General features: G+C 43.7%; 36 protein-coding genes, 1 tRNA gene and 1 riboswitch (1 of these 38 running past the window's edge). Of the genes, 30 read left to right on the plus strand and 7 right to left on the minus strand.

The features are described from left to right. Positions 1-333: 333 nt before the first annotated feature. Entirely contained in the window at positions 334-2,001 is a 1,668-nt protein-coding gene (locus ACJV7B_RS01605) for a GH25 family lysozyme (protein WP_419388816.1), read from the minus strand. Between the two features lie 129 nt (positions 2,002-2,130). On the opposite strand from ACJV7B_RS01605, the gene ACJV7B_RS01610 reads away from it, so the two are divergent. Then, complete coding sequence (locus ACJV7B_RS01610; protein ID WP_419388817.1) at positions 2,131-3,111, plus strand: glycosyltransferase family 2 protein; 981 nt, start codon at positions 2,131-2,133, stop codon at positions 3,109-3,111. A 94-nt stretch (positions 3,112-3,205) separates the two neighbouring features. After that, entirely contained in the window at positions 3,206-4,882 is a 1,677-nt protein-coding gene (locus ACJV7B_RS01615; RefSeq protein WP_419388818.1) for an ArnT family glycosyltransferase, read from the plus strand. Here ACJV7B_RS01615 and ACJV7B_RS01620 read toward each other — a convergent pair. Both ACJV7B_RS01620 and ACJV7B_RS01625 read right to left on the minus strand, forming a co-directional pair. Then, on the minus strand, positions 4,817-5,815 hold the full coding sequence (locus ACJV7B_RS01620; RefSeq protein ID WP_419388819.1) for an EamA family transporter: 999 nt from the start codon (positions 5,813-5,815) through the stop codon (positions 4,817-4,819). The genes ACJV7B_RS01615 and ACJV7B_RS01620 overlap by 66 nt on opposite strands. Before the next feature lie 19 nt (positions 5,816-5,834). Then, positions 5,835-7,625 (minus strand): NTP transferase domain-containing protein, encoded by a 1,791-nt coding sequence (locus tag ACJV7B_RS01625; RefSeq protein ID WP_419388820.1) that lies wholly within the window; start codon positions 7,623-7,625, stop codon positions 5,835-5,837. A gap of 215 nt (positions 7,626-7,840) precedes the next feature. On the opposite strand from ACJV7B_RS01625, the gene ACJV7B_RS01630 reads away from it, so the two are divergent. Next, on the plus strand, positions 7,841-8,974 hold the full coding sequence (locus ACJV7B_RS01630; protein ID WP_419388821.1) for a LicD family protein: 1,134 nt from the start codon (positions 7,841-7,843) through the stop codon (positions 8,972-8,974). 25 nt (positions 8,975-8,999) lie between these two features. Here the strand turns inward: ACJV7B_RS01630 and ACJV7B_RS01635 are convergent, their stop codons facing one another. Beyond that, on the minus strand, positions 9,000-11,423 hold the full coding sequence (locus ACJV7B_RS01635) for a glycosyltransferase family 2 protein (protein ID WP_419388822.1): 2,424 nt from the start codon (positions 11,421-11,423) through the stop codon (positions 9,000-9,002). 194 nt (positions 11,424-11,617) lie between these two features. On the opposite strand from ACJV7B_RS01635, the gene ACJV7B_RS01640 reads away from it, so the two are divergent. Then, a complete protein-coding gene (locus ACJV7B_RS01640) occupies positions 11,618-12,442 on the plus strand; it encodes an ABC transporter permease (protein WP_004133710.1) in 825 nt (274 codons plus the stop codon). A gap of 62 nt (positions 12,443-12,504) precedes the next feature. Continuing rightward, positions 12,505-13,815 carry an ABC transporter ATP-binding protein gene (locus tag ACJV7B_RS01645; RefSeq protein ID WP_419388823.1) on the plus strand — a complete coding sequence of 437 codons (1,311 nt, stop codon included), beginning with the start codon at positions 12,505-12,507 and terminating at the stop codon, positions 13,813-13,815. Positions 13,816-13,859: 44 nt separating this feature from the next. On the opposite strand, the gene ACJV7B_RS01650 is transcribed toward ACJV7B_RS01645, so the two are convergent. Next, positions 13,860-15,968: a glycosyltransferase gene (locus tag ACJV7B_RS01650; protein ID WP_375169550.1), complete on the minus strand. Its 2,109-nt coding sequence runs from the start codon at positions 15,966-15,968 to the stop codon at positions 13,860-13,862. A 91-nt stretch (positions 15,969-16,059) separates the two neighbouring features. On the opposite strand from ACJV7B_RS01650, the gene glf reads away from it, so the two are divergent. From glf to ACJV7B_RS01685, 7 genes are all read left to right on the plus strand, one after another. Then, complete coding sequence (glf, locus tag ACJV7B_RS01655; protein WP_375169299.1) at positions 16,060-17,304, plus strand: UDP-galactopyranose mutase; 1,245 nt, start codon at positions 16,060-16,062, stop codon at positions 17,302-17,304. Between the two features lie 289 nt (positions 17,305-17,593). After that, a tRNA-Ser gene (locus ACJV7B_RS01660) sits at positions 17,594-17,678 on the plus strand. A 152-nt stretch (positions 17,679-17,830) separates the two neighbouring features. Beyond that, a complete protein-coding gene (locus ACJV7B_RS01665) occupies positions 17,831-18,829 on the plus strand; it encodes a DMT family transporter (RefSeq protein WP_375169300.1) in 999 nt (332 codons plus the stop codon). A 511-nt stretch (positions 18,830-19,340) separates the two neighbouring features. Next, on the plus strand, positions 19,341-20,351 hold the full coding sequence (locus ACJV7B_RS01670; RefSeq protein ID WP_004136737.1) for a ribokinase: 1,011 nt from the start codon (positions 19,341-19,343) through the stop codon (positions 20,349-20,351). A gap of 146 nt (positions 20,352-20,497) precedes the next feature. Continuing rightward, the gene (locus ACJV7B_RS01675; RefSeq protein ID WP_004136739.1) at positions 20,498-21,511 is read left to right on the plus strand and encodes a ribose-phosphate diphosphokinase; all 1,014 of its coding nucleotides are present in this window, start codon (positions 20,498-20,500) and stop codon (positions 21,509-21,511) included. 89 nt (positions 21,512-21,600) lie between these two features. Further along, positions 21,601-21,927, plus strand: a complete 327-nt coding sequence (locus ACJV7B_RS01680; RefSeq protein WP_004136741.1) for an ACT domain-containing protein — start codon at positions 21,601-21,603, stop codon at positions 21,925-21,927. Between the two features lie 60 nt (positions 21,928-21,987). Continuing rightward, complete coding sequence (locus ACJV7B_RS01685) at positions 21,988-23,352, plus strand: PFL family protein (protein WP_375169301.1); 1,365 nt, start codon at positions 21,988-21,990, stop codon at positions 23,350-23,352. 36 nt (positions 23,353-23,388) lie between these two features. Here the strand turns inward: ACJV7B_RS01685 and thiM are convergent, their stop codons facing one another. Next, positions 23,389-24,855 carry a hydroxyethylthiazole kinase gene (gene thiM / locus ACJV7B_RS01690; protein ID WP_419388914.1) on the minus strand — a complete coding sequence of 489 codons (1,467 nt, stop codon included), beginning with the start codon at positions 24,853-24,855 and terminating at the stop codon, positions 23,389-23,391. 112 nt (positions 24,856-24,967) lie between these two features. Next, a riboswitch (TPP riboswitch) is annotated at positions 24,968-25,077 on the minus strand. Positions 25,078-25,387: 310 nt separating this feature from the next. On the opposite strand from thiM, the gene ACJV7B_RS01695 reads away from it, so the two are divergent. The 13 genes from ACJV7B_RS01695 (at position 25,388) to ACJV7B_RS01755 (ending at position 50,298) form a co-directional block, all read left to right on the plus strand. Next, positions 25,388-26,200 (plus strand): Pr6Pr family membrane protein, encoded by an 813-nt coding sequence (locus ACJV7B_RS01695; RefSeq protein WP_375169302.1) that lies wholly within the window; start codon positions 25,388-25,390, stop codon positions 26,198-26,200. A 45-nt stretch (positions 26,201-26,245) separates the two neighbouring features. After that, complete coding sequence (locus tag ACJV7B_RS01700; RefSeq protein ID WP_419388824.1) at positions 26,246-30,967, plus strand: PD-(D/E)XK nuclease family protein; 4,722 nt, start codon at positions 26,246-26,248, stop codon at positions 30,965-30,967. Next, complete coding sequence (locus tag ACJV7B_RS01705) at positions 30,964-35,220, plus strand: ATP-dependent DNA helicase (protein ID WP_419388825.1); 4,257 nt, start codon at positions 30,964-30,966, stop codon at positions 35,218-35,220. The genes ACJV7B_RS01700 and ACJV7B_RS01705 overlap by 4 nt, the downstream gene beginning before the upstream one ends. 187 nt (positions 35,221-35,407) lie before the next feature. Next, complete coding sequence (locus ACJV7B_RS01710; protein ID WP_019261166.1) at positions 35,408-36,106, plus strand: GNAT family N-acetyltransferase; 699 nt, start codon at positions 35,408-35,410, stop codon at positions 36,104-36,106. A gap of 108 nt (positions 36,107-36,214) precedes the next feature. Beyond that, on the plus strand, positions 36,215-37,648 hold the full coding sequence (locus ACJV7B_RS01715; RefSeq protein ID WP_374043010.1) for an MFS transporter: 1,434 nt from the start codon (positions 36,215-36,217) through the stop codon (positions 37,646-37,648). A gap of 100 nt (positions 37,649-37,748) precedes the next feature. Then, positions 37,749-39,545: a ribonuclease J gene (locus ACJV7B_RS01720; RefSeq protein WP_004133687.1), complete on the plus strand. Its 1,797-nt coding sequence runs from the start codon at positions 37,749-37,751 to the stop codon at positions 39,543-39,545. 102 nt (positions 39,546-39,647) lie between these two features. Then, complete coding sequence (gene pepN, locus ACJV7B_RS01725) at positions 39,648-42,263, plus strand: aminopeptidase N (RefSeq protein ID WP_419388826.1); 2,616 nt, start codon at positions 39,648-39,650, stop codon at positions 42,261-42,263. A gap of 249 nt (positions 42,264-42,512) precedes the next feature. After that, complete coding sequence (glmM, locus tag ACJV7B_RS01730; RefSeq protein ID WP_415699976.1) at positions 42,513-43,925, plus strand: phosphoglucosamine mutase; 1,413 nt, start codon at positions 42,513-42,515, stop codon at positions 43,923-43,925. A gap of 177 nt (positions 43,926-44,102) precedes the next feature. Further along, positions 44,103-44,756, plus strand: coding sequence for a peptide deformylase (locus ACJV7B_RS01735; RefSeq protein WP_004127356.1), 654 nt, complete (start codon positions 44,103-44,105; stop codon positions 44,754-44,756). Between the two features lie 182 nt (positions 44,757-44,938). After that, complete coding sequence (locus ACJV7B_RS01740) at positions 44,939-46,642, plus strand: hypothetical protein (protein ID WP_419388827.1); 1,704 nt, start codon at positions 44,939-44,941, stop codon at positions 46,640-46,642. Between the two features lie 147 nt (positions 46,643-46,789). Beyond that, positions 46,790-48,160: an ABC transporter permease gene (locus tag ACJV7B_RS01745; RefSeq protein ID WP_419388828.1), complete on the plus strand. Its 1,371-nt coding sequence runs from the start codon at positions 46,790-46,792 to the stop codon at positions 48,158-48,160. Between the two features lie 71 nt (positions 48,161-48,231). Next, the gene (locus ACJV7B_RS01750) at positions 48,232-49,551 is read left to right on the plus strand and encodes an ABC transporter permease (protein ID WP_419388829.1); all 1,320 of its coding nucleotides are present in this window, start codon (positions 48,232-48,234) and stop codon (positions 49,549-49,551) included. 105 nt (positions 49,552-49,656) lie between these two features. Next, positions 49,657-50,298 carry an ABC transporter ATP-binding protein gene (locus tag ACJV7B_RS01755; RefSeq protein WP_119520836.1) on the plus strand — a complete coding sequence of 214 codons (642 nt, stop codon included), beginning with the start codon at positions 49,657-49,659 and terminating at the stop codon, positions 50,296-50,298. A gap of 97 nt (positions 50,299-50,395) precedes the next feature. On the opposite strand, the gene glnA is transcribed toward ACJV7B_RS01755, so the two are convergent. Then, positions 50,396-51,832 (minus strand): type I glutamate--ammonia ligase, encoded by a 1,437-nt coding sequence (gene glnA, locus ACJV7B_RS01760; RefSeq protein WP_004127691.1) that lies wholly within the window; start codon positions 51,830-51,832, stop codon positions 50,396-50,398. A 237-nt stretch (positions 51,833-52,069) separates the two neighbouring features. Between glnA and ACJV7B_RS01765 the strand changes: the two genes are divergently transcribed. From ACJV7B_RS01765 to ACJV7B_RS01785, 5 genes are all read left to right on the plus strand, one after another. Then, on the plus strand, positions 52,070-53,608 hold the full coding sequence (locus tag ACJV7B_RS01765) for an AI-2E family transporter (RefSeq protein WP_419388915.1): 1,539 nt from the start codon (positions 52,070-52,072) through the stop codon (positions 53,606-53,608). Further along, on the plus strand, positions 53,605-54,831 hold the full coding sequence (locus ACJV7B_RS01770; protein WP_419388830.1) for a glycosyltransferase family 2 protein: 1,227 nt from the start codon (positions 53,605-53,607) through the stop codon (positions 54,829-54,831). The genes ACJV7B_RS01765 and ACJV7B_RS01770 overlap by 4 nt, the downstream gene beginning before the upstream one ends. A 163-nt stretch (positions 54,832-54,994) precedes the next feature. Then, positions 54,995-55,894, plus strand: a complete 900-nt coding sequence (locus ACJV7B_RS01775) for an ABC transporter ATP-binding protein (protein WP_419388916.1) — start codon at positions 54,995-54,997, stop codon at positions 55,892-55,894. A gap of 20 nt (positions 55,895-55,914) precedes the next feature. Then, positions 55,915-57,567 carry a hypothetical protein gene (locus tag ACJV7B_RS01780; protein WP_419388831.1) on the plus strand — a complete coding sequence of 551 codons (1,653 nt, stop codon included), beginning with the start codon at positions 55,915-55,917 and terminating at the stop codon, positions 57,565-57,567. A gap of 74 nt (positions 57,568-57,641) precedes the next feature. Further along, positions 57,642-57,671 carry the beginning of a D-alanyl-D-alanine carboxypeptidase gene (locus ACJV7B_RS01785; RefSeq protein ID WP_419388832.1) on the plus strand. Its footprint extends 1,698 nt past the window's final position, so 30 of the gene's 1,728 nt are visible here — the first part of the coding sequence; the start codon lies at positions 57,642-57,644; the stop codon falls past the right edge of the window.

Consider the following 57,671-nt stretch of genomic DNA (forward strand, 5'->3'; position numbering starts at 1 on the left):
TGGAGGGTTTAGCTTCGTGAATCGCTCCAAACGCGAGGAACTTACCTCACATTTGGAGGGTTTAGCTTCGTGAATCGCTCCAAACGTGAGGAACTTACCCCGCATTTGGAGGGTTTAGTTTCGTGAATCGCTCCAAACGTGAGGAACTTACCCCGCATTTGGAGGGTTTAGTTTCGTGAATCGCTCCAAACGCGAGGAACTTATCTCGCATTTGGAGCGCACAAGTATCCACATGAATGAATGACGAAGCAATTAATATGCAAAACAAACTATATAAAAATGGCCGGCATGCTGTTTAGCACACCGGTCACTTTATTAGATTAGTAAACTTAATTACTTAGCTTGCAATGTAGCCTTTTGACAAACCTGACGCCAAATACCATTGCCGTCATAATGCTCGTCTTCAACAGGAGCACCTAGCTTTTCAAAGCCGCCGCGAGCGTAGTAATCTTTACGAAGATTGAACATAAGAACAAACTTCTTATATTTACCTTGCGTCCAAACGTCGCCGTTCTTGCAGCGTTGGCGCCACCAGCCTCCGCCCATGTTTTCCTCTTCAGCAACAGGAGAGCCAAGCCAAGCAGCACCGCGATGTCCGTTATAAGAGTCGCGTAACTCAAACTGAATCACGTACTTAGTGTCTTTACCTTGCGTCCAAACGTCACCGTTTTTGCAGCGCTGACGCCACCAGCCTACGCCCATGTTTTCCTCATCGGAAATAGGCGATCCAAGTCGCGAATAGCTTCCGTGCTTGTAGTAGGAGTCGCGCAATTCGTACTGAATTACGTACTTCTTATCTCGGCCCTGCGTAATAACGTCGCCGTTCTTGCAGCGTTGACGCCACCAGCCGCCGCCCAAGTTTTCTTCGTCTGCAACAGGAGCGCCAAGGCGAGCGTATCCGCCGTGACCGTAGTAGGAGTCGCGCAATTCATACTGCAGAATAAAGCTTTTATCTCCGTTGGTCCAAAGATCGCGGCGATTTGCTTTCTTGCTTACTTTCCAGCCGTCTCCAACATCTTGCGAAGAATTCGCGCTGGTATTAGTAATCGTGTTACCAAACTCAGAAACGCCATTGATTTCGCCGCCATCAGCCATTCCAAATGCGTTCAAATCAACGCGACCCTCAATGCCGTTCACACTGCCGCTTGACGTATACTGCCATCCGCGCAAAGCTGTAGAAATAGGGAAGCCTACGCGAGAACCGTAGCTAGCAACCCAGCTTGTGCGCTCGTGAATATACTGAGAATTTAATGGTCCTCTCAAATAATTCGTATAAGAGTAAACGCCGAGCTTATGGTAGCCTGCAGAAACTAACTGATTCCACCATGAAGCAACAATATCCTGGTAAACGTATGGGGATGTTGGTGGTTTATGACCGCTCCAGCTCCACCTTTCCAAGTCGTAGTAAACCGGGTAAGTCAAATCTTCAGGATCTACTCCAGCACCCTTCAAAAGATCGACAATATCCGCGCCTTCAGCTGCACCATCTTCCGGCTTTTCTGCGTAAGAATACATGTAAATGCCAAATGGAATACCAAGACGCTTGCACTCGCTAATATTACGCAAAGCCTGCTTGTCGTAGCCATTACCCCAACCGTAGCTAATGCGAATAATCGCGCCGTCTATGCCGGAATCTTTTACAGCATCCCAATCAATTAAATGCTGATGCTCCGAAACGTCAATAACACCTTTGGCGTTTTTAACGAATGCGTCACCGTTTCCGTCAATAAAAGCAGGTGAACCATCGGAATCTTCCCAATGAGCGCCATATTCATTTTCAGAAAGTGATGTTTGACGCACAACGCCGGAAGCATGAGGTTGCACTATAGGATTTGCAACATTATTTTTCAAAGCGCCAGTAGGCAATGAGGTCTGCTTAGGTGCTACAACGTTCATAGTAAATGCGGTAGCAATCGAAGCTAATCCAGCTAATACACGCACGATAATCTGTCCCACGAGTCCTCCAGACATGTTTTTTACGTGTTTATCTGCTACTACCATAGCAACAGCACCATAAAATTGGCGCAAAATCAACAGAAATGTCGTTTTTTATTTCTCTACGTGACTTTAGATTCTTGTACTAGACTATACTGTCTACTTGTAAATACAGTTTCTGGAGATTGTTAGATTATGAATACTTCGTTAAACAGCGCGCATGAAAATGTGCCAATTTTGTACATTGTTGTACCTTGCTTTAACGAGGAAGAAGGTCTTTCTAAAACGGCTGCGGTTCTTCAAAATAAGATGACTAATCTTATGAATCAGAAACTTATTCATTCCTACAGTCGCGTAATTTTTGTTGACGATGGTTCAAAAGATTCTACTTGGAATTTAATTGCTTCTTTTAATCGCAAAAATCCTTCACTTTTTGGCGGTGTAAAGCTTGCGCATAATCGCGGCCACCAAAATGCGCTGTATGCGGGTCTTATGTATGCGCGCGAGCAAGGTTGTGATGCGGCAATTTCTATGGATTCCGATTTGCAAGATGATGTAAACGCTGTTGATGAAATGCTTAAAAAGTTTGCGCAAGATGGTTGCGAGATTGTTTACGGCGTTCGCTCTTCGCGCAAAAAAGACACTTGGTTTAAGCGAAATACGGCTTTGGCTTTTTATAAGATTTTTGCCTCAATGGGTGCAGAAGTTGTGCCAAACCATGCGGATTATCGTTTAATGAGTTCGATTGCGTTGGATGCTCTTTCTGAGTACAGCGAAGTCAACTTATTCTTGCGCGGAATTGTGCCAATGCTCGGTTTTAAAACAGCAAAAGTTTATTACGAGCGTGGAGTAAGAACAGCTGGCGTTTCTAAATATCCTTTGAAAAAGATGATTTCCTTTGCTTTAGAGGGAATTACGTCGTTTTCTGTTAAGCCGCTGAAATTAGTTACGTATATGGGCTTGCTTTCTATTGTTATTGGTTTTGCAATGTTTATTTACGTAATTGCGTCGCTGTTTACTAATCACACTGCTGTTGGTTGGTCTTCGCTTATGTGCTCAATATGGTTTATTGGCGGATTCCTTATGATTTCTATGGGTATTCTTGGAAGTTATATTGGCAAGATTTATTTGGAATCGAAGCATCGTCCTCGCTACTATATTGAGCAATCTTTGTAAATATAATATAAATATAATTTTGTAAATACGATTTTTATAAATAATCTTTGTAAAGGCACTTTGTAAAAGTAATCTTTTAAAGGGGTTTGAAAGTATGGTTAAGTGTTTGCAGAATATAAGCGTAATGCTTGGGCGCTTTTTTAGTACTGCCGCACTTTGGTGCGCTGCAGTATTTTTCAGCGCATTATCATTGCTTAATCTAGTTATTTCAGCTCATCTTTTACCAGGCGACTACACTCTTGAATTTTTATGGTTCCAAGCTCCATTCGTAATTGCTATAAGCGCAACAATATTCTTTATTATTGCGTTTTTACGAAAACGTGAGCTTATTAATAAGTTGCGTATACGCTATGTTGCGGCCGCTGTTTTTGCTTATGTTTTTGTGGCAGGTTTAATTTGGGTACATGTTACTCACGCGTGGCCGGAGTGGGATCCAGCATACCTGTTTAGTGCAGCGCAATATTATGCAGATCCTAATAGAACTCATGTGGTTTGTGGAGTTGACACTTCGGAACTATCTTGGATTGTGTGCCCGGGCGGCTACTTGACGCGCTTCCCATTCCAATTCCCGCTTCTTTCTCTTATGCGATTTTTGGTAATCGTTTTTGGCCATAACGCATACACGGCGTTTGAAGTTTTGAACGTACTATGTGCGGCTATTACTGGCGTTCTTATTGCGTACTACGTGAATTTATTATTCCGCAATAAAAATGTGACGATTCTTTCTTTGCTTTTTTATGCAGCGTTTTTGCCTATGATTTTTTACGCGACTTTTGCTTACGGCAATACGCTTTGCTTGCCGTTTGTGTTTGGAGCGCTTATTTTTCACGCAAAAAATATTCGTGGCGGCAGTTGGCGTGATGCAATGCAATCGTTGATTTGCATATTCTTTGCAATATTACTTAAGTCTACTATGGTTTATTGCTTACTTGGCATGATTGTTGTGTGGATTGTGTCTGCTTTGCGTTCTAAAAAGTGGGAGCATGCTGTTTGCGTGTTGCTTGCAATCGCGTTCTTTGCTTTAAGTAATGTTACGGTTGCAGATGCAGCTAATTCTTTCGGTCACAGTGCAAAAGATGGTTTGCCTTCTACAGTTTGGCTTGCGATGGCAACGGATCCTGCCAGAAAAGGTGGTCCAAATAATCCTGGCTGGTATAACGGATACCCAACTAGCTTTGACGTTGCAACCTATAATAAAGAGACTATAAAGAAGGAATCTACTGAATTTTTACGCAAAAATATTAATTTCTTCTTAAAAAATCCTAAGCAAATAGCGACTTTCTTTACTAAAAAGTTTGCGGGAGAGTGGCTTGAACCAACTTACGAATCTTTGCTTGCAAGCAGTTGGAAGTGGAACGGTCCGTACAGGCAGGTTTTAATTGATCGCAAAATGAATCCTGCTTTGCGCTCGCTTTATTCTGGAAAGTTAAATATGGTTGTTTTTACTTTCCTAGATGCTCTTCAATTTATGCTTGTTGCGTTTACAACAGTATTTTTGTGCGTATTGTTGCGTAAAAGAAAGTCGCCTTCTTCTTTGTCTAAGATTTCTTGTGAATTTTCTTACGAATACTTGACTCCGCTTTTAACTCCGCTTGTTATAGTGCTAGGAATGGCAGTTTTGTACATTGTTTGGGAAGCGCAGTCGCAGTATATTCTTCCTGCGTATTTGCTTATGATTCCGTTTGCAGCTCGCGGCTTTGATATGTTACTGACGTGCTACGAAAACCGTGCTGCACATAATAGTAATGCAGCAAATCCAAGCCAAAACTGACGGCATTGTGCATGAGATTATTGCTGTTACTATCATGCTCCAAGCTGCGTAAGTAACGTTTGCAGCCATTGCGCGCGATGCTCCAACTTTCGCAATACCGCGGTAATAGCAAAGGTACGAGCTCACTCCAAGAAGGCCGACAATAATCGCCATTCCTGCTATTTTGAAAGATTGAAGCGAGCTTGTGTTTAGTGAAATATAGGATTCTAATCCTGTAGAAGTGACTGCAGAAGTGCCTGTAGAAGTGACTGTAGAAGAGACAAATATACTAGAAACAATCGCAATAATCGCAATAATAACGTAAGCAAATGCGGATGTAGTTTGGCGAATATGAAGTATTATTTCGTCGTCTATGCTTTTTTGGCGCGTAGCCCAAGCGCACACAACTGCTTCGCTTCCCCAACCGACTACGCTTAAAATTGCTCCAGCTAAACCAAGTATTGTGTTTGAATTTACGTAAGATTGAGCATCTTGAGCGCAAGAAAAGTATCCTAAAGCAGAAACCGCAATAAGAGCTAACGCAAAAGCTGAATATTTTGCCGCACTTAAGCGCTCGCGAAGTATTAGCGCAGAAAGTACGGTTCCAACTGCAGGGTAGAAGGCGGAAATTGCAGCAGCGTATCCAGCCCCTATATTGCTTGCTGCTAAAACGTATCCGCTCATGCCGAGCGGTCCACCAAGTAAAGATCCTACGATAATAAGTGCCAGAATCCGTGGTTTATTTAGTATTTCAAGCGTTTTATGCCATTTTTTTCGAGTACTTATGTAAATCCACATAAAAATTGCGCATACAGCGTCGTGGAGTAGAGCTCCAAGAATACCAACGAATATTACTGAATTAGTGCTGCTGTTATAGCTAAGAAATGTGGTTAAAACTGCAAGTAAGGCAGTGTCAATTCCCCAAAGGAATCCGCTTAAAAACGCGTATTTCATAAGTACCTAATTTCGTGTTTTAATTTTCGTACATTTTAAGAGCTTCATTAATATAGCGTTTTGCGTACCGGTAGTAGGTATACATGCAAGTTCCTATGTTCTCGCCTTCCGCTTCTTTAACAAGCGACCACAAATGCCAACACCATCCTGCGAATCCCACAAAAGCCAGCAAATGACGCTTTTCTTGAGTTGACGGAGTGTGTGCTAAATAAATAGGCATAGCTTCGTTTATTTCAGTATCGCTAAATTCGTCCGAAACGCATAACGTGCCAAAATCTTGCGCATAATCAGACATTCCGGCATATTCCCAATCAATAAGATGGTATCGATTTTGTTTGTCGATTAAAATATTTGCTCCCAAAACATCGTTATGGCAAGGACAGTAGTTTTGTGGATCCTTAGATACTACTAATTCGTGAAGCTTTTTTGCGCTCAATCCCAGATCAATAATTTTTTGCGGAATCGTAACTTTTCTATTATTTAATTCGCTTATGTAACGTTGAGATTCTAAGTAAAAATCGAAAGTTCTAAGCATCTTTCTGTTGCTTTCGTGTAATAAGCGCACTAAAGCCAATCCCTCTTTAAGCTCTTTCAAATTGTGCATATTAGCTGTTTTGCAATCGGGCAAAAAGTGCGAAATCTTCCAGCCAACAGTTTCGTCTGCTGCAATAAAAGTGCCGTCTAAACCAATCTGCTTAGCAAGATTTAATGCTTCAACTTCCGCCTTTCTATTAATAAGTACGTCTGTGCCAACGCCAGGATGTCTATAAACGTACTCGTTTTTTCCAACTGAAAAATGGCAAGATAAATTAGTAAGACCATTTTTTAGTGGATACACGTTATAAATATCGGATTTCTTGCAATTAAGCGTTTTAGTGATATGGTCAAAAATTGCGCTATCAATATTTTCTAGGAAAAGCGGATCAAATTCGCGCAACTCGTCAATAGAATCAAATTCGTGAATAATTGGCGGATTGTATTTGCGCATTTGCATATCTAGCTCGTCAATATGTTCAATAAAAATATCTTCCCAAAGTTTTCCTGCAGTTTGCGGCAAATCGTATTCTTTACGAAGAATTTGCACAAATCGCTTAGAAAATTCGGTGTCGAAATACACGTGACCAATCATGTACCAAGCGTCACTTCCGCCAATCGTAACTTTTGTAATGCGATTATGTGCTCCGCAAGTCATGCACCATTCTTTAGTGTATCCTTGCTGGAATTGTGCGGAATAATAAGCTTTCCAAACGTATTTTTCAAAGGGATTTTCGTCAAAATAGTTGTCTGATGAGCAAATATAAGTGTTAGATAACTGGTTCGCTACAGCCATAAGTGAACTGTTATTATTGCGAGTGTTGTATTCGCTATTTGGCACGATTTTTACGTTAAAAGCGTCTTCTAAGTAGAAAAACTGCTCCTGTTTGTAGCCAACAACAACAGTTATATCGTTAATCCCAGCTTCGTGAAGTTGCTTGATTTGGCGCTCAATAAGAACTTCGCCTTTTACTGTAAGCAAGCCTTTTGGAGTTTCGTACGAAACTGGTGAGAATCTTGACGAAAATCCTGCGGCCATAATAATAGCGTTTTTAACTTTGTGCGGCTCAAGTTCAGCAAGACCTTTAGGTGTAATTTGCAATGTTTCTGCAGCTTTAATAAGATGCTTATTTTCTGCGCTTTTGATTGAAGAATTGACGGTTCCGAGCGAAATTCCTGCGCGCGTGGCAATATCTCGCTGACTTATTTGCTGGGAGTTGTTTGTGTTATTTAGTAGGGCAGTAAGTAGCCTAAATTCGTTGTGATTAATAGCCATGCGCATCTCACTTGTGATTGGTGTTTTGTTCATTATATAACAAGCGTTCAAAAATAGCTATTGAATCTTTATTTTGAACAGCGTGCGTTTCAATCCGACCAAAACTACTCAGCTGTGTAAAGAATAGGTCGCCCGCAAGCAACAAAGCGTATATAATGAATAACCATATGACTTATCGAGAGTAAAAGTGGAGAAACATACAAAAGGTGTGAATTATGGCGTCAGTATTTCGTAGATTATTCCGTGGGCTTATTGACCGTTGCCCTTCCTCTAAGCGTTCAATAAGAGATCTTCGCGCACAAGTTGGCGATTTGCAGAATCGCTTAACTCGCATGCAGGAAATTCTCGACGGTCAGCTGGTACATATACTAGAAAATCAGCGTATGCTGCACGTCGATATGCTTACGAATCGTGAGCATTCGTCACTTTTAGGTTGGTCTAATTACAGGCGTGACAATGAGAGCGATTTGGACGCGCGTAAGCGTTTTTACTATTCGCTTCCTAAAGCAACAGGTTCCGTGCGACTTATTCAACGAGGTTGCGCTAGTCTTTTAAACGAGTTTGCTGAAATTGCGCGCGAGCATAATCTTCAATATTGGGCTGATTTTGGAACTTTGCTTGGTGTTGTTCGTCATCGCGGATTTATTCCATGGGATGATGATGTTGATCTTGGAATGATTAGAGAAGATATTGATACTTTACTCAATCTTCTTCAAAATGATGAGGAATTGTCGAAACGCTACCGTGCAGTTCTTGTTTTTGATCCTTACGTATGCTGCAGGCAGTTGCGTTTGCGCTACAAAAATCCTGAAAATCCTAGCTTTATAGATATTTTCTTCTACGATTATTTGCCTGAGTACAATGAGCAGATTAGACGAAGATTTATTGAGATTCGTAAAACTTTGCAAGATGATTTGCGCTCGCAGCCATTCTATGATGAGTGGCTTAAAGGCGGGTATCGTGAAGATGGTGCTAAGTTTACTAGAGAAATCGAAAGTATTTTTACAAAGTATCGCGAAATTGCGCAAAACGAAAATATTATTTCTAAATCTTCAACTAATGAAACTTATGGCGTTATTTACGGTATTGATAATGTTGATGCAGAATCCATATATATGGTTAGCTGCAAAAACATGTTCCCGCTAAATCAAGATCAATTTGAAGATTTTTCAGTATGCGTGCCAAATGATGCGCAAAAAATTCTGTACAGTTATTACGGGAATATTTATCAGCTTCCAGCAGACATGTTCTCGCACTTCCAGCATGTTAGTCGCGATTGCCTTGAGAATCAGTGCATTATAAATGCGATTGAGGAAGATATAGCAACAAATCCTTACGCAACTAAGTAAACTCTCGCATATGTAAGTAAGTAAATTATTTGCTATTTCGCCTCATAAGACGGAACTTTTTCTGCAATTTTGCAATAATAGACGGGAATGCTATTTTCTTCGCTGTTTTTACGATTTTCTCGCCAATAACGTAGCGTGCAGAAGTGCGAATACTGCTAATTTCCTGCTCGTAGTTTAGAGTTTTGCTCTCAAATTTAAGCATGCGCTCTTTAAGCCACAAAGTGCGTGAAGCGGTATTTAGCTGCAACTTTTGGAATTCGTTATACGAAAGCTCATCGTAGAAGTAGCTTGGCAAATTCTTAGAAATTTGATCATAATCCATAATTTGCATCACTTCTTGAAGCTTATTATGAATAATATCTGCCAAAGATTCAGACGTTACTCGCGTATGGCAGTCGTGAACAAAACTGTTCACAAGCGAATTTACGTATCCGCGATTGTATTGATCAAGCAAGCCTTCGCTTTTAAGCCATTCTCCGGTTTCGATTACGGAATCAACTTCAAGAGGCGCTTCATCTTTAATGGCGTGATGCTCAATAGAAAGCCAGAAGTTTTCTGGAATATTAGTGTGGTGAAGGTTTTCGAATCCTTCGTCAGCTCCAACACTGAATCTTCCATAAGCATCTTCGTAAGTTTTAGACAAATCGCAATACAGTATTTTCTGTGCTTTTAATGCTGCGCGAGTTGTAAAAGTCATTAAAGTTGAAGGCAGGTCGTGTTCTCCAGCTTCAGCTTTAGAAGCTTTCAAAAAGTCGGTTCGCCAAATTTTTTGCCAGCCATAACTGTAGCAGCTGTCTAACAAAAGTTCCGGAATATCGCTAGATTTATAAAGACCGTAACTTACGTCTTTATTAGCATCTTCCGAATTCGTTGGCATAATAAACTGCTGGCGCAGAATATTAGATTCTTTAGTTTTTGCGCTATTTTTTAATGCACAATCAATCAAATAATCGCTGTGTTTGCTTTTATTGTTGAAGAAAGCGAGGTCGACGCTGGCTGTTTTACTATCATTTTTATTCGTGACTTGGGCAGCGTTTTTGGTTGCATATTTAGCCGCATCTTCTCCATTTTTTTCACAAATTTCGTTATAATACTGCACCTGATTTAGCGCTTCAGATAGCACTTTTTCGTTAATTATGTAGCTTGAAGGCATAAACATTGTGTATGTGCCGTGAGCGTAAGAAATTGCTTTAGAAAGCATATCTTTAATACTTGCGGTATCTTCATGCGACTGAATTGTAAAACGCTTATCTTTGCTAGTAAATTTTTTGGCAATTGCAAGCGTACTGTCGTTTGAATGCGAGTCAACAATAATAAATTCGCAAGGAATACTGCTTATTGAGCTGCAAGCTTTAAGCGAATCAACAATCCAAGAATGAGCATTATGCGTAAATATTACGAGCGAAAGCTTAGGATTTGCCTCTGCTTTTTGTGGCTTAACTTCGTATGACGAGCCGAGGAAATCCATGTAATAATCCATAAATTCTGGCTTAAGGCGTGATGCCATAAGGAAAACTTCTTTTGAATCCATGGAACTAAAAACTTCATAAATAAGTTTGCGGATTTCCGGATTCTTATCGTCAAAACCAAACTCTGTAATCAAGGAGTTTACGTAATCAAATTCGCGAGAATAAAAAGCGTGCAAAATTTCGCGAGAAATATTCTGCTTACTAAGAAACTCGCGCATATCTCGCAAACGGTCGAAAGGAAGATGGAAATCCTTCAATAAGCTAGATGCGCCCGGATTAGTTTGACGATAATAGTAGTACTTTCCAGGATTCCAGCAGATTTTATTTGCTAAAACCATAGTTTGTGCAAAGAAAGGATTATCGGTCCATCCGGCTCCAGGAATTGGCTTAAAACGTATGATTTCGTGATTGCGGTTATCTCCGTTAAGAAAATCTTTGCGGTAAATAGCCGACCAAATAGAAGGATGATGGTAGAAAGGCTCAGCAAATTCGCTAAGATTAAAAATAGTGCGATGCTCAGGCATGAAATAGCACAAGTTTGGCGTTTCTACAGCCGACTTATAACCATCTTTGCCGTCGTAAAAAAGCCAGTATCCGCCTTTGATAACATCTAGGGTTGCGCCAGTTTCGCCGACTTTGTCAGAATTTTTTCCAGCAATCTCAACATTGCTTAGCAAACGCTCATACATATGCGGATCAATAAAATCATCAGGCTCAATAATGCTAATCCACTCGCCTTTAGCGCGTTCCAAACCGCGATTGCAAGTAGCTCCGTAGCCCTCGTTTTCTTTTTCAATTACCACAAAGCGACTATCTTTTTTTGCAAAAGACTTCATAATATCGATGGAACCATCTTTGCTTCCATCCGAAAACATCAAACATTCCCAATCTTTAAAAGTTTGATTTTGAATAGACTCTAAACATTCTGGTAAAAAGGCTTCAACGTTATAAATTGGAACAATAATCGATACTTTCGGCATACGTACGATGTTAGCATAAGTGGTTTATGAATGTTGATTTAGTGTATTCAAATGCAGCGCTCAATTGTTATTACTAAAGCCTATTTTCAACTATAAGCTCGTTTTAGCAATAAGCTCATTTAGGCTAAAGTATCATTTCAATTAAAACATTCAATTACAACATAACTGATATTATTAAGAGCGTGAAAAATCTCATGGCTCGTTGTCGTAAAAAGTACGCGTATGCAAATATCGTGCTTCGCGGTTTAGTAAAAACCGATTTTAAGCTGCGTTACCAAGGCTCTTTCTTGGGTGTGGCGTGGTCGGCGTTGAAGCCGTTGATGATGTTTTGCGTTATGTATCTTATTTTTGGCAAGTTTTTGCGAATGACAGACGGCACGCCAACATACCCTGTGGTTCTTTTAATGGGAATTAGCGCGTGGCAGTTTGTGCAAGAATCAACTTCGATTGGTTTGCGCTCGCTTGTAGATCGTGGCGATTTGTTGCGCAAAATCCATTTTCCAAACTACATTGTGGTGGTTTCGGCAACGGTTGGATCTTTAATAAGCTTTTTGATTAATTTAGTAGTCGTGCTTATTTTTGCGATTATTGGCGGAGTGCATTTTACGTGGAGAGTGATTCTGCTTCCAATAAGTCTGATTCAGCTTTATGCAATTGCAATCGGAATGGCGCTAATAATGTCTACTATGTACGTGTTCTTCCGCGATATTTTGCATATTTGGGAAGTGGCTCAGCAGCTGCTGTTCTACGGAATGCCGATTATTTATCCGCTTAGTTACGTGATTAATAAGGGCGGTATTTTTGCGGTGCTGGCAAAGCTTGAGCTGCTTAATCCTATAGCGCAATGTATTCAGGATATGCGACACAATATGCTGGCTCCCGAAACGCAACCAACTGTGTGGAGTGAATTTGGATTCTCGTGGATGTCTTGCGTGCCGCTTTTGCTTACCGTGCTAATAGTGTGGCTTGGAGTGTATATATTCCGAAAAAATAGTCGCACTTTTGTAGAAATTATGTAGCGTGCTAAATTTACGAAAAATTTTACGATATTTATGACAGTTACGATGGGGAAGTGAAATTTATGAGTAAGTTGCAGGAAGAAGCGGCGGAAGTGCAAGAAGCGCAAGCAGCGCAAGTGCAAGAAGCGCAAGCAGCGCAAGTGCGTGATGACGATATTGTTTTATCAGTCAATCATGTAGGAAAATATTTTAAGTTACCAACCGAGCAAGCAACCGGCTTAAAGCAAGCGTTTATAAATCTTACTAAGGGTATTAAAGGCTACAAAATTCAGAACGTTCTTAAAGACATAAGCTTCGACGTGCATCGCGGCGAATTCTTTGGCATAGTCGGGCGAAATGGCGGAGGCAAATCAACCCTCTTAAAAATTATTTCGCAAATCTACTATCCAAATACTGGAAGTGTAAAAGTAAAAGGCAAGCTTGTGCCGTTTATTGAGCTTGGTGTTGGTTTTAACCCGGAACTTACCGGCCGCGAAAACGTGTATCTTAACGGAGCTTTACTTGGATTTACTCGCGCAGAAATCGACGCAATGTACGACGATATTGTGGAATTTGCTGAGCTTGAAGACTTTATGGATCAAAAGTTAAAGAATTACTCTTCGGGCATGCAAGTTCGCTTAGCGTTTTCTGTGGCAATTAAAGCGCAGGGAGATATTTTAGTTCTTGACGAAGTTTTGGCCGTTGGAGACGAAGCTTTTCAGCGCAAGTGTGACGCGTTCTTTACAGATATTCGTAAAGATCCAACTAAAACCGTTATTCTTGTTACGCACGATATGAATGCTGTGAAACGCTATTGCACGCGCGCAATGATGATTAGCGACGGTGAAGTTGCAGCAATTGGAAACACTGAGTCCGTGGCAGACCAATATACTTTGGCAAATATTGAGGCAGAGCGCGAAAAGCAAAATAAGCTTGGTGAAAAGCTGGGCAAGGGGCAGTATGCTCAAGGTTTGAACGCAAAGTGTCCGCTGCTTAGAACCTATGCTTTGGAAGACAAGATTTACAAGAGCAGCGATACTTTCCGTTTTGCTGTGGAATATCAGTACGACGAGCCGGGTGACTTCTATTTAGCGATTGCTTTGCATGACATTCGGCGCGGAGGAATTACTTACGATACTGGTTCTAAAGTGCTGAAAATGCAGAAGCGTGGGCATCAAACAGTGTATTTTGAAATGCCGTTAAATTTGTTTAACAATGGCGAGTTTACGCTGTTTACTTCCTTGCGCACGCCTAGCCCAACTGAGGACGATTACACGGATTTGCTTGCCGTGGCAGTGGATGCGAACGCTTGCACGTTTGTGATTAGAGATAGTCGAAATCGCGACTATGCTTTGCTAAGCGATCGCGCGATGATGATTAAGCAGGTTTCGTGAAACATTTGCCGGAAAATTACCGGCAAATGTTTCCTATGTCACTGTTACTTGTTGCTAGCTCGGAAGATTTGCTCCCAACTTTCAACGCTCGCCATATCGTAGCTGCGATACTCTCTAGACAGCTTCTTCCACTTACGCAACATTTTTAACGCCAAAAGTGCGTCCGCGCGCAACATTTTACGGAATAACTTGCTATCTCGCTGGAAAAGATTAAGAGTAGTGCCATCTGGAGCCGTAACGATTGCAGTATTAACTCCCACAAACGATGGCCAAGAAACGTCTTGCGCTGGAATCGCAACTTCTGGACGAGGATTCTTCGCATGCTTTTCGTGAGCAAACAAAGCCTTAATCGTAGCGCGCTTCTGCGTCTTACGCAAAGCCTTAGCGTCGTGCGCAGTAAACGGACTTACGTGCTCTCGCAAAACCTCGCTAATAAGCGCTTCGTCACTTACAGGCTGCGTATCGCTAAAGGATTGACGCGCTTTACGAACCTCGCCAAGCTTTTGCGGCATTGAATCAACAATATATTGTGGTCCGCGCAAAATATCCTGCAATCCCATATGATGCAAATGCATAGCAGAATACGCAAGTTTTAAGCCGGAAGCCAAGTCGCTTCGAAGCATCTCAATCGCAAAACGTAAGCTTGGACGAGTGCAATGAAGCAGTCCGCAAATCCAACGATTGCGCTGGAAGAAATACTCTTCCCAAGTGCGCGAAGGGTCTTTATCGTGCCAAGCCTGGTGCCAAACTGCCACTCCCGGCAGGCAAATCGTGTGATACCCGTGCTCAAGCGCTCTAATCGAATACTCAGTATCATCAAACTTAATAAACACAGGAAGCGAAAGACCGATTTCTTTCATAATCGCAGTCGGAATAAGACTCATCCACCAACCGTTGTAATCAGTGTCTATTCGCTGATGGCGCTCAGGGCAATCTTGCAAAGTAATAGCTGCAAAATCATGATTGTAATCAAGATTCTGCGAAGGCTTCATCCACACGTTGTTGCGAGTGAATCGTTCGCCTTGAGTATAAAGAACCGTGCGATTGTCAAGATGAAGCATCCCTCCGCCAATAATAGCAGGCTTAATTGTGTAGTCGGCAAACTGAAGCGCGCGAAGAATGCACTCTGTTTCGCTAATTGCGTCGTCGTCAAGAAGCATAGTGTAGCTGCTTTTGCCGGCTTTAAGCGTTTCAAACATGCCTCGCGAGAATCCACCGGAACCGCCTAAATTAGCCTGCTGAATGTAAGTAAGTTGGCTGCCAAGATTTGCGCTTGTTTCGTTAAATCCAGGTTGATTCTTTACTAAATCCGTGCCCTGATCTGTGCAATAAATTGTGTCAAGTCGCGCGCGAAGTGCTTTGTTTTCTGCTATTGCCTTCAGCTGATTGTGGCAGTATGAAGGGCGGTTAAAGGTAGTAATAGCAATAGAAAAAGTGCTATTTGATTGCTTCTGTTTTCCTGATTGCACTTTATTCGCGCATGGCACGCTCCACTCAGCATTGCTAACAGTAAAGCAGCTAGAGTCGCTTGCTTTCGCTTCAAACCAAAAATATCCGCCGTCTGCAAGACCAGTCATAGGAATTTCGTAGCTAATAACTTGAGCTGGCTGATTTGTTTGATTGCTAGAATCAAACTCAAACTTTTGCACCGGATACGTAAGTCCGCGACCGGTCGAACGCATAAGTTGCAACGCACCTGCTCCCTCAACGCGAGCAGTAAACTTAACAGTTTTTACGCGCGTCCAATGCTGCCAATAGCTTGCAGGAAAAGCGTTAAAGAAAGTGCAAAGTGACACGTGCTTTCCGGCGGCAACGCAAAGTGAGTTGCGCGAAAGAACAGTGCAGATGCCTTGAGTTTCAACATTTGGTAGGTGGCTGCTAGTATCTGCAAGAAGCTTTTTGAAATCAGTGAGATTTAGATTATTTATATCGATTGCGCGCGTATTCATACGAGGATCGAGCACAGTGCGCTGCAAGTAGGAGCGATGCCACGGTATTACGTAAAGTGGCATAGTAATTTCCGCGTCTTTTACCGGGTAAACAACGCGATTTACAACTTCCCAGCTTTCGTTGCTGCTATTTGCGCTGCTAGTATCTTGCTTTTCTTGCATTGCTTGTTTATCTTTGGTTTCTGCACTCGTTGCCTTAGTCATATTAGACATTATATATACGTATATATACGCTTAAGCCTATTCTTAGAATGTATTGTGCGTAAAACAACCGAAAGTACGAAAGGTAAATAATATGACGCAGGCAGCAACCTCCCAAAATGCAACTTACCCAGATTTAGTAGTTGTTGGAGCGGGCTTGTTTGGTTTAACTGTAGCTCAACAAGCAGTGGAGCATACTGGCGCTCGCGTTGAAATTATTGACGTTCGTAATCACATTGGTGGAAACGCTTACTCGTATTTTGACGAGAGCACGGGAATTGAAATTCACAAGTACGGCGCGCATCTTTTCCACACAAGTAACAAGCGCGTATGGGATTATGTGAATCGTTTTACGTCTTTTACTAACTACGTGCATCGCGTTTATGCAACGCATGACGGCGAAGTTTATCCGCTGCCAATCAACTTGGGTACAATTAACCAATTCTTCCACGCGCACTACACGCCAGAAGAAGCAAAGGCTTTGATTGCAAGCCAAGCGGGGGAGTTTGCTGGCAAAGATCCGCAAAATTTGAACGATAAGGGCATTAGTTTAATTGGGCGTCCGCTTTACGAGGCGTTTATTAAAAACTACACGGCAAAGCAGTGGCAAACGGATCCTTCCGAGCTTCCTGCTGGAATTATTAAGCGCTTGCCTGTGCGATTTAACTACAATAATCGCTACTTTAAAGACACTTGGGAAGGCTTGCCTACTGACGGCTACACAGCTTGGATGCAGCGCATGATTGACGATCCTAGAATTCACGTTTCGCTTGGCGTAGACTTTTTCGACGAATCGCAGCCGTTTAATAAGCGTGCGTTGGCTGAGGCTGGAGTTCCAGTGGTTTATACCGGTCCGGTTGATAGGTATTTTAACTATAAGCTTGGCGAGTTAAAGTGGCGTACCGTGGACTTTAAGGAAGTGCGTTACGAGGAGAGTGACCACTTTGGCTGCCCAGTTATGAATTATTCGGATGCGGACGTTCCGTTTACGCGCGCGATTGAGTTTAAGAACTTTAATCCAGAGCGTGAGGAAGTTGAGGGCGTTGCTGGTGAGACTAGTGGTGAAGCTGATTTCGTGCCGGGTAAAAGCGTAAAAGCTGGGGAGACTGTTGTGTGGCAGGAGTATTCTCGCGCTGCAACTCGCGACGATGAGCCTTACTATCCTGTGAATACTGAGGAAGATAAAGCCTTGTATGCGCGCTATGCGGAGCTTGCAGCAGCTGAGCCGAACACTGTTTTCGGCGGTAGGCTTGGTACTTACAGCTACTACGATATGCACAACGTAATCGACATGGCTTTGCGTGCTTACGAAACGCAAGTAGCGCCTTTGCTTAAGTAATCTCAACTTTCGTTGTCGCGGCGCGCGCGTTAAAGCGGTAATCGGGGACACGGATGCAGAAAGCGTACTGCGCGAGTGTCCGAAGATAGGCAAAATCAGACCCTCACGCAGAACGCAATCTGCGTGAGTGTCCCTAAACCACCAGAATGGGACACGGGTGCAGAAAGCGTACTGCACCAGTGTCTCCAAAAAAGGTCACGGCGCGCGCGAGTTTGCAATATCTCAAATTCGTGGTATTCTGTTTAAGTTGTTTGCTTAGCGGGTGATTTGCTTGCTAAGTTAGCAGTTTGGAGAATTCGCCTAGTGGTCTATGGCGCACGCTTGGAAAGCGTGTTGGTGTAACAGCCTCACGAGTTCGAATCTCGTATTCTCCGCGCTTAAGCTTCTGACGCTGATTTAGCGTCGGGAGCTTTTTGTTTTCCAAGTTATGCTGCTTACCCCGTTTGCGCGCGTGCAATATTAGTTGGGCGCGCGTGCAATAATTGCTGCATAATCGCTTGTTTTGGGGATGCGAGGTGAATCTGATATGTCTAAGCTTAAGTTACAAACTGGCTCTAAAACTTTCGACACTTCAAAATCCGCTGCAAAAGCAATAGCGAGTACGCCGGATCGCCCTAATCCTGCATTCAATCATTCAACGAACGCCATACTCATCGGCATTTTGTTAACTCTTTTAGGCGGCGCATTCTGGGGCGCAAACGCAACAGTTTCAAAAATCCTGATGTCAACGTATCACGTATCTCCGCTGCAAATTGCGTGCGTTCGTCAAATTGCAGCCGGCATATTGTTTAGCATTACTGCAGCAGCTTGCACTCCTAAAAAACTTGCAGGAGCAGTAAAATCTGGCCGCACGTGGATTTCGATGGCTGTTACTGGCGTAGTTTGCGTGCTGCTTACGCAAGTTTCGTACTTGTGCACAATCGACTGGACTAATTCCGGAACCGCAACTGTGCTTCAAAGCCTTAATCTTCTATTCGTGCTGGTTTATGCGTGCTTGCATACTCGCCGCGTGCCAACTATTCGCGAAACAATTGGCGTTGTTCTAGCTTTTGCAGGAACTGCTTTAATGGCAACGGGTGGCAATCTTTCTTCGCTTTCCCTGCCGATTATGGGTTTGCTTTGGGGATTGGCAGATGCTGCAAGTACAGCGGCGCTCGCGATTATGCCGGTGAAGTTGATTGCAAAATGGGGAAATCTTACTGTAAACGGCATTACTTTTATTATTTCGGGGCTGATTATGCTTCCGTTTGTGCGCCCGTGGGAAACTATGCCTCCGCTTGATTGGCGCGCGCTTTTGCTGTTTACTTTTACGGTTGTTGCAGGCACTTTTGGCGCTTACTGGCTGTTTCTTGAGGGTATTATGCGCGTAGGTTCTGTGAAAGGAACGCTTCTTGGCGCGAGCGAGCCTGTTACTGCTGCGATTACGGCCGTTATGTTTACGGGCGCTGTTTTTTCGTGGGCGGATTTCGTGGGCTTCGGGCTTATCTTCATAATGATGATTCTTCTGTGCAAGCGTACTGACTGACTTATATATATAAAAAACACGTGTAGCCGGTCGTTCGCTGTTAACATTCGTGCTACTGCACACGTCACGTCAAGAATAATCTCCCAACCACGCACTCATCCGCAGCAAAATTTATGTGACTTTAGTTGCACTTAGTAAACCACGCACTTTACGTAACTTTCTGCACGAGTCTATGAGTTTTGTGTTGACGGTTAGTGTGTTGAGAGGCTGGAAAAATTGTGTTCAGCAATAAAAGAGGACTGAGGAAGCAACATTGTTAAAAATAGGCGAACACGGCAAAATACTTTAACAGTTAAAGCGACGAAGGACGGGATTTGCGCAAACACAAATTTTCTAGCCTCGTCAAAACCGAAAAACTAAATCAGTTACAAAGCTCATAGACGATACTAAAGAATATCGAAAACAAAATCGCGAGGAAAGAAATCCACCAAAACTCGCGCCACATTGAGGAAACGCGCACAATGCCAAGCATAAACTGTAAAATAAAAATCAAACAAAGAAAGGAATTTTGATGCGCTACCACGATACTTTAGACTCGCTGGATGTATTAGAAAAAGTGAAGGCTGATGACTGCGTCAAGTCTGCGATTGCAGTGGTTGGCTCAATGAATGCCGACTACACGATTGTTGCCGACCGTCTTCCAAAACCAGGCGAAACAGTTAATGGTGGCGAATTGAAGGTTCTTCCTGGAGGAAAGTCTGGAAATCAGGCTGTTTCGGCGGCAAAAATTGGCGCGCACGTGCGCATGTTTGGTGCTGTTGGCAGCGATAAAAACGCCGACTTTTTACTTAATTCTTTGAACAATGCTGGTGTTGACACCACTAATATTTTGCACGTCGATAACACTCCTAGCGGCGCAACGGTTATTACGGTTGATGCTCAGGGCGGCGAAAATACGATTGTTTACGCGCCTGGTTCTAATGCGCACGTTACGGTTGCGTATATTGAGTCTGTTAAAAGTGCTTTGACTAGCGCTCGCGTACTTGGCCTTTGCTTGGAAAGCCCGATGGAAACTGTTACAGCGGCGGCGAAAATTGCGCACGATGCTGGTGTAAAAGTTTTGCTTAATAATTCTCCTTTTGTGCCTACTTTGCCGAAGGATTTGATTGATGCTGCTGACATTTTGCTTGTGAATGAGCATGAGATGGCGCAGTTGCTTAAGATTGACGAGCCAGAAGATGGCAATTGGGATGGTTTTGATTGGAATCATGCTGCTGAAGTTATGCACAACTTTGGTTTTGATGAGGCTGTTGTGACTTTAGGTGGCGATGGTTCTGTTGTTTTGCAGTATGCTGAGGAAGATCCTGTTTGCCGTATTGCTGCTCAGCGTGTTAATGCTCAAGACACTACCGGTTGCGGAGATGCGTTTATGGGTACAATTTTGGCTGGTTTGGCTGCTTCAATGTCATTGCCAGACGCGGCAGCTTTAGCATCCTATGTTTCTGCGTATGCTGCAACTCGCTTTGGCGCTCAGGCTTCTTACGGAACTGCAGACGAAATTCGCGCGTATTTTGCTAAGTAATTTAAGTAATTATTAAGTAATTATTAAATAATTATTTGCGTAATTTATGCGTAAATCACCGGCTGTGTCTAATCCGGCGCGTTACCTGCTAAAATAAAAAGCGACTCTGTCACTGTACATGCAAGTTTGCAAACGGGAAGGCAATCATGTCAACAATTCTTGAAGGCAATCCAAAAAAGCAGATGATGCTTGTTACCGGTCGTGCGTATCCGGAACTTGCTGCGGAAACTGCAAAATATCTTGGTATTGATGTGCTTGAGACTACTGCCTACGATTTTGCGAATGGCGAAATGTACGTGCGTTTTACTCAGCCAGTTCGTGGATCGGATGTGTTTGTGCTTCAAGCGCATACGAATCCTATTAACAATTGGATTATGGAACAGCTGCTTATGGTTGATTCCTTGCGTCGCGCTTCTGCTCGCAGTATTAACGTGGTTGCGCCGTTCTTTGGATATTCGCGTCAGGATAAAAAGCATCAGGGTCGTGAGCCTATTACAGCGCGTCTTATGTTTGATTTATTCCGTGCTGCCGGTGCGACTCGTATTTTGACGGTTGACATGCATGCAACTCAGGAGCAGGGTTTCTTTGACGGTCCGGTTGATCATTTAACTGCTATGCCTGTGCTTATTGATTATGTGCGTAATTCTATGAAGCTCGACAACGCAACTATTGTTTCTCCTGATGCTGGGCGAATTAAAGTTTCTGAACAGTGGGCTGCAAAACTTGGCAATTTGCCTCTTGCTTTTATTCATAAAACGCGCGATATTACTCGTCCAAATCATGCTGAAGCTCATGGAATTATCGGTGATATTCAGGGGCGTGACTGCATTGTTGTTGACGACATGATTGATACTGCTGGCACGATTTGTGAAGCTGTGCGCACTTTGCGCGAGGCGGGCGCTAAGTCTGTGACGTTGGTTGCAACTCATGCTTTGCTTTCCGGTCCTGCTGTTGAGCGTTTGAAAGATGCTGGTGTTCGCGAAATTATTGTGACGGATACTGTTCCTGTGCCGGAAGAAAAGCGTCTTAAGAATATGACTGTTCTTTCGATTGCTCCTCTTCTTGCTGCTGGTATTCGTTCTGTGTTCCGTTCCGGATCGCTTGTGTCGCTTCGAAATGCGCTGCCGGAAGATATGAAGCAGCATAATATTTATGCATAAAAATAATTAGTGAAAAGCTAATGCAAAATTAACACAGTAATAAATTAACACAGCAATAAATACACACAGCAATACAGCAGGAGGCAAATATGGTCGCCAATACTACAATTGCACAAAATCAGGAATCGCTTTCTAAAGGCGACGCTTCTAAGGCGATTATTACAGTTGTTGGCTGCGATACCGTTGGTATTATTGCAAAAGTAACTTCGCATGCAGCTAATCATAACGTCAATATTTTGAATATTTCTCAAACTATTGTTGACGGATTCTTCAATATGATGATGATTGTTGATGTGGCGACTATGGACTGTGAATTTGGTGAGTTTGCGGACGGATTGGAAGCGCTCGGTAACGAAATCGGCGTGCGTATTCGCTGCCAGCGTAGCAATATTTTCACCGCAATGCACAGAATCTAAAATTCGTAGCAAACTCGTAGCAATATCGTAGCAATCTAAGTAAATGTAAGGAAGTACGCCATGCTCAACCTGATGGAAGTAAGCGAAACTAATTCGATGATTGAGCAAGAACAGCTCGACGTTCGTACAATCACAATGGGAATTAACTTGCTTGATTGCGCTTGCGAAAATTTGCAAGATGTGTGCCGCAATGTTGAAGAAAAAATCACGCGTCTTGCAAAAGATCTCGTCAAAACTGGCAACGATATTTCGCACGATTACGGCATTCCAATAGTAAATAAGCGCATTACCGTGACTCCGATTTCGCTTGTTGGCGCGTCGTCTTGTAAAAAGCCTGAAGATTTTGTGCAAATTGCTCACGCTTTAGACAGGGCAGCGCACACTGTTGGAGTTGATTTAATCGGCGGATATTCCGCTCTTCCTGCTAAGTCAATGACAGAAGCTGACCGCATGCTTATTGAGTCGCTTCCGCAAGCCTTAAGCGAGACGGAAATTGTGTGTTCGTCTGTGAATGTTGGCTCAACTCGCACTGGAATCGACATGGATTGCGTAGAGTTGCTTGGTCGCACGATTAAAAAGATTGCCGAGGCGACTGCTAGCAAAGATTCTTACGGCTGTGTTAAATTTGTGGCTTTTTGCAACGCTCCTGACGATAATCCGTTTATGGCAGGCGGCTTCCACGGTGTTACTGAAGGTGATGCTGTGATTAACGTGGGTGTTTCCGGGCCGGGCGTAGTATCTAGCGCACTCGACGCGGCTCGTGGCAAAGACTTTGCTTTTCTATGTGAAACTATTAAGCGCACTGCTTTTAAGATTACGCGAGTGGGGCAGTTGGTTGCACAAGAGGCTTCTCGTAGGCTTGGAGTGCCGTTTGGCATTATTGATTTGTCGCTTGCGCCAACGCCTGCAGTTGGAGATTCAGTTGGTGAAGTGCTTGAAAAGATTGGTTTGGATCAGGTTGGAGCTCCTGGCACAACTGCTGCGCTTGCAATGCTGAACGATCAGGTTAAGAAGGGCGGAATTATGGCCAGCAGCTATGTTGGCGGTCTTTCCGGAGCGTTCATACCTGTTTCTGAAGATGCGAACATGATTGCTGCAGCAAAGTCTGGTTGTTTGACTATTGAAAAGCTTGAGGCAATGACTTGCGTGTGCTCGGTTGGTCTTGACATGATTGCTATTCCGGGAGAAACGTCCGCAGCTACTATTTCTGGAATGATTGCTGACGAATCCGCAATAGGAATGATCAATCAGAAAACTACTGCAGTACGCATTATTCCTGTGATTGGCAAGGGCGTTGGGCAGATGGCTAATTTCGGCGGTTTAATGGGATATGCGCCTATTATTCCTGTGAATCAGACCAGTTGCGAAGCTTTCGTAACGCGAGGCGGGCGTATTCCGGCTCCAGTGCACAGCTTTAAGAATTAGTGATTACTCAGTAATCACTGAGTAATCACTAAGTAATTATTTAGTAATCACGCTTTTAAGCTCGCGCGCTACTTTTCCAGCATCCTCAGCGCACATAAGCTCCGACACGGTGCAAACTCCGTCAAGCTCAAGACCGCGAATAGGGAACACCGTATTCTCATGGATTCCACCAATTGCCAATGTTTTTACGCCCATAGAGTGCGCAACTTTCGCAACTTCGTTCACGCCTTCAACTCCAAGCGGAGGCACGTCGTGAGCCTTGGTATGCGTTTCAAAAGCTGCACCGATGCCAATAACATCCGGCAGCGGAACGTCGTTTTCTTTGCACTCTAGGTAAGCTTTCTCCATCAAATCAGGCCGCGCGCAAGAAAGACCAACCATCCACTCAGCCGGCATCGCCTTTCGCGCCTCAACAAACGGAGTATCTTTTTGCCCAACGTGCAAGTTGAAACCAAGCTTAGCTGCGCAATCAACATGATCGTCTATGAACACAGGCACGTCGCCGTGGCCGGAATCAATAAGCGCATGACGCAACTTTTTCGCCTTTGCTGAAATCTCATCATCGTCGGAATACTTATCGCGCAATTGCACAACCGTAACTCCGCCTTCAACCGACTCCACAGCCACTTCTTCTTCCGGACGGTTCCCCATGCGCGGATCCGTTACCAAATACAGTGTCCAATCCACAGGCTCAACGGTGAACTCAATATTTGTCAAACTAAACATGTCGTTTACGCTAAGAGTTGAAAGTGCGTCCATCCACAGCGTTCGGAAAGTTCCGGGAGCTGTGGTTTGGCGAGCTGCCCAAGTTCCAGCGGCGGCTGCATGCACGTGCGCTGCAACAGTTGCTGCGAGCGGACGTTCTGGGTTTGCACCAACGTATGCTGCAACTATCGCGCCTAGAGCGCAACCGGTTCCAACTACTTTGGTCATAGCTTTGTGGCCGCCTGTTACGCGAGCTAAACATCCGTGGCCGTAAATCGCATCTTTTTCGCCGGAAATAGCCACTACTGAGCCATACTTTTTTGCTAGTTCGCGCGCGGCTTGAAGAGCATCGTTTACGTTATCGTGAGAATCTACGCCTTTTCCGTTGCTTTCTTTGCCGGCAAGAGCCATGATTTCGGAAGCGTTTGCGCGAATTACAGTAGGGTGGTGCTTAATAATTTCGTGTATAAAGCGAGTGCGTGGAGCAAGTGCCGGCACGCCAATTCCAACCGGGTCAAGAACCCATGGGGTATCTGCTTTTTCGCAACCTTCAACGGCTGCGCGCATGTACTCGGAAGTTTCAGGCTGATGGAACGTGCCTACGTTTATTAGCACGCCGGAGGCAATTTGTGCGAGTGCGTGCGCTTCTTCCGGATCTGTGACCATAATTGGCGAGGCGCCTGCTGCAAGCAGTGCGTTTGCGGTTATGTCTTGTACGATTACGTTCGTTATGCAGTGTGTAAGAGGCTGCTGTGCGCGTACGCGTTCGATGCATTGGCGAACGTCGTTAAGGAACATTCGGCGTCGCGCACGTACGGAAAATAGTGTGTCTACTTTTGTTGCTGTTGCAGCTGACTCAGTAGTAGATGCGTAAGTTTTTTGCGAGCTGTTGTTTGCTTCTGCAGCGTTATCTATTGTCATAATGTTTCCCTTCGCTAGCACTATCTAGATCAGGTCCTACGGATGTAATCTCAGCGCCGCCCGCGATTTTGCGGCGATTGCGCACTCCGAACCATCCTTCGACTATATCTTTTGTTCGTGACTTACTTGCTTTTGCTGGTTACGTGCGTGCTAGGTTCTAAGCTCGTGATCCAAACGTGCGCGACTTTTCGCGTGTTTGGAGAGTTTGGCCTGGCGTTTTGCTCCAAATGTGGGGAACTTTTCTCGCGTTTGGAGCGTCGCCGCGCGCTTTGCACGTATCTACAAAAATCTCGCCGTATTTTTGCAACTTCTTCTACAGATTTTCGCTTTACGGTAGTGTAAACATAAATATGGTAAGTAAGTAGGCTATAAATTACCTAATCGACATACGTTACGAAAGCGAGTCAACATGGCAAACAACTCCATTCTAGAGCAACAAACCACAGCTGCTGCCAATCCTCTCGATGTGCGTGAATACGCCACGCGCACTGCAATTCGAGCAATCGCAATAATCGCGTCCGTTTACGGAATGGCAGCTTCGTGGCAAGGTCTTATGACTTTTACTTACTTTACAAATCTTTCTAATCTTATGATTTGTGTAGCTTTGGCTGGTTCTCTTGTGCTAGACACTACCTCTTTTATGCGCGCTCGCAATTCTGTAGATTCAGCTGCGCAGCCAGATTCTGCAGAATCTTTCGCATGGTTCGACTCAAAATCCAACGCTTGGTACATTTTTAAATTCATGATGACAATCGCCATTGCAGTAACATTTACGCTTTATCTTTGCTTCTTAGCTCCTACGAATAAGCTAGGTTTTGTTGGTGCGTATATGAGCAACGGTTGTAGTAGTCTTTGCGTTCACGCAATCGCACCGCTTCTTGCAATCGTAGATTTTATACTTTTTGACTATCGCTTCCGTTCAACCAGCGCACACATTTATTTTGCTACTATTCCGCCTTTAGCTTATGTTGCTTATGCTGCAATGCTTAGCGAGTTTGCGGGTGTTCGTTGGGGTGTTCACGCAATGCGTGCGCCTTACAATTTCCTTAATTATGGTGCTCCTGCAGGCTGGTTTGGTTTTGCTCCTCAGACTTTTAACGCCACTACTTTAGGCGTTGGAGTTGCTTATTTGCTTGTTGTGTTTACGCTTATTTTTATTGGTGTTGGCCGCGTATTTCTTGCGTTGAAGGATGCGCGCGCTCGAGCTGTTTTGCAAAATTAGTCAAAACTTGAGCGCCACTATTGCCCAATTGGTAGAATTGAGCGTATGTGTGAGGATTCTGCATTACAAGCGCTATTTGATGGCACGTTACGCAATTGTGCTGGGAATTTGACCAGTACGCTGCTAGTTTATGGCGCTCCAAATACTGGAAAAACGCAGTTTGCTGTGCGTGCAACAATTGCGGGATACCAGCGCTGGCCTCATAGCATAACAGCAATGGCAGTGCAAAACAGAAATTTGGCTGCAAGCATTGACAATATTATTATTCGTTCTATTGGAGTAAGTGAGCAGTCGCGTCCGGTTGGAACGTTGGAATCGCTTGCTTTTCGTATTATTTCAGCCAATTGTAAGTTGCAGCATAAGCCTAATCCTAAGCTTCTTAATGGCGCTGAGCAGGATGCTCTTCTTCGCAAAGTTGTTCGCGAGCATATTGAGCATGTTTTTAGGGGAGATAATGGTGATTGCGATGTTTGCCAGCTTTTTCAGGATTATTTTGGGACTCCGCTTTGGGTTTCGCCTTTAACTGGCGTTGGAAATGATTCTGATTATTCGCTAAATTCTAAAGACTCAGGCGGCAACGTTGAAACCAGAAACATTGAAACCAGCAACGTTGAAACCGGCAACGACGAAGATAGTAATGTTGAAACTAGCAACGCATTTATGCATCAGCTCAGAGATATGCTTGCACGTTTGGATGAGCTTGGAATTAACGATTCTTCCGACGAACAGTCTGTTTTAGATTCTCTTGATTTTGCAAAATCTACCGCAGAATCTGAAAATATTTTGCCAACTTCTCTTCTGACTGACCGTCGCAGCACGCAGTGGCGTCTTGTTTTTGCGCTTAGATCTGAGTATCGCAAAATGCTTGCAGACACTTATAAAGGGTCGTTCCGTTTGGATGCTTCTGAGCTTTTGGTTGAAGGTTCAAAAGCTGCTCGCTTGCTTGGTGAAGCGTCTAACGTAAATTCTTCAGAAATCCCAGCTCTTCTTGTTGTTGACGATTATCAGGATATTACTCTTGCCGGCTTGAGTTTTGTGGAAACTTTGCTGAATCTTGGGACGCGTTTGGTTTTGATTGCCAACCCGGACGAGTCCGTTCAAACATTTAGGGGAGCGTACCCGGATTATGCAATTTCGGTTGCTTTGCGTGTGTTTAATGCAGCTGAGCAAACTCTGGAATATGCGATTTCTTCCGATTCTTCTGTTTCTTCCGCGCTAACTTCCGATTCTTCTTCAAATCAGATTTCAGCGCCTTCAATGCGTGATTTGCTTGCTGCTCGCGTCTCTCTTTCCTTGACTTCGCAGTTAAGTACTGCGGTTGCGCTTCCAAATCGACCTTGGAAAATGCCGGCTTTTGTTGGTGCTTTTCCATTGCAGCCGTTGAATCAGCTTACTGATCAGCTTACAGATCAGCCTCAAGCGCAGAATCAAGAGAATACTCAAAATCAACCTCAAAATCTTCAGAATTCTCAAGATGTGCAAAAATATTTACGGTTAGATGAAGATGGAACAGTAAATACTGCACTTTATCGTTCACAGCGTGAAGAATTAGATTCTGTTATTTGGCAAATGAAGCACGCTCATGTAAAAAATCATCGCAAGTGGAGCGATATGGCGCTTATTGCGCACGATAATTCCACCGTTCGTCTTTTTGGTGAGCAGCTTCGCGCGGACGGTGTTCCAGTGCGTTATTCACTAGTAACTCGACCGTTAAAGGACGAGCCGTTCGTGCAAGGATTGTTTGCGCTTATTGAGCTTGCTCAGTTTGCTCAACATTGCATTTCTGGGAATCTTGTATCTTGCATTTCGTATAAAATTCAGCGCGGCAAAAGTTTAAAAAATATAGCATTTTGGCTGCAATCTCGCGTTAAGTGCATTATGGAAAGTCCTCTTGCGTCAATAGTTCGTAGCTCTCGCGACTATGTCACTCGCGACTATAACAATCATTCTTATGGTGATTGCGAGTTTGAAACTCCTTCGCAGCTTAAAAATGTTGAGTCGCTTATGCGATCTTTGGCTTCTCTGTCTGCGGTTTTAGATGAGCAAAAAGACGAAAATAATTCGCTTAGCAATCAAAATATTCCTTTAAGAAAGCTTAAGGATTCGTGGGATGAATTTAGGAGTAATCTGAATAACGCCTCTAATAACAGCTCTAATGGTGATTCTAATGTTAATTTAGTTATCAATTTAGATGACGATATTAACGAAGATATGAGTGCTCTTTCGCTAGAGGCATGCTATCTTCTTTGTTTTGCAGATGTAGCACATTGCAATACTGATTCCCAGCAGTCTGATTCAACAGTGCTAAGTATTTTGCAAAATATGGCTCCTCGAAATCCTAATGTTGCAGCCTTTGTAAAAATCTGGAAAAATGTGCAAACTTTGGCTTTGAAATTTGCCTCTCGCCCAGATTTACGCAACGCTAAATATGCTCTTGGTGAAGCGTGGAATGTTTGCAATGTTGCTGAACGTTGGCAGCGCACGGCTTTGCAGCACAATCGTGAAGGCTATAGGGCAAACGATCGCCTAGATGCTGCAATGCGTCTTTTTGACTACGTTTCTTCGTACAGCGATGAGAAAAGTTACGGTTTTGAAGCAGATTTGCAAAATAGCAGCGTTTCATTAGATTTTGACGACGAAAATTCTGCACTTCCAGCTGATATTAGCGATTTTATAGCGCAGGTTCGTGGCATGGAAATTGAGGCAGATTCTTTAGCTCGAGTCGCTCCTGTGCCAGATGCTGTAACGCTTACAACTCCTGCAGGTGCTGCAGGAAAGCATTGGCCGCTTGTTTGGATGCCAACTTTGCAGCAGCGTGTGTGGCCAAATCTTGCTTCGCGCAGCACAATGTTCGGCGCGGAAAGTTTGGCAAGTATTATGTTGGATTCCAAGCAGCGAGCTATGAGTCAGCAGTTTAATGCGAATGCTACTAATAAATTATCTAAATCGCCTCTATTTATATCTGCAAATCTTCTTGCCGCAAACGATAAATCCGCTGTTTTTGCTGGTGAGCAGCGTAGCTTTTTGCTATCTATTACTCGTGCTACTGAAAGTTTGTATATTAGCGCGCAGTACAGTGATAGTGCTGTTCCAAGCGATTTTCTTTACTATTATTTGCCTGAGCGCTACTACAATAACGAAAATTCACGCACGCCTTTTACCGATTTTAAAGTTCCTTTCGCAGGCTTAGATATGGATGTTCGCGGATTGGTTTGTGCCGCGCGTGCAAAACTTGTGCGAGATGCTGCCGGTAAGAATAATTGCGATAATGCGAATGAAAATAGCGGAGTTTTAGACGCTGCTAAAGCATTGCGATTATTGCGAGATTCTGGAGTTGATTGCGCCGATTGTAGTCAATGGGATTTTATGAGCGAAATTACAGAAAATTCTTCTGTAGAAAATTCTTCTGCGGAAAATATTTCTACTAAATCTAACAGCACTGTGGTGAGCTTGTCTCCTTCTGCTGTAGACAGTTTATGGGCTTGCCCAGTGTGTGGATTGCTGAATCGTCAACTTGCAGGTCCTCAGCCAGGAAGTGCTGCAACGTATTTTGGTACGTTAATTCACGAAACTGCAAGGTGGGCTAGTGAAAATAAGCACTACGATTTTATGGACACTGTGCTTGAAGAATCGCTTGTTAAGGAAGTTGAATCTAAAGAAGTTTCTGTAGATGATTTTCAGTATTCTGCGCAAGTGAGCCGAATAAACGAAATCGCAAATCGCATGGAAAAGTATTACGAAAGTATTGCTCCCGAACTTGCCGATATTCGAGATGCAAAAGAGCGGTATTCTGCGCTTTCTAGGCAATCTAATATAAGTCGTGCTCTTCATACGATTGCACAATATTTCGTTACATCTTTTAGTCAGGAAACTTACAATTTTGACGCAAAAAAGTCAGATGATGGCGTTGTTGAATCTATTGCGCCAAGCGAAAAATCTTTAGAAAGTAGCATTGGAAGTCTTTTAGAAGCCTGCTGTGAGATGCCAACAAGCGCTCATTTTGGTTTTGATGACATTGCGCGCGTGCTGAACAATACTTTTAAAGCTGCAAATTTGCAAACCGTTTCTGTTCGCGACTGTTACGAGTTGATGGGAGCATTGGTAGGCGGTTGGCCGGATGGTGCGTGCGAAGATTTGCAATTGCATATTCACGGCAGAATTGATCGACTTGAAAAGCGAAAAAATGCGGACGGTTCAGAAAATATTCGCTTACTTGACTATAAAACCGGAAAAGTTCCTCCTTCAACAGGAGTTTTTAATGATTTGCAATTAGTTTGCTACCAGCTTGCTTTGCTTTTTGCAGACGAAAATCCACTTATTTCCGACTCTAATGCGCCAACAATTACAAGAAGTGTGCTATTTCACGTAGTTGACAACGATTACCCGGCTCAAGACCACAGCGTTGCAGAAAACTTGTATCAACCGCCTCTTTGCATTGCTGACGCTTTGAACAATAAGCCGCTTGAAAGTCGCGCCGGATTCAAAAATATGGCAAGATTGCTGGATTGCCCGCAGTTGGAAGAAATTATGAAAACATGCCCGAAAGGTGTAACTGAGCAAGCTTGGCAGTCATTCCGGTGTTTAAGTGAGACTGCAAAATGGTCTCTTACTATGATTTCGCGCGTTTTCTACGCGGCTGCTGCAGTTCGATCTAAGCAAATTATTGCGCATCCAACTTCGCAGCATTTGAAATATTGCTGTGCAAAACAAGTCTGCCCAGCTTGCGCAGGTCGCATAGATACCGTATACGAGGTGCGTCAATCATGATTGATGAAATGAATAACAAATCTTTGCACGAAAAAGCTCTTCGCGAAGATGCCATTCGCGCAAAATCTCCTCGCAAAAACACGGATAGTGCAGAACAGTCTGCAGCAATTACAGCGCCTGCAAACAAGAATATGATTATTGTTGCTGGAGCTGGCAGCGGAAAAACCTATACTATGACACGTCGTGTTATTGATCTTATTGACCGCGGTGTTGCCCCAGAAAGCATTTTAGGACTTACGTTTACGAATAAAGCTGCGTCGGAATTGTTGGCAAGAGTTGCGCAAGCCGTAAGTCAACATGCGAACGTAGGTAAACAAAGCAGCGTGAATGCGTCATATTCAAACGCATTTTTGAAGCCAGAAGTAATGACTTATGACGCATTCTTTCAGTCAATTGTGCGCCAATATGGTTTGCTAGTAGGTTTTGATCACAATACGCAGCCTCTTAGCGATGCTGGCGCGCGCGAACTAATTAAGCCTCTAGTAAACGAGTATGTTGATAAGCATCCGGAAATTGTGAAATTGTACAAATTTGACGCTCTTGTTGATGACGTTCTTGCGCTCGCTGCAGATATTTCCTGCTCGATGATTGGTCTAAATAGTAGGGGTGAGTCTTTAGACAGCACTTCTTCAGCTGTTTTAGAAATTCAAAATTGGAATAATGCGTGGATTGAACATTTGCAAAAAGCGCTGAGTTCAGCAGAAACCACTAAGATTGTTGCCAAAAAGCCAAGCGCTGTTAAATTGCGTCGCGCAAAAACAGAATCAGACGAAAAATATTTCAAAAAATGCGAAAATTACGGAAAAGAATACGTTGAATACTTAAATATTACGCTAAAAAATACGTGTTACGATTCTTGTAATAAATTATTTGAAGCCGCTAAAAAGCGTGCTGCTTTGCTCGACTTAGTTCTATCTTTTGATTCTGCAAAACGTAGCGCAAATATGGCTCAATTTAGCGATTTTACGATTGCTGCATACCGTTTGGTAACGCATTTTCCTTCTATTGCGGCGCAATATCGAAGACAGTACAACCAAGTTTTGTTGGACGAGTATCAGGATACTTCCACAACGCAGGCAATGCTGATTGCAACGCTGTTCCATAACTCAAGCGTAGCAATCGGTAAGAGTAGTGAGAGTAATGACAGTTGCGAGAATACTTCAGTTGGTGATTCTTTCGTTAATCAGCAAACACATATTGCTGCAGTTGGAGATCCTTTCCAAGCAATTTACTCATTTAGAGGAGCAAGCTCGGGTGCTTTTAGAAAACTTCAGCAAGCGCTTAATATTGACAAATCAAGCGAGTTTTCTCTTACTCAAACGCGCCGCAATTCTAAGCTTATTTTGCAGGCGGCAAACGCTATTACAAAACCATTGCGTGTGCCGTCTCTTCGCAAAAGCAGTTCGTTGGCTTCGGAAGTAGAAGTCAAAAATCTTCAATATCTTGAAAATGCTCCGCAAGGCAGCGTTAGCGTGCTAAATATGCCTACGCAATATCAAGAAATTGAAGCAGTTGTGCGATTCGTAAAATATGTAAAACAAAATGCTTTAGCGCAAAACGACAATATTCTAGCTTCTGGCTTACAAGCGAGAGCCGCTGTGCTATTTCGCAGCAAAACCAATATTGCAATGTATGAAGAAGCCTTGCAAAAAGCAGGTTTGCGCACTTTAACTGTTGGTTATTCTGCTCTTCTTGAAAAACCGGAAGTAAAAGACGTTCTTGCTCTTCTTTCTGCTGTTGCAGATCACACGAATACTTCCGCGCTAATGCGACTTCTTGCCACACCTCGATTTGCGCTTAGTACTGACGATTTAGAGGCTTTAGCTAATGCTGCAACCGATGAAAACGTTGAGTATGTTTTCAACGCTTTGGCTCAAGCAGGTTTAGTGGATTCTAAAGCTCCGCGCGCATCTTGGGCGAAGCTTGTGCGCGAACAGCAGTCTAAAGGCTCTCAAACTAATAGTGTTCACGGCGGAGTGTTTATTGCGGATGTGCTGTTTGAAGCGTTTAACTCTACTGTATTTGCAAAAAATTCTACGAAAGACACGCTTAATCATCTTAAAAATATGCTCAGCAAGAAGGCTTATGCAGCAATTCTTCGCGCAGGCAAAGTTCTTGACGCTGTGGAGCGTGCTCAATCTGGAAGCTTGCATGATGTTGTTCGTACTGCTGTTGAAGCGTTAAATATTGATATTGATGTGGCTGTTTCGCGTGCGCTTATGAATGAAAATTCAAGTAATTCAACGCTTCTTAACGATATGCACAGCACGCTTGACGCAATTTCTTCGCTTGCTGACGCGTATTTGCAAGAAATGAGTGATTTTACGCAGCCTACTTTGCGCGGATTTATTGCTTGGATCCAAAATATTGACAAAATTGACGATCAGCCTGCTTCAGTTGACGAGCCTGCAGACGTGGTTTTGATGACGATTCACCAGTCGAAGGGTTTGGAATGGCCTGCTGTTGCAATAGTGGGGCTTAACGAAGGTGCTTTCCCAAGTAGTCAGGGAGATGGTTTGCGCGTAAAGCAAACCAAGCAGGATGGCGTGTATTTTGAAAGCGCGTACGCAACTCTTGAAATCGCATCAAAAGTGCCTGTGCCAATTAGAGTCGATGCGGATATTTTGCCGCGATTTCCTCACAATGCAGATTTGAGCGTTAGTATGAATCCGCAAGAATCCTTGAAAAATATGGAAACAGTTGAAAAAATCGATGCGGAAATTTACGGTTCTCGCGCGCAAGCAATGCTTGATTTAGCCGAAAAATTCTATGAGCGTGAAGATGTTCCAGAAGGAGCAATTCCTGTAGAAGCGCGTCAAATTTACGATGCTGCAATGAAAACCGGAACTCTTCCTCTTTCGCAAGTAGAGGAGCGTGGACGAGCTTTGCACGTTGATGAGAGGCATCTTATGTATGTGGCGTTGACGCGAGCGAAATTTGCGGCTTTGCTTACGTGCAGTCAGTCTAGTGCTATGACGGCGGATGTTAATGGGGAAGATAGTGAAGATGGTGCAGCAAACGCTGCTGCTGCTGCTGGTTCTGCTTCCAATACTTCATCTTCTCGCTCAAAAAAGCCTTCTGTTTTTTGGAATGAAGTATTTAAAGAAATGCAAGAATCTTGCGGATCTGTTTCCGAAGTAAAAGTTGATTTAGATGAAGTTGGTTATGCTGTTGGCGAGTCTGCTTCTCAGTTTGCTGAATTATTTAGTGAGCCTAGCGAAATTCCTAGCGAAAACAATAATCAGCCATTAGCTTGGCCGAGTGCGTCAAGTGAATATGTGCGAGATGCGCTTAATAAGTCCGCTGAATATTCTGAAATTGCTGAGATTGGTGCAATTGACAAGGCTGGTGCAGTTGACAAGTCTTGCGAAAGTGACAAGCTTGACGAAAATTCGCTACTTTCTAGGGCAGAAGCTTTGTTGCAGGATGCAGATTTGATGCCGAAAATTGATTGGTATCACAATACGGTTGCGCTTAAAAAGAGGGCGGATCAGCTTTCAAAAGTTGAAAATGTAAATGTTACGGCTGTGCAGCGCAGGGCAGTATTTAATCAAAATGCTGACGAAAATAACAACTCTTTCGAAGCGAAAGAAGCTAATCGTTTGCGAAGTGAGTGGATGGCAATTATTCGTCCTATTCCGCGGACTGCTTCTCCTGCATCTGATTTGGGTACGAGATTCCATGCTTGGGCGGAGCAGTTTGTAAATGCGGGTTGCTTGAATAAAAATTCCACTCAAGATGATGTTGTTGAAAATATTTCTGAAAAACTTGCAAAAATCGAAAAAACTGCGCAATCCGAAAAATCAGCTGAACACAAATTACTAATCTGGGAAAAACGTTTAGCTACTTCAAAATGGGCTTATCGTCGACCTATAGCAGCAGAGCAGCCGATTGTTGCACACGTGCCAGAATTAGGCGATCAAATTATTAATGGCAAAATTGACGCAATCTTTGCAGGTGGTTTAGATCCAGAAGATTCAAGTAAATTGTATACAGTAGTTGATTGGAAAACTGGTCGTAAGCCAACTGATCCGCAAGATATTGCGTTAAAACTCGGTCAGCTTGACTGGTATCGTCTGCTTCTTTCGCTTATGACGAACGCTCCACTCGAGGCTATCGATGCCACCCTTTATTATGTGAACGTATCGGATGAAAAACAACGTGAAATTCATGCCGAAGCAAAAACAAAAGATGAAATCCTTGCCGAGTTACACTCTGGCACGTTAATTTCCCTCGATGATGATGACGCATAAATGTTGCTATTGCAATCATTTTGCCGCAACTTATTTGCTGCAATTTTTGTTTGCTGTGCCAGATTTTGCGCCGCGATTGAAACGCATCGTGCATCACTTCGAAAACGTGCAGATTCCTCGTGCAGTGTGTGTGGGCGGGCATACGCACAACATCGATTTGAGTATGAAGTAAGGAAGAATCAGAATTATGAACGTAGAGTTCCGTCCTGTAAAACTTAGCGATATTGACGCAATCGTAAAAGAATACGAACGTACTTGGGGTATTTCGCAACAAGTTGGGAAAGATGCCTCATTAAGTCTTTCTCGCCGCTGCGTATTGCACTATTTGAAGCCTTCAACTCACGGTACTATTGCACAACTCGACGGAAAGTTTATGGGATTGCTTTTGGCGCGCGTTTTTGACGCTCCAGTTTTGTTCCCAGAAGTAAGCCAAATGCTTTTAGAGCAGGATTCTTTTATGAAAGCGAACGCAGATAAAAATTATGCTCGCGCTTTAGAAGAAGCTCATGGCATGCGCGCTTTGGAAACAAAACTTGAAGCAAAATCGCATATTAATAATTTAACTCAAGCAGAATTGGAGCTTTTCCTTGTATCTCCAGATGCTCGCGGTCACGGTGTTGGCGGCGGATTGTGGAAGCATACAATGCATTTGCTTAGAAATAATGGTGTAAATCGCTACTATTTGCACACAGATTCAGCTTGTGACGTGAGTTTTTACGATTATCACGGGCTTAGAAAAGATGCTTCTTGGAAGCGCGAGGATCATATGCTAGAAGCGAAGAATATGAAATCTTTGGTAGATGACTTGTACATTTACTCTGGTGAGCCAATGATTCGTTCAAAGCGTGCAAAAATGGCAACCGCTAGATCTCAAACTAGAGCGTAAACGTAACTTCGAGAAGCTTATTCGTAAGTTTATTCGTAAGTTTATTTGCGAATTTATTTGTGAATGTAAAAGTAACAGTTGGGTAATTAAAAAGGAGTAATAAAATTTATGTCGTTTAAAGCGGCAGCAAAGTCTAAAGAAGAAGCAAAGTCTAAAGAAGACATGGGGAAATCCTCAATAATTTCTAAATATTCTAGACTTTTTTCATTGAGCGGCGCTAAAGCGTTTTGCATTTCGGGGGCAATTGCGCGCTTGCCAATGTCAATGATCGGTTTGGGAATTGTTTTGGCATTAAACCATTTGTATAACAATTGGACTGTAGCTGGAGCAATGGCCGCATCCTACGTTCTTGCGCAGGCTGCAGTAACGCCAGTTTATGCAAAACTTTTTGACAGATTTGGTCAGCGAAAAGTTGGTGTTATTGCGCTTAGTGCACAGGTTATTGCAATGATTTCGTTTGCGTTTGCGGCCTTGTTTAGAGTTCCGCTAGCGCTTCTTTTTGTTCTTGCGATTGCGATGGGTGTGACGCAATTTGCTTTTGGAGCGTTGGTGCGTACTCGTTGGGCTTACACTCTGCGCGCGGAAGATGACGATTCTCTATTAAATGTTGCGTATGCGCTTGAGTCTGGAATTGATGAAATTGTGTTTATTCTAGGCCCTATTTTGGCCGCATGGCTGGCTACTTCTGTGCACCCAGTTTCGCAATTATTTGTGCCAGTTTTAGCGAGCGGACTGGGTGGAGCATGGTTCTTTTCGTTAAAAAATACTCAGCCTGCAGTGCTTAAAATCGTGGAAGTGCCAACGGCTGCAGCCGAAGATGTAGACGTTATGATTGCATCTCAAAAAGAAAGCGAAATCTCTGCAGCAGAATCAGAATCGCAAAAACAAAATCCTAAGCGCAAATTTATTGACAAATTTAGTCTTAAACAATTGCATAATCATCATGCGAAAAAGAGCGGCAAAAACGTGCTTTTATACCGTGGAATTATTCCTCTTGTGCTCATGTTTATTGTGTTCAACATGAGTTTTAGCGCGTTTGACGTGTCGGTGACGGCTGCAATGAAATCGCAAGGTCTTGATCATTTTATTGGCATGCAGCTTGCACTTTTTGCGTGCGGATCTCTTGTGGGCGCAATAATTTTCGGCTCGCACAAATTCCGCGGATCTAACTGGTCGCATCTTATTGTATTTTTGACGGTGCTGACTATTGGTTACGTGCTTATGAGCTTGAATATTGACAGGCTTATGCTTATGAGCGTTTTTGAGGTGCTTTCTGGACTTTGCGTATCGCCAATTTTCGCAACTGGAAATCTTATTGTGAAGGCAACTGTACCTGAAGAATCGCTTACGGAAGGTCTTTCGTGGCTGCCGACAGCTTCTGCGGTAGGAGCATCTCTTGGGTCGATGGCGGCAGGTACTGCAATTGACGCATGGGATTCGCACGGCGGAATGATGGTTCCGTGGATGTCTACTCTGGTTGCAATTCCTATAGCCGCGTTTGGTTGGTTTATTGTGGTTGTGCTTAAACGACCTAAAGCGTAAGTGTGAGTAGTTTATGTCGTTTTAAAAGCAAAAGCTGAGTTGAGTCCTAACGGTACACTAGGAAGAAGTGCGCAATAGCGCAAGATGTAGTGAGATGAATATGACAACTGAATTAAAAAAGAATACAGAAACCCGCAAAGAAAAGGGTAATTCCTCGCGTCGCAATGCAAATGCGCTGCCTCCTGTAGTGAACGATCAGCGTGAAGGAGCGCTTATTGCTCCACCAAAATATCGCAAAGGTTCAATGCGAATCGTACCTCTAGGCGGTTTGGGTGAAATCGGCCGAAATATGAACGTAATTGAATATAACGGCCACATACTTCTTATTGATTGCGGTGTGCTGTTTCCGGAAGAAGAGCAGCCTGGCGTTGATTTGATTTTGCCTGATTTCCACTATATTCAAGATCGTCTTGATAAGGTTGAAGCTTTAGTTTTGACGCACGGTCACGAAGATCATATTGGTGGCGTGCCGTATCTTCTTAAGATGCGACCGGATATTCCGCTGATTGGCTCTAAGCTTACTTTGGCTTTTGTTGAAGCAAAGTGCCAGGAGCATCATATTGAGCCGAAACTTACTCGCGTTGAAGGCCGCGATAAGATGAAAGTAGGTCCGTTTAATCTTGAGTTTATTACGGTGACTCACTCCATTCCGGATGCTCTTGCTGTTTGTGTTAAAACGCCTGCTGGAACTTTGATTGATACTGGCGACATTAAGCTAGATCAGCTTCCTCTTGACCATCGCATTACTGATTTAGTTGAGTTTGGTCGATTAGGCGAGCAGGGCATAGATTTACTTATGGCTGATTCTACAAACGCTGAAGTTCCAGGATTTGTGAAGCCTGAAACTTCGATTGGCCCGGCTTTGGATCGCGCTTTTGCTGAAGCTACGCGCAAGATTATTGTTGCCAGCTTCTCAAGCCACGTGCATCGCGTGCAGCAAGTGGTTGACGCAGCTCACAAGTTTGGCAGAAAAGTTGTGTTTGTTGGCCGCTCTATGGTTCGCAATATGTCTATTGCAGCAGACCTTGGTTACTTGCATATTCCTGAAAACACGGTTGTGGATTTAAAGCAGGCCAAGGATGTTCAAGACGACAAGCTTGTGTACATGTGCACCGGTTCTCAAGGAGAGCCAATGGCAGCTCTTGGGCGTATTGCGGATGGCAATCACCGAGATATTACTGTTAATGAGTTTGACACTGTTATTCTTGCAAGCTCGCTTATTCCAGGAAACGAGCACGAAGTTTATAAGGTTATTAACAAGCTTGTGCAGTTGGGTGCTCGCGTAATCAACAAAGATAACGCTGCAATTCACGTGTCTGGTCACTGCAACGAAGGTGAGTTGCTGTACTTGTACAACATTGTGAAACCAAAGTGCGCTATGCCAATTCACGGCGAGCATCGTCACTTGGTTGCAAACGGATTGATTGCTGTAAAAACTGGTGTTGATCCAAAGAATGTTGTTTTGGCAGAAGATGGTGACGTGGTTGATTTGTACCACGGAAACGCTGCAGTCGTTGGTTCTGTGCCTTGCGGATACGTTTATGTTGATGGCGATTCTGTGGGTGAGCTTACAGACGAGGAGCTTGAAAAGCGCAGGATTTTGGGCACAGAAGGCTTTGTGTCAAGCTTTGTTGTGGTTGATACCGCCAATGCGAATGTGGTTTCTGGTCCGAAGATCTTCTTGAACGCTGTTGCTGAAGACGAGGCTGATTTTGAGAAGGTTCGTCACCAAATTGTTGAGCAGTTGCAGGATGCGATGATGCGCGGTGAGCACGATACTTATAAGTTGCAGCAGATTATGCGACGCACTTTGGGTAGTTGGGTTGCTCGCGCTTTGCGCAGGAAGCCAATGCTTGTGCCGGTAGTTGCGGATATTGCAGAAAATAATCAAATATAATCAAAAATATCAAAAATAAAGAAAATATTCGCAATTATTTGTAAATAGCAGAAAATAATCGTAAATATAATCAAAAATAAGAAAAATATAAGGAAGGTATATATGCCAGGAGCAAATCTGACTCGTGTAGAAGCTAAAGAGCGTTTCGACGCTATCAAAATGCCAATTCATTACGATGTTGCGCTTGATTTAGGAAAGGGCGGCAGCGATTTTACTTCGCGCACGAAGATTGAGTTCGACGCTAAAGCTGGTAGCTCAAGCTTTCTCGATTTGATTGCAAACAGCGTAGAATCTGTGGTGTTAAACGGCACTTTTCTTGACGTTTCTAAAGTTTTTGCAGACAGCCGAATTGAGCTCGAAAATCTTCTTGAACACAATACTGTAGAAGTTGTAGCAAACTGCCAGTATTCCAACACGGGCGAAGGTTTGCACAGAAGCGTGGATCCTTCCGACGGAAACGTTTATTTGTATACTCAGTTCGAAGTGCCAGATGCTCGCCGCGTTTATGCTGTGTTTGATCAGCCAGATTTGAAGGCTGTTTTTGACTTTACGGTGGACGCTCCAGAGAGCTGGATTGTGACTTCCAATATGCCAGTTAAAAGCGAAACTGCGATTGAAGGACGCAAGACGGAAGATGGCACTTTGGAAAATGGCGCTGTAGAAGGCATGAAGCGTTGGGTATTCGAGTCAACTCCAAAAATGAGCTCCTACTTAACTGCTATCTGCGCAGGCCCTTACGCCGAGTGGCACACGTCTTACAACAATGAGGATGGTCGCGTAGTGCCAATGGCAATGTACTGCCGCCAGGCACTTAAAGACGCTTTTGCAAAAGACGTTGACTACTTGTTCGATATTACGAAGAAAGGCTTTGCTTTCTACGCTAAGACTTGGGGAGTGCCGTATCCGTACGCAAAGTACGATCAGATTTACGTGCCAGAATACAACGCTGGAGCTATGGAAAACATTGGTATGGTTACGATTCGCGACCAGTACGTGTTTGAATCCAAAGTTACGGACGCTTATGCTGAGCGCCGCGTTGTAACCGTTTTGCACGAGCTTGCGCACATGTGGTTCGGCGACTACGTAACAATGAAGTGGTGGAACGATCTTTGGCTTAACGAATCCTTCGCAGAATTCACTTCTACTCTTGCGACTGCTGAAGCAACGAAATGGCATGACGCTTGGAGTACTTTTAATTCCGGCGAAAAAAGCTGGGCGCTTAATCAAGATCAGCTTCCAACAACGCACCCAATCGTGGCTCCAATCAACGATTTGAACGACACTTCCGTCAACTTCGACGGCATCACCTACGCAAAGGGCGCTTCCGTTTTGAAGCAACTCGTAGCGTATGTTGGTCGCGAAAAGTTCTTTGAAGGAATTCACAACTACTTGAGCAAGCATGCATACAGCAACGCAACTTTGGCTGATTTGTTGCACGAGTTAGAGCTTACAAGCGGACGCGATTTGAAGGCTTGGAGTGCTCAATGGCTTGAAAAAGCTGGAATTAACACGATTTCTACGGAAGTTGAAGAGGCTGGCGACGGCACTATTGCTTCTTTGCGTTTGCGTCAGAGCGCTCCAGCTGAGCATCCTGTTCTTCGTGCACACCGTTTGGCTGTTGGATTCTACAATGTAGATGAAGCAACTGGCGAAATTAAGCGCACAAAGCGAATCGAACTTGACGTTGATGGCGAAGTGACGGAAGTTGTTGAGGCTCGCGGCGAAAAGATGCCAGCGCTTATTCTTGTAAACGACGACGATTTAACTTACACGAAGCTACGTTTTGACGCAAAGTCGCTTGAATTTGCTGCCGAAAACTTGTATCGTTTCAAGGATTCTTTGACTCGCTCGCTTATTTGGCTCGCATTGTGGGATATGACTCGCGACGCAGAATTCCCAGCAGAACGCTTTGTGGAACTCAGCCTTAAAGCTTTGGCAACTGAGCGCGAATCAACTACTTTCCGCTATGCTCTTGGTCAAGTAAAGGTAACTGCAAGCCACTACGTTGTCCCAGAGCGCCAAGCAGAAGTCGCAAAGCATGTTGCTCACGAATTGTGGCAGTTGGCTTTAGCGGCTTCTGCAGGTTCCGACGAGCAATTCCAGCTCGTTAAGGCTTATCTTGGATACGGCGAAGTTGGAGATACTGAGTTTGTGCGCGTAGCTAACGGATTGCTCGACGGTTCCGTGAGTTTGGAAGGCTTGGAAATCGACAACGACTTGCGCTGGAGCATTTTGATTGCGCTCGCAGGCGTAAACGCTTTGGACGAAGCTGGAATTGACGCTGAACTTCAAAAGCGTGACACGACTGAGAATCGTGAGTATGCATATCAGGCTCGTGCAGCTCGCTCAACTGCAGAAGCTAAGGATTGGGCTTTTGAACAGGCTTTGCGCAATCTTGATTTGACTAATATGCAGATGGGCGCTGTGGTTGCTGGATTTGCAAGCACAGCTAAAGGCGATTTGGTTAAGCCTTATGTTGAGCGCTACTTTGCTGAAGTTGAGTGGATTTGGAAGAATCGCACTTTCCATATGGCTGAGGCTTTGATTGAAGGCTTGTATCCTGTGTATGCACCGGTTGAGGAACTGGTTGAGCGCGGTGAAAAGTGGCTTGAGGAGCATAAGGATGCGGATCAGGCTTTGCGACGTATGGTGCTCGGCGGCCTAGATTCTTCTCGCCGCACGCTTAAAGTGCAGCGCTATAACGCTTCCTTGCGCTAAATTCGGACACTCGTGCAGTACGTTTTCTGCGTTAGTGTCTGATTTTGCTCATTTTGGGACACTCGTGCAGTTTTATTTATGCGCGAGTGTCTTTGTTTGGTGGTTTAACTCTCACTGGTTAGCTCGGTCAAAGCGCTAGCGCGTCATGTAATGCTACGAGTAAGATTGCAAGCAGTGTGTGACGCGCTAGTATGCAATGTTGTTTGCTTGCGCGCAGGATGAAGTGATTTTTGCGAAAGAGGCTTTATTATGCCAAGGATGTTTGGTACGGATGGCGTGCGTGGATTAGCAAATCGCGATTTAACAGCGCAACTTGCGTTAGATTTAGGTGACGCTGCAGTTCGAGTTTTGGGAGATAAGCATGCGCCGGTTTCGTCTAGTGCTACTGAAAGCGATACTTCATCTCACGCTCGTCGCCGCGCTCTTATTGGCAGAGATACGCGCGTTTCCGGAGATTTTCTAGCTTCTGCTCTTGCTGCTGGCATGAGCGCTGGCGGTTTTGATGTTATTGATGCCGGAATTATTCCAACTCCTGGCGTTGCGTTCTTAACTTCCGTACTAAACGTTGAAATGGGTGCTGTTATTTCCGCATCTCATAATCCCATGCCAGATAACGGCATTAAATTCTTTGCGCGCGGAGGCTTTAAGCTTCCAGATAGCAAGGAAGATGAGATTGAGGCTGTTCTTGGTCAAGATTGGGAGCGCCCAACAGGCGCTGGTGTTGGTCGAGTCAGCCACGATACTACTACCGCAACAAACCTTTATATTGATCACTTGGTTTCTGCTGTTGCGCCTTTAAGCAATGGTTCTACTACGCGTCCAAAGCCTCTTGCAGGTTTGCGTGTTGTGGCAGATTGTGCCAATGGCGCTACTTCCGTTGTGGCTCCTGAAGCTCTTCGCAGAGCAGGCGCGGAAGTAATCGTAATTAACGCTTCTCCTGACGGATACAATATTAACGATCACGCAGGTTCGACTCATCCCGAGCAGTTGCAAGCCATGGTTAAAGCTTCTAAGGCTGATTTAGGTGTTGCGTTTGACGGTGACGCCGACCGTTGCTTAGCTGTTGACGAGAACGGCAATATGGTTAATGGCGATCAGATTATGGGTATTCTTGCGCGCGCCAAGCAGGCTGAAGGTAAGCTGAATCACGATACGCTTGTTGTAACAGTAATGAGCAATCTCGGCTTAAAACTTGCTCTTAAAGATATGGGTATTGCAACCGTTCAAACAAATGTCGGCGATCGCTACGTTCTTGAAGAAATGCTTAAGCACGATTATTCGCTCGGTGGCGAGCAGTCTGGTCACGTTATTAATCGCGAATTTGCAACCACCGGCGATGGTACTCTTACGGCTTTAACTTTGTGCCGTGAAGTTGTGCGTTCGGGCAAGAAACTTTCGCAAATGGCTGCAGACTTCCCGCAGCTTCCGCAGGCTCTTGTAAACGTTCCAAATGTAGACAAAATGGCTTCCAAAACTAACGCTGCTGTTCTTGCGGCGGTGGAGAAAGAGTCGAAACTTCTTGGAGATACAGGTCGCGTTCTTCTTCGTCCTAGTGGTACTGAGCCGCTTGTGCGCGTTATGTGCGAGGCTGCAACTCAGGCTCAGGCAGATGAGGTTTGTGCTCGTCTTGCTCAAGTTGTGGTTGATAATCTGAAGTTATAAGTTTGCTTATTTTTTGCGTTTGCTATTTGCTCACATTCCACTCGGCTCTAGCAGTGCGCAAATAATTTTGATACACTTATATCTTTAGTGCTGCTTTCAAATTCTGCTCGCGGCATGTAAATTTTGTAGATTTTCGCGTTACTGTGCGCGTTACTTAAAACGGTGAAAAGGAGTCCTATGTTTACGCATCACGCAAGTGTCGATACTAAGCTCAGTCGCGCTGTTGAGCGCTTGCTTGATTCCGCTACAGAGGACGGTATTTTGCCGATTGTGCAAGCTGGTGAGCCAGTTCTTCGTCAGCGCACTGTTGCTTATGACGGCCAGCTTACACGTGCAACTCTTACTAAGCTAATTTCGTTAATGCACAGCACAATGTTGGAAGCTCCGGGAGTTGGTTTGGCTGCTCCACAGATTGGTTTAGGTCTTGCGATTGCCGTTATTGAAGATCATGTTCGTGACGATGAAGACGATCCTCGAGACATTGCAGAGCTTCCGTTTAGAGCTATTATTAACCCGCATTATGAGCCTATTGGTACTCAAACTCGCAGTTTTTACGAAGGCTGCTTAAGTGTTTCCGGCTATCAGGCTGTTCGTCAGCGTTGGCTTGACGTTCAGGCAACTTGGCAGGATGAGGACGGCAAACAACATTCCGAGCGTTTGCACGGTTGGCCTGCGCGTATTTTCCAGCATGAAACTGATCATCTTCGCGGCGAACTTTATATTGATCGTGCAGAAATGCGTTCGCTTTCTACCGACGAGAACCTTGAAGATTATTGGGCAGATGAAGCAGTTCCAGTAGCTGCCGCTCGCACGCTCGGTTTTGCAATCTGAATATTTTTTATTCTTTTATTCTTTTGTAATAGTCGTAGCTAGAATATCGTTTTTTATATTTTAGAAAATTATTTGCGATATTAAGTTTGTTCATTGCAATAGTGTAATAGAATATTTGTATGCGTTTTTACTTTTTAAGGTATGCGCGCGTGATTGTTACGTTATTAAAGAAGGATTGAAGAGTGAAAGTATGTAATAAATGCGGTACTCAAAATATTGATGCTGCAAAATTCTGCAAAGGATGCGGTAATAAATTAGAGGCATCGCAAGGTACGCCAGCTCAGCAAGGTGCAGGCATGCAGATGCCACAAGGTGCACAGATGCCTCAAGGTATGCGTCCAACTAATCAGCCAATGCGCGCACCTATGAATATGCCAAATAATATGCCGATGCAAGCTAGTATGAATGCGCAAATGCAGGCTCCTAATCAGCATCCTAATCAGGCTCCAATGCAGCAGCCAGCTCATGCTCCTATTAATGCTCCTATGCAAGCTCAAGAGCAGTATACTACGCAGTTCCCAGTGCAGCGTCCGATGCATGCTCCGACTCAGCCTAATCCAATGAGTGTTGATCAGACTCAGAAGTTTAATCAACCTAATAGTGAGCCTGCTTCTAACTTGCAAAATTTGGTTGCAGAATCTGAAAATAAGCTTGATAAGCCGATTGAAGAAACTAAGACTTTTGAGGAAGTTAAGCCGGTTGAAACTAAGCCGGTTGAAGATGTAAAACCAGAAGTTTCTGCTAAGCCGGAAGATTCTTCTAAGCCAAATGAGTCTGCTAAGGCGGATGTTAAACCAACGAACGAACAGCAAATTCATCAGCCTATGCCGGGTCAGCCTATGAATGGTAAGCCTGCACCTGAAAATCCTATGCATGGCAATCCTATGCCAGCAAATCCTATGCAGGGCCGACCAGCCCAGATGCCTGGCCAGCCTATGGGAAGACCGGGTCAGCCAATGCAAGCTCGTCCAGCAAATCCTATGCAGGGTCGTCCAATGCCTGGCCAACCAATGCCTGGCCAACCAATGCCTGGCCATCCTATGCAAGCAAATCCTATGCCGGGCCGTCCAGTCCAACCAATGCAGGGCCGTCCTGGTCAGCCTATGCAAGCTCGTCCAGGTAATCCTATGCAGGGTCGTCCAATGCCTGGCCAGCCAATGCCTGGTCGTCCAATGCCAGGTCAACCTATGCCACAACCTATGCCAGGGCATCCAATGCCGGGCCAATTTGGTTTCCCTGCAAATCAGCCGCATCAAGGACAAGAAATTAACTTCTTCGTTTGGGTTATGAATGTTTTGAAGAATCCTTCTCGCCAATACAATGTGTCTACTTTATATGCCGGTTGTGTTTTTGCTGTAAGCGCATTGCTGTCTGGCATTCAGTCCTATTTAACAGCGCACTATGGTGTGACTGCATTAAGTTCCTTGATTAGCTCAGGCGGCAATTTTGGAACTTCGTTTGCGCAGTCAGCAAGTTTTGCAAGCGGAATGCCTCCTATTTCCGTCTTCATTGCTCAGCTTGTGTCTTCGATTCTTTTCACATACATAACTTTCGCTGTTGCGATTATGGGTGCAAAAATGTTTGGAGACGAAATTCCTATTCCTATTTTGCATATGCAGTTTGCACACAAGATGATTCCTATAGTTGCAATTCAGATTTGCGCAGTGCTTCTAAGCGTTGTTACATTAGCAGTTCCTTCTATTTTTGTGCAGAGCTTTGCTTCAATTTTGTTGCTTCTGCTGCCGTTCTCGTTTGTAAGCCATTCGAGATACACGCGCAAGATGGACCGCGGATGGATGTGGATTATCTTCGTATTTACTGTGGTTGTTATTTTCGTTATTTTGTACGTAATGACTGCAGGAATAGTAGGAAGTATGATGTCTTAACGCTTTAGCTTAAGTAAAAAGCCGACCCCGCGAAATCGTAGGGCCGGCTTTTTGCATATAGAATTTATAAGTGTGCATATGTTATACTGGCATACTGTATGTTTTCATACTGTATACAATTATTTTTTCAATGAGGAAAGGTAGTCGATGACGTTTATCTCTCGTGCAATACGCTACATTCTGAGGAAACGAATAAAAACATTAATAGTTTTCATTATTCTATTTCTTATTTCAACATTATTATTTGCAATTTCTGCCGTTTCGAGTGCTGCTAATAAAGAGGGGCAAAAAGTTGAAGCTCAAGCGGAATCTAGTTTCGTACTTGCAAATAATCCGCAAGTAAATCCTGGAACTCCTAGAGGAGCTGGAACTGTAAAACCTAAAGATGTGCAAGCAATCGCAAAGTTGCAGGGAGTTTCCTCGTACGTAGTTCGCCAAAATGTAACAGCGGATTTAGTTAATGCTAAAGCTGCAAGAATCCCAGGCGTTCAGGATTATGATCAAAAGCGAGAGCAGCAGTTTGGAAATGCAGTTAACATTGAGGGCACTAATAATTCTAATGCTCTTAATGCGTTTAAAACAAAAGCAATAAACGTATCTAAAGGTAAGCATTTGCTCGCTGGCAATGTTCATGCATCTCTTATTCATGAAGATCTCGCTAAAGCTAATGGATTGAATGTAGGAGATACTCTTACGCTTCGCGCTAACCCTTACGATGCCGACAATATTAACCAATCGACCGCAACTGTAAAAACTCGTATTGTTGGAATTTATTCTGGAGCTAATAAGCGTCAAGTTGCAACTAGGGCGGAACTTACTGCCAATACTGTGTATACAGATTTGCAGACTACGCGCGAATTGTATAAATATAAGCCAGGAAAAGAAATATATCAGGATGCAAGTTTTAAGGTAAAGCGCGGTGAGGATGCAGATAATATTATTGCGCAGGCTGCTAAATTGCCTATTGATTTGCAAAATTATCAGCTAACTCGTGACGATCAGTTCGTTGCTGGCTTATTGAGAGTCGCCAAAGGCGTTCATTTAATGATGACTATTACGACGATTGCTGTAATATCTTTCGCTATTATTGTGCTTGGATTGGTGCTTTTGTTGTGGATGAATGAGCGGCGCCGTGAGATTGGTGTATTTACGGCGATTGGCAAAAGCAAGTTGTCTATAGCTGGTCAGTATGTTACTGAGATTTTGCTTATTGCAATACCTGCGCTAGTTGTTGGATACCTTTTTGCAAAAATCATAGCTCCATGGATGGGTACTGCTGCGCTCGGATCCGTAAAATCTGCAGCTGCTAATGATTTGAGCGCTATGGGCCAAGCTGGTGGGAATCTTGAATCAACGTTGGCAACCAGAACTTTGGACAAACTTATTGTGCAAGTAGACTTGCAATGCTTTGTTGGAGTTTCGGCAATAGTATGCGCGGTAGTTGTTGTTTCGGTAGTGCTGTCTTATTTGCCAATGATGTGCAAATCTCCTCGAGAACTGCTTGGATTGCAGAAGTAAAACTATTGCGTATTTCGTAGCAAGTTTTGGCAAGTTTTAGCAAAGTTTATAAAAGTTTATTTGGAGTGATTATGAGTGTTGATGTAATTTCTCTATGCTCTCGAGCATGGCTTGCAATATATCGCAAGCCTCGGCGCAACGCAATAATTGTGCTGATTATGACTCTTGTTTTAAGCGCGCTAGTTTCACAAGCTGGTATTAGTGCTTCTGTTGATGATGCCAGAAATCGTCTTCAATCCAGTATTGCTTTAGGCTTTACTGTACGAGCAAAAACTCGAGGTGAAACTCTTCCAGAGAAAAGTAATGCAAATTCTAATTCTGTTGCTACGTCTAATTCTCCAATTCCGCAAGATTTGGGCGCGAATGAAGGAATTGACTCTAGTCAAATTCGTAAATTTGCTGCGATTTCGGGCGTAAAAACTGTAGTGGAAGAGCGCGATGTTTTAGCTACGCCTGTTGGGAAGCAACTTGTGCTTACATTGCAAGGTCCAAGACTAGATGATGATGTTTTGGCTCATGCTGCAGGAATTACTGGTACAACGGATTCTCGATTATCTCAGGGTTTTCAAGAAGGATTGTACCGTTTAGTGCAGGGTGAGCATATTACTAATCGTTCTGCGGGTAGTGCAATAGTGCATCGCGATTTTGCTAAGAAGAATAATCTTAAGATTGGCTCTACTATAACTCTTAAGCAGGGGTTTAATGTAAAAGTTCGTGTTGTTGGCATTTTTGCTGGCAAATTGCAAACTAAGGGAGCACTTCCTTCGGATACTTCAGAAAATCGCATATTTACTGACTTAAGTTCGGCGTTGTCTTTAGCTGGCTCTGCTAAGCGAAGTGTTTTGCGCTGTGCTGTTGAGCGTTCTGATTCGTTAGCTAGCGCAATACGCGATGCTAAAAGTATTGCCGGCAAGTGGGCGGATGTAGAGCAGAATGCTTCGCAATTGTCTGGTGTAATAACTTCAGTTAATTCTGTGCAACAACTTGTGCGAATGATTTTTGTTGCGCTAAGTTTTGTTGGCGTTTTAGTGCTTGGGCTTGTACTAGTGTTCTGGGTTAGGGCGCGTATGCACGAGATTGGCGTACTTATGTCTATTGGATTGTCGAAAGCAGTAATAGTTAGCCAATTGCTTGTTGAAATAGTGATACTCAATATTGTGTCATTTGTTATTTCTCTGGGATTGGGTGCTGCTTTTTCTGGCGTTATTGGTTCTGCGATTTTGCATAGTGTAAATTCGTCATTTATTGCGGATGGTGTTCCAGTATTGCCATTGACTCAAACATTTACTGCTTTTGTTATTGGTTTGTTTATTTCAATAGTGGCGTTAATTATTTCTGTAATACCTATGTTTATAAAGAAGCCTCGGCAAATACTAAGTGCTATGAGTTAGCAGAAATGTAGTTGCGTATGCGAATTTTCTACTAAAAGCGCAATCGCATAAATTAAACAAATCGTATAAATCGTATTTAAATTATGTAAAAATAAGGAGCTTATTATGTCGGATTTATTGCAATTAAAAAATGTGAAGTACACTTACGGACCTGCAAATATTGCTGTATTAAATGACGTTAATGCGGAGTTCGAAACTGGCAAAATGTACAGCATTATGGGAGCTTCTGGAGCTGGAAAGTCTACTATTCTTTCGCTTTTAGCTGGATTAGATACTCCGTATAGTGGAGAAGTGCTTTTTAACGGTGAAAATATTGCAAAGACAGGGTATTGTGAGCATCGTAAAAAGCATATCTCGCTTGTTTTTCAAAATTTTAATCTTATTGATTATTTGACACCATTAGAAAATTTGCGATTAGTAAATTCGCGTGCGGACGCTCAAGTACTAGTAGATCTTGGGTTGACTGAGGAAGAAATAAATCGCAATATTACGCAACTTTCCGGCGGTCAGCAGCAGCGCGTTGCAATTGGGCGAGCTTTGGTATCTTCTGCGCCGGTAATTTTGGCTGATGAGCCTACGGGCAGCCTTGACCCTGCCACGACTAAAGAAGTTATTTCAATATTAAAGAATCTTGCTAGCGAGCATGGCAAATGTGTGATTGTTGTTACGCACGATTCGAAAGTTGCGTCTGAAGCTGATGTGAAATACGTGCTAGAAAATAAGAAGCTGACGCAGCAATCTGCTTGATCGCCAAAGCAGGCGTCGCGCAAAAAAGCCGACCCCGCGAAATCGTAGGGCCGGCTTTTCGTTATAGTAGCTTAGCTTATCTTAACTTAGCTGCAAATCAGATGTGGAAGTAAAGCTCATACTCCAAAGGCGTTGGAGCTAAGCGAGCCATATCCATTTCACCATGCTTCAAATCAAGCCAAGTATCAATCAAATCGCTTGTGAAAACATCTCCTTGCATAAGGAAGTCGTGATCTTCTTCCAAAGCCTGCAAAGCCTCACCAAGCGAAGAAGGAACCTGCTTAATTCCGTCATGTTCTTCTGGAGGAAGCTCATACAAATCCTTATCAACAGGGGCAGGAGGCTCAATGTGGTTCATAATGCCATCCAAGCCTGCCATCAGCTGAGCGGAGAATGCCAAGAATGGGTTGCAAGAAGGATCCGGAGCGCGGAACTCAATACGCTTAGCAGCAGGAGCATCTCCAGCAAGAGGAATACGAATAGCTGCAGAACGGTTACGAGCAGAGTAAACCAAGTTGACTGGAGCTTCGTAGCCTGGAACAAGGCGATGGTAAGAGTTAAGCGAAGGATTAGTAAAAGCAAGCACAGAAGAAGCGTGCTTAATCAAGCCGCCAATGTACCAGCGTGCAATATCAGAAAGCTGAGCATAACCAGTTTCTGCATAGAACAATGGCTTGCCATCCTTCCAAAGCGACTGATGGCAGTGCATACCAGTGCCGTTATCTCCAGCAATTGGCTTAGGCATAAAGGTTGCAGCCTTGCCTGCCAAAGCAGCGGTTTCGTGAACCACATACTTGTACTTCATCAAGTCGTCGCCAGCGTGAACAAGCGTATTGTAACGGTAGTTGATTTCCTGCTGACCTGCGCCGCCAACTTCGTGGTGAGAGCGCTCAAGAATCAAACCGACCTTTTGCAAGTTATAAACCATGTCATCGCGCAAATCCTGATTGTGATCTACTGGTGGCACAGGGAAGTAGCCGTGCTTTACGCGATTCTTAAAACCAATGTTGTTGCTGCCATCGTCTTCGGTATCAATTCCCGAATTCCAAGGAGCTTCGTTGGAGTCCACCTCGTAGAAGGAACGCTGCATGTCGTTTGCAAAACGAACCTTGTCGAAAATAAAGAACTCTGCTTCCGGTGCAAAGCTTGCGGTATCTGCAATTCCGGTAGCCTTCAAATAAGCTTCAGCTTTAATAGCAACCTGACGAGGATCCCTAGAATAAGGCTCGTCTGTTACAGGATCGACAATCGAAAAAGCAACGTTCAAAGTCTTATGCTTGCGGAATGGATCAATGTAGGCAGTATCAACATCCGGAATAAGCTTCATATCGGATTCGTTAATAGCTTGGAAGCCCTGCATTGAGGAGCCGTCGAAAGCCATTCCATCAGTAAATGCGCTGTGCAAGAACTCGTCGGCTGGAACTGTAAAATGCTGCTGCACGCCAATCAAATCAGTAAATCGCACAGAAACATACTCGATGCCTTCCTTTTCAATAAGGGCTGCTGCATCTTCTTTCGTTTGCAAAGTGGTCATGGAAACACATTCCTTTCTTAAAACTCATTAACGAGTTTAGAACTTTAGATTTATTTTTGGATTTCAGCGACTCGACTATCTCGTTACGTTTGTGTTACATGCTGTTGTTTTTATGTACGCGCCGTTACATGCCGTAAATACTGTTCATCAGTTCGCACAAGTACAATAGTGCGTATGACGTATCAAGAGCCGCAATCGCAGTCGCAATCGCAATCTCAGTCGCCGCGTGAGCATGCAATGCATAATCCAAGTGAGCATAGCGGGAATAAGTTAGATTTAGCTTCGCTTTTCCCTGCAAAGGGTGACGATAGGCGTCCGCCAGACTGGCTTGGCCGCGCGCTTATTTACGTTGCAATTGTTGCTTTTGTGTCTATTTTCTTATGGTTTGCATGGGGAAGCATTTCCTTCATTGTTTTCGACGTTATTATTTCGATTTTTATAGCGCTCGCAATGGAGCCTCTTGTAATCAAATTAGTTAGGCATGGTTGGCGTCGTGGTGTTGCTTCCGGTTTTACGCTAACAGGTCTTCTTGCTATTATTGGCTTACTTTTGGGCTTGTTTGGTAATTTGTTTGCTCAGCAGGCTGTTTCTATGGCTTTGGGTTTGCCAGATTTATACAATCAGTTTGCTGGATTTGTGCTTCATTCCACTGGTTTTAGAATGCCGAATATTGAGCAGCTTGGTATGGAAATTTTGAAGCATGTGCAGACTTCTTGGGTTGTTGATTTTGCTGGTCAAGCTTTGAATACCACTTGGGGTGTGCTTACCTTCTTGCTTGATTTGCTCACAATTCTTATGGTGACTTATTACATTTCTGCAGCCGGCCCTAAAATGCGCAGAAGCATGTGCCGCTGGATGAATCCTCAGTCTCAGCGCAGATTCCTATTTATTTGGTCGGTTGTGCAGGAGCAGATTTCCAGCTTCCTGTTTTCGCGAATTATTTTAGCCGCAATCAACGCAGCTGGAACCGCAATTTTCCTCGTAATAATGGGCGTTCCTTACTGGCTGCCTTTGTCTTTGTTCTGCGGAATTGTTTCGCAATTTGTACCAACTGTTGGTACTTATCTTGGTGGTGCTTTGCCGATTCTTTTTGCTTGGGGTTCTAAAGGTTTTGGTGCAGCTCTTGCAACGTTAATTTTTATTACGATTTATCAGCAGATTGAAAATATGGTGATTTCTCCTAAGATTTCCGAAAAAACTATGGATTTGAATCCTGCTGTTGCGTTTCTTTCTGTTCTTATATTGGGCGCTGTTTTTGGTGCTCTTGGAGCGTTCTTGGCTTTGCCGGTTACTGCAAGTTTGCAGGCGATTTTTAAGGTTTGCACGAAGCAGTATCATTTGGTTTCTTCGCCTCTTATGGACGATCCAAAGCCTGAGCATAAGTCGATTATGGTAAGGTGCTTTGAATCTATTAGACGCAACTTTATGAAGCCTGTAAGCGATAGTGTTCAGCGTGTTATGAAGGGCACAAGTTCGCGCGTTTCTATGAATGAAGATATTTTGTACTGGTACAAGCAAGCGTATGTTTCTGATTCGGAAGATGTGAATGACGATAACGCAACTTCTTCTGATTCGGATCAGCTTGATGCGTTAGAAACGATGCCGATTTCGCGCGAAATATTAGATCAAGTAAATAAAGATGTTGCTTTGAATAGTAGGAAGCGCGTGAATCACAAGAAACGAGCTGGTAGCCAGCAGCGTGCTAGTAGCGAAAAAAATACTAAAAACATAAAAAATAACGTAAAAAATAATCCACGGAGCGGTTGGAAGCAATGATTTTTCTATCAATATTTGACGTATTAGTAATAATTATCGGCATAAGCAGCGTTGTTTACCAGGGTGTGTGTGCTGTGGCGTCGCTATTTGCTAAGCCTATTGTTTTTCCAGACGCTCCAATGGATAAGCATTACGCAGTTCTTATTTCTGCCCGAAATGAGGAAGCTGTAATAGGAAATCTTATTCACTGTATTCAAACGCAAACCTACCCGCATAATCTAATTGATATTTGGCTTGTGGCCGACAATTGCACAGACGAAACCGCTAAAGTTGGGCGAGATGCCGGCTGCAATGTAATCGAGCGCTTCGATAAAGAGCATATTGGCAAGGGTTTTGCGCTCAGCTATTTGCTTGACCACATTATGAAAATTGGTGCGGATAAGATTTACGACGCGTATTTTGTTTTTGATGCGGACAATAAGCTAGATCCTCACTATTTTGAGGAGATGAACAAAGGCTTCCACGCTGGCTACCAGATTTTAACCAGCTACCGAAATTCCGTAAATCTTTCCGACAACTGGGTTTCTTCCGGATCTGCGCTTTGGTTTATTCGAGAGTCGCGCTTTACTAACAATTCGCGCATGCTTTTTGGATCAAGCTGTCACGCAGGTGGCACCGGCTTCATGTTCTCGCGTGAAATTATGCACAGAAATCGCGGATGGAAATTCCATCTTCTTACCGAAGATCTTGAGTTTACAATGGATTCAATTCTTCACGGAGACAAGGTTGGCTACTGCGGTTCTGCTGTGCTTTACGACGAGCAGCCAGTGTCGTTTAGGCAAAGTTGGAGACAGCGCCTTCGCTGGAGTAAAGGCTTTTTGCAAGTCTTCCGCTACTATGGAGCAGCTCTTATTCGCCACGGTATTCGAGAGCGTGATTTTTCTTCCGTTGACTTTACTCTTATGCTTTGCCCGTTTATGGTGTTGGCGATTGTGCGATTAATTTTGGGATTCGTGTTTGCTGCCTTCGGCTTCGTAACGTGGACGAGTCAAATAGAGTCTTCGCTAAACCTTATAACCACTACTGTTACAAGCGTTTTTGGAATGATGGTGTTCGTGTCGCTCACTATTTTAGTTGAGCACGATAAGCTTGGGGCCACGAATAAGGAGCTGTTTGCGTATGCTCTTAGCTTCCCGATTTTTATGCTTTCGTACGTGCCGATTGCGTTCCAAGCTATTTTCTCCAAGAGCGAGTGGAAGCCGATTCAGCACACCGGTCACTGAGCGAAAGAATCAAATTCTCTAGTGTGGCGCGAGTTTCTTGCTTGCTGTGGCGCGATTGCGCAAAAATTGCGAGTGTGAGATAATAGAAGTCCTGGTGTAAACGTGCGATTACGCAATTAATGTGGCGCAATGCGTGCGTTTATCTGTATCTTGCGAGGTTTCTATGGTAGATTCTGTTCCTTATGCAAATCCTGATGGCAGTGCTTCAGAAAGTGCTTCTGCTGGTAGCATTCCAGTTTTTGGCGCAAACACTTACGCCGCTGACAGCGAAGAAGTTCCAGCGGTTTCTATTCGCGGATTTGTTAAGACTTTTGGCAAGAAAGTTGCTGTAGATAATCTTTCGTTGAGCATTCCAGCAGGCTCTTTCTATGGATTAGTAGGCCCTAATGGTGCTGGCAAAACCACTACGATTAAAATGCTTACAGGCTTGCTTATGCCAGATGCTGGCTCGGCTTCGATTTTTGGCAACGATGTTTGGAGTGATGTAAATAGCGCTAAGCGCGCAATCGGTTTAATGCCTCAAGCAGACGAGATTTTTAAGACGATTACCGGACTTCAGCTTTTAACATACGCTGGCATGCTTCGCGATATGAGCCGCGCAGAATCCGTAAAGCGCGCAAACGACTTGCTTTCTGCTTTCGACTTAACAGAAGCTGCAAACACTATGGTTTCTGACTATTCAACTGGTATGACTAAGAAGATTTGCCTTGCAACAGCTATGATTCATAGCCCTCGCGTGCTCGTGCTCGATGAGCCTTTTGAGGCAGTGGACCCTGTTTCTAGCGCAAATTTGAAGGATATTCTCGCCGAGTATGTTTCTACTGGCGGCACGGTGATTATTTCTTCGCACGTTATGGAATTGGTTGAAAAAATGTGCTCGCACGTGGCGATTATTAACGAAGGTCATGTTGCAGCTGCTGGCACTCTTGAAGAGGTGGCTCAAGGCAAGAATCTTGAAGATCGCTTTATGGAGCTTGTTGGCGGACGTCACGCTGCTGCGCGCATCGACTGGCTTAACGGCGGCAATAGCGCAACACCAATCGCAAGTAATTACAACGCGTGAGCGAAAGGCGGTAAGTAATCATGTCTATGATTTTTACAATGGTTCGCCTTCGCTGGGCGCTTACTTTTTCTGTTATGCGAAAGTCGATTTGGCAAAAAATCGGCTTTGGTATAGCAATTGTTTTTGGACTTGCGCTTATATGCGCTCTTGGCTTTGCTGGCTGGGAAGCAGGAAAGTATCTTGATCCAGGCATGCTTCCAGATACTAAAAATTGGCAGGAATTCCAAGCTCTTCCAATAATGGTTGCGTCTATTGTGTCAATTTTTACGCTTTTTATAAACCTGTTTATGTTTGGAAGTGACACAACACTAAAGTCGCGTAGTTTTGCGCTTTACGGTATTCCTTACGTAAAGCAGCAAGCTGGTATGCTTCTTGGCTCTCTTTTTGGAGCGCTTTCTATAAGCAGCACAATCGCGCTTGTTTTGTGGTCTTTAGCGTACCGAAGCTTTGGAATTGTGCCGGTTTTAGTCAGCGTAATTGCGGCTCCGCTTTACGTTGCAACAATCGTGTCTTTAAGCAAAATGCTTATTGAACTTTTAGACACTATTTTAATAAACAAGCATTCAAGAAACATTTTTTACTTTGCTATTTTTATAGCGTACATGATTTTTGTTGCATCAATGAACGGGCATGGTAGTTCACCAAATAAAATTTTGATCAGCTCAAGTTTGTGCTCTGTATCTGCTTTTACGCCATTAAGTGCAGCTATGGCTTTGCCGCTCGATGTTATTAATGGAAATTGGCTTGCCCTTGCTACTCGCTTCCTTATTTGCGTTGTAACAATTGCTGTTTGCTTTGCAATCTCTGTATTTTGTGCAAAATTAGAACCTAAGCTACTGCGCAGTGAACAAAAAACAGTTGTTAAAACTAAGGGAATTGGCTTATTTGCAGCAGTTCCAGACAACACAGTCGGTGCGATTATTGCACGAATTATTAGCGTTATGAGAAGAGATATGCGCCAGCTATTTTTACTTCTGATGCCTCTTTTTATGCTGATAGTTCCAACTGCAAGTGTTGCTGGTGGCATAGGCTTTGAGAGTTTGGCAGATGGTTTAGGCGTATCTGGCTGGCTTATGTATGCTGCTTTGATGATTGGCATGGTTGTTGGGAACAATATTGCATACGATGGCACAGCTTTTACTATGCACGCGATTATTGGCGTAAAAGGCGTGAACGATCGATTAGCGCATTCAATAGTTTGGTCCGTGATTTGCGTTGTGTATTTTGTTCTTCTTGGAGTAGGATTTTACGTTTTCCTTTTCCTTGTAGCAAATATTCAACAAAGTGTAAATGCGTTTATGTTCCAGATTCTTTCTCCAATCGGAGTAGCTTTTGCTTCCATAGGTATTGGCTCAGTTTCTTCGTGCATTGCAATGTACCCTGTGGCATCAATTGAAAAGCCATTTTCTAGGCCGCAAGGTTCTGCAGGCGCTAGATCCTTTGCTCCAATAGGTTTTACGCTTCTTGCTGCAGTATGCATGATTCCATCTATTGCTTTGGCTATGGCATTTTTGGCTATTAACGCGAATCTTTTGTGGATTGCAAGCATTTTGTTTGTAGTAAACGGCTTGATTGTGCTGGTTGTTGGCGTAATTCTTGGTGGCAAAGTAATGGATAAGCGCATGATTCGCATTGTAGAAAACTTGCGCAGATTCGCTTCGATTACTGCGTAATTTACGCACGCTTTGTTGCAAGCGCAATGTATAGTTAAGCGCGGTATTTGCAATCGATTTAAAGGTGTGCTCGCATGGAAAGTGGTAAAGGCTCAAACGATGCC

The sequence above is a fragment of the Gardnerella bretellae genome, from assembly GCF_048545135.1.
Taxonomy (GTDB): Bacteria; Actinomycetota; Actinomycetes; order Actinomycetales; family Bifidobacteriaceae; genus Bifidobacterium; species Bifidobacterium greenwoodii.

Coding starts and splice junctions, on each gene's coding strand:
- ACJV7B_RS01605 (WP_419388816.1), bottom strand. CDS start 2,001: ATGGTAGTAGCAGATAAACACGTAAAAAACATGTCTGGAGGACTCGTG.
- ACJV7B_RS01610 (WP_419388817.1), top strand. CDS start 2,131: ATGAATACTTCGTTAAACAGCGCGCATGAAAATGTGCCAATTTTGTAC.
- ACJV7B_RS01615 (WP_419388818.1), top strand. CDS start 3,206: ATGGTTAAGTGTTTGCAGAATATAAGCGTAATGCTTGGGCGCTTTTTT.
- ACJV7B_RS01620 (WP_419388819.1), bottom strand. CDS start 5,815: ATGAAATACGCGTTTTTAAGCGGATTCCTTTGGGGAATTGACACTGCC.
- ACJV7B_RS01625 (WP_419388820.1), bottom strand. CDS start 7,625: ATGGCTATTAATCACAACGAATTTAGGCTACTTACTGCCCTACTAAAT.
- ACJV7B_RS01630 (WP_419388821.1), top strand. CDS start 7,841: ATGGCGTCAGTATTTCGTAGATTATTCCGTGGGCTTATTGACCGTTGC.
- ACJV7B_RS01635 (WP_419388822.1), bottom strand. CDS start 11,423: ATGCCGAAAGTATCGATTATTGTTCCAATTTATAACGTTGAAGCCTTT.
- ACJV7B_RS01640 (WP_004133710.1), top strand. CDS start 11,618: ATGGCTCGTTGTCGTAAAAAGTACGCGTATGCAAATATCGTGCTTCGC.
- ACJV7B_RS01645 (WP_419388823.1), top strand. CDS start 12,505: ATGAGTAAGTTGCAGGAAGAAGCGGCGGAAGTGCAAGAAGCGCAAGCA.
- ACJV7B_RS01650 (WP_375169550.1), bottom strand. CDS start 15,968: ATGACTAAGGCAACGAGTGCAGAAACCAAAGATAAACAAGCAATGCAA.
- glf (WP_375169299.1), top strand. CDS start 16,060: ATGACGCAGGCAGCAACCTCCCAAAATGCAACTTACCCAGATTTAGTA.
- ACJV7B_RS01665 (WP_375169300.1), top strand. CDS start 17,831: ATGTCTAAGCTTAAGTTACAAACTGGCTCTAAAACTTTCGACACTTCA.
- ACJV7B_RS01670 (WP_004136737.1), top strand. CDS start 19,341: ATGCGCTACCACGATACTTTAGACTCGCTGGATGTATTAGAAAAAGTG.
- ACJV7B_RS01675 (WP_004136739.1), top strand. CDS start 20,498: ATGTCAACAATTCTTGAAGGCAATCCAAAAAAGCAGATGATGCTTGTT.
- ACJV7B_RS01680 (WP_004136741.1), top strand. CDS start 21,601: ATGGTCGCCAATACTACAATTGCACAAAATCAGGAATCGCTTTCTAAA.
- ACJV7B_RS01685 (WP_375169301.1), top strand. CDS start 21,988: ATGCTCAACCTGATGGAAGTAAGCGAAACTAATTCGATGATTGAGCAA.
- thiM (WP_419388914.1), bottom strand. CDS start 24,855: ATGTTCCTTAACGACGTTCGCCAATGCATCGAACGCGTACGCGCACAG.
- ACJV7B_RS01695 (WP_375169302.1), top strand. CDS start 25,388: ATGGCAAACAACTCCATTCTAGAGCAACAAACCACAGCTGCTGCCAAT.
- ACJV7B_RS01700 (WP_419388824.1), top strand. CDS start 26,246: ATGTGTGAGGATTCTGCATTACAAGCGCTATTTGATGGCACGTTACGC.
- ACJV7B_RS01705 (WP_419388825.1), top strand. CDS start 30,964: ATGATTGATGAAATGAATAACAAATCTTTGCACGAAAAAGCTCTTCGC.
- ACJV7B_RS01710 (WP_019261166.1), top strand. CDS start 35,408: ATGAACGTAGAGTTCCGTCCTGTAAAACTTAGCGATATTGACGCAATC.
- ACJV7B_RS01715 (WP_374043010.1), top strand. CDS start 36,215: ATGTCGTTTAAAGCGGCAGCAAAGTCTAAAGAAGAAGCAAAGTCTAAA.
- ACJV7B_RS01720 (WP_004133687.1), top strand. CDS start 37,749: ATGACAACTGAATTAAAAAAGAATACAGAAACCCGCAAAGAAAAGGGT.
- pepN (WP_419388826.1), top strand. CDS start 39,648: ATGCCAGGAGCAAATCTGACTCGTGTAGAAGCTAAAGAGCGTTTCGAC.
- glmM (WP_415699976.1), top strand. CDS start 42,513: ATGCCAAGGATGTTTGGTACGGATGGCGTGCGTGGATTAGCAAATCGC.
- ACJV7B_RS01735 (WP_004127356.1), top strand. CDS start 44,103: ATGTTTACGCATCACGCAAGTGTCGATACTAAGCTCAGTCGCGCTGTT.
- ACJV7B_RS01745 (WP_419388828.1), top strand. CDS start 46,790: ATGACGTTTATCTCTCGTGCAATACGCTACATTCTGAGGAAACGAATA.
- ACJV7B_RS01750 (WP_419388829.1), top strand. CDS start 48,232: ATGAGTGTTGATGTAATTTCTCTATGCTCTCGAGCATGGCTTGCAATA.
- ACJV7B_RS01755 (WP_119520836.1), top strand. CDS start 49,657: ATGTCGGATTTATTGCAATTAAAAAATGTGAAGTACACTTACGGACCT.
- glnA (WP_004127691.1), bottom strand. CDS start 51,832: ATGACCACTTTGCAAACGAAAGAAGATGCAGCAGCCCTTATTGAAAAG.
- ACJV7B_RS01765 (WP_419388915.1), top strand. CDS start 52,070: ATGCATAATCCAAGTGAGCATAGCGGGAATAAGTTAGATTTAGCTTCG.
- ACJV7B_RS01770 (WP_419388830.1), top strand. CDS start 53,605: ATGATTTTTCTATCAATATTTGACGTATTAGTAATAATTATCGGCATA.
- ACJV7B_RS01775 (WP_419388916.1), top strand. CDS start 54,995: ATGGTAGATTCTGTTCCTTATGCAAATCCTGATGGCAGTGCTTCAGAA.
- ACJV7B_RS01780 (WP_419388831.1), top strand. CDS start 55,915: ATGTCTATGATTTTTACAATGGTTCGCCTTCGCTGGGCGCTTACTTTT.